Here is a 56398-nt window from a genome sequence, read left to right as displayed (position 1 = left end):
TGCCAGCCGGGCGGCGATCAGGTCCTTCACGACCTCCTGCTGGCCGTAGACGGTGATCCCTCGGCCGCTGGTCAGCGCGGCCAGGTCGATCCGTCGGCTGACGCCTTCGAAGCGCAGCTCAAGGCCGGTGTGCACGAGTCCTTCGCGGCGCATCCGGGCGCCGACGCCGGTGTCGGCGAGCAGTTGCGCCGTGTCGTGTTCGAGCACCCCGGCCCGGACCCTGCTCTCCACGTACGCCCGCCCGCGGGTCTCCAGCACGACCGAGTCGATACCCTCGAGATGCAGCAGGTGGGCGAGCATCAAGCCAGCTGGTCCCGCTCCGATGATGCCAACCTGGGTTCGCACGACGCTCCCTCCACCTGCCGGATTGGCAGGAATCTTCCGATATGTGACATTGACGCGAGCCCTCGCTGGGCCGTACGTTCATCATAAGAACCACCGTTCGGTCAGCGAACGCCCCTGACTGACCCAACTCGATCCCATCCCCTGGAGGTCCCATGCGACGGCCCCTCGTCGCCTTCACCCTGGCTACCGCGCTGCTGGTCACCGCCGCCTGTGGTTCCGACTCGTCCACCGACGAGGGCGGCGGCACCGACGACGTCACCGACGTCACCGTCGGCATCATTCCGATCGTTGACGTCGCGCCGATCTACCTCGGTGAGGAGAAAGGCTTCTTCGCCAAGCGCGGCATCAACCTGACCATGGAGAGCGGTCAAGGTGGTGCCGCGATCGTCCCCGGCGTGGTCAGCGAGCAGTTCCAGTTCGGCTTCAGCAACGTGACCTCCCTGCTCACCGCGCAGACCCGTGACGTGCCGGTGCAGATCGTCGCCAACGGCGTGGCCTCGACCGGAAACCCCGAGGCCGACTTCGGCGGCGTGGTGGTCCGCGAGGACAGCCCGATCCAGACCGCCGCCGAACTGGCCGGCAAGAAGGTCGCGGTGAACACGCTGAAGAACATCGGCGACACCAGCGTCCGCGAGTCGGTGCGCAAGGCCGGCGGCAACCCGGACGACATCGAGTTCGTCGAGATGGCCTTCCCGCAGATGCCGGCCGCCGTCGCCAACGGCGACGTCGACGCCGCCTGGATGGTCGAGCCGTCGCTCGCCATCGCCAAGGACGCCGGTGGCCGGGTCGTCGCCTGGAACTTCGTCGACACCGCCCCGAACCTGACCGTCGCGGTCTACTTCACCAGCACCAAGCTCGCCCAGGAGAACCCCGAGCTGGTCGAGAACTTCCAGGAGGCGATGGCCGAGTCGCTGTCCTACGCCAACGCCCACCCAGACGAGGTGCGCACCGTGCTGCGTAGCTACACCGACATCGACCAGGCGATCCTGGACGCGATGACGCTGCCGATGTGGCCGGCCGAGATCAACCGGGCGTCGATCGAGCGGGTGGCCGAACTCGGACTCGCCGACAGTGTCTTCGATGCCGAGCCCGACCTGGACGCGCTGCTGCCGTGACAGCGGTCGACAACGCCCCGGTCGGGGCCGGCGGAGCCGGCCCCGACCGGGGCGCGTCAGCAGCAGCCCGCCGGGCCGCACCGAGCCGGCGCCGTCGGCCGCCGACGGCGCTGTTCGGCGTCGCCGGCCTGGCCGGTCTGCTGGTCCTGGTGCAGGTCCTCCCGTCGACCCCGCTCGTCTCGGCGCGCTACCTGCCGCCGGCCACCGAGATCCTCGCCGCCCTGGTCGAGCTGCTCGGCGACGGTGCCTTCTGGTCGGCGCTCGGTGACACGCTGACCGGCTGGGCGATCGGCCTGGCCATCGCGGTCAGCGCCGGCATCGTCCTCGGCGTGCTGATCGGTTCGGTGCCGGCGCTGCGCGCGGTCACCGCCTCGACGATCGAGTTCCTGCGGCCGATCCCGTCGGTCGCGCTGATCCCGCTCGCCGTGCTGCTCTACGGTACCGGCCTCGAATCGACCCTGCTCCTGGTCGTCTACGCGGCGTTCTGGCAGGTGCTGGTCCAGGTCCTGTACGGCGTACAGGACGTCGATCCGGTCGCCGACGAGACCGCCCGCAGCTACGGCCTCGGCCGCTGGGCCCGGATTCGCCACGTCATCTGGCCGACCTCGTTGCCGTACGTGATGACGGGCGTGCGGCTCGCCGCCGCGGTCGCCCTGGTGCTGGCGATCACCGCAGAGCTGGTCATCGGCGCACCCGGGCTGGGCAACCGGATCGCCGTCGCGCAGACCTCCGGCGCCGTCGACCTGATGTACGCCCTGGTGGTGGTCACCGGACTGCTCGGCGTCGGGATCAATCTGATCGCCCGGGCGGTCGAGCGGCGGGCACTGTCCTGGCACCAGTCGATGCGCGGCGAGGTGATCGTGTGAGTGTGACCGGGGTGTTGAAGCGGGCCGGGCTGGTCGTCGCGCTGCCGGCCGTACTGTTCGCCGTCTGGTGGTTCAGCAGCGCGGGTAGCACCAGCTTCTACGCGCCGCCGCTGAGTAAGATCCTCGGCACCTTCGCCGAGACCTGGACCGTCGAGCGCCTACGTGCCGACGTGCTGCCCAGCCTGCTGCGGCTGGCCGCCGGTTACGCGGTGGCGGTGCTCGTCGGCGTCGCGCTGGGCGTACTGGTCGGCAGCATCCGCACCGTGCGGGCCACGCTGGAACCGGTACTTGAGTTCTTCCGGGCCATCCCGCCGCCGGTGCTGGTGCCGATCATCATGCTTTTCGCCGGCATCGAGAACACCATGAAGATCGTGGTGATCGCGGCCGGCTGCGTATGGCCGATCCTGCTCAACACCGTCGAGGGCGTGCGCGCCACCGACGAGGTGCTCTCCGACACGGCCCGCTCCTACGGCCTGACCGGTCCGGCCCGGCTGCGGCACCTGGTGCTGCCGGCGGCCAGCCCGCAGATCGCCGCCGGCATGCGCCAGGCTCTGTCGATCGGCATCATCCTGATGGTGATCAGCGAGATGTTCGCGGCCAGCAACGGTCTCGGGTTCACCATCGTGCAGTTCCAGCGCACCTTCGCGATCCCGCAGATGTGGACCGGCATCCTGCTGCTCGGTCTGCTCGGCTTCGCCCTGTCGGTGCTCTTCCGCTTCGTCGAGATGCGGGCGTTGGCCTGGTACCACGGCCTGCGCCAGGCGCAGCGCAGCTCTTGACCCGCTGCCCGGCTCGGCTGCCCGCGTGGCGGCGCCGGAAAGGATAGAGAGGTAACGAGCCCATGCTCGATGTCCAGGGCCTGCGCAAGGTCTACGACGGGCGGCAACGCCAGGTCGAGGCGGTGCGCGACCTCACCTTCACCATCGACGACGGTGACCTGGTCTGCCTGGTCGGCCCCTCCGGCTGCGGCAAGACCACCCTGCTCAAGTGCATGGCCGGGCTGCTGCCGGCAACCTCCGGCGAGGTCCGGCTGCGCGGCCGGCCGATCACCGGGCCGCCGCCCGGCATGGCGGTCGTCTTCCAGGAGTACGGGCGCAGCCTGTTCCCGTGGATGAGCGTGCGGGACAACGTCGAGCTGCCGCTGCGGCAGAAGCGCATCGCCCGGGGCAAGCGCCGGGAACTGGTCGACGAGGCGCTGGCCGCCGTCGGTCTGGCCGACACCCACAACGCCTACCCGTGGCAGCTGTCCGGTGGCATGCAGCAGCGGGTGGCGATCGCCCGCGCGGTCGCGTACCAGCCGGATGTGCTGTTGATGGACGAGCCGTTCGCGGCGGTCGACGCCCAGACCCGCGCGGACCTGGAGGACCTGATCCGCCAGCTGTGGCAGCGGCTCGGGGTGACCATCCTGTTCGTCACTCACGACATCGACGAGGCGGTCTACCTGGGGCAGCGGGTGCTGATCCTGTCCTCGTCGCCGACCGTGGTGCAGGAGAGCCTGCGGATCGACCTGCCGGACACCCGCGACCAACTGCACACCCGCGCCGAGCCGCGCTTCACCCAGCTGCGCGGGCACGTCTACGAGCAGATCCAGGCGGCCAAGCGGGGGCAGCGACCACCCGCCCAGGCCGGCCGGCCCTGACCCTTCCCGCCCTTCCGAGGAGGACCGAGATGCCCGTGGCCTATCTCGTCGCCGGAGTGCGCACGCCGTTCGGCCGCTACGCCGGGGCGCTCGCCCCGGTGCGTCCGGACGACCTGGCCGCCCACGTGATCCGCGAACTCGTCGCCCGGCACCCCTCGGTCGACTGGGACGCCGTCGACGACGTGGTGCTCGGCTGCGCCAACCAGGCCGGCGAGGACAACCGCAACGTGGCCCGGATGGCGGCGCTGCTGGCCGGCCTGCCGACCCGGACCAGCGGCACCACGGTGAACCGGCTCTGCGGTTCCGGGCTGGACGCGGTGGCGATCGCCGCCCGTTCGGTGGTCGCCGGCGAGGCGGACCTGGTCGTCGCCGGCGGGGTGGAGAGCATGAGCCGGGCGCCGTTCGTGCTGCCGAAGGCGGCCACGGCGTACGCGCGCACCGCGGAGATCCACGACACCACCATCGGCTGGCGGCTGGTCAACCCGCTGATGCGGGCCGGCTGGGGCACCGACTCGATGCCGGAGACAGCGGAGAACGTGGCCGCCGAGTACGGCGTGGACCGGGCCGCGCAGGACGCCTTCGCGCTGCGGTCCCAGCAGCGGGCCGCCCAGGCCCAGGCGAGCGGCCGGTTGGCGACCGAGATCGTGCCGATCGAGGTGCCGCAGGGCCGTAAGAGCACGCTGACCGTTTCGGTCGACGAACACCCCCGGCAGACGTCGCTGGAGAAGCTGGCCGCCCTGCCGACGCCGTTCCGCTCCGGCGGCACGGTGACCGCCGGCAACTCCTCCGGGGTCAACGATGGCGCGGTCGCGCTGCTGGTGGCCAGTGACTCGGCCGTCCGGCGGTGCGGTCTCACCCCGCTGGCCCGGGTGGCCGGCGCGGCCACCGCTGGCGTCGAGCCCCGGGTGATGGGCATCGGGCCGGTACCGGCCACCCGCCGGTTGCTCGGTCGACTGGGCGTCGATCTGTCCGAAGTGGACGTCGTGGAGCTCAACGAGGCGTTCGCCGCGCAGGCGGTGGCGGTGCTGCGGGAGCTGGGCCTGCCAACCGAGGCGGAGCACGTCAACCCGAACGGCGGGGCGATCGCCCTCGGGCACCCGCTCGGGGCCAGCGGGGCGCGGCTGGCGCTGACCGCCGCGCTGGAACTCGGGGTCCGCGACGCCGACCGGGCGCTGTGCACGATGTGCATCGGGGTCGGGCAGGGCATTTCGCTACTGCTCGAGTCGGCCAGCTGAGATAGTGCCGGTCTGCCGATCCGGTGGTCGGGTGTCGGGCCGGATTCGGGCAATGTCGTGAACCTGCCAACGGTGCACATTCCACCGTCGTGGCGTTAGCATGGGCCGGCGCCCGGTGCGGCCGGCTGGTGCCCGTGCCGACCCGCCCGTCACGCCAGGGCCGACGCGGACATCGCGAACGAGCTGGAGGCAGGATGGCGGAGCAGGCCAGTGGAGTCCCGGCCGGAGTAGACCTGAGCCGCCCCAGCGCCGCGCGGGTCTACGACTACTTCCTCGGCGGGGCCCACAACTTCGACGTGGACCGTCAACTCGCCGAGCAGATCGCCGCGATGACGCCGCACCTGGCGGAGACCATGCGGGCCGGCCGGGCGTTCCTGCGTCGGGCGGTCCGGACGCTGCTCGCCGACGGCGTCGACCAGTTCCTGGACATCGGCTCAGGAATTCCGACGGTGGGCAACGTTCACGAGGTGGCCCACGCGGTCAACCCGGCGGCCACCGTGGTCTACGTGGACATCGATCCGGTGGCCGTGGCACACAGTCGGAGCATCCTGGCTGAAGTCGGGCGGGCCGTGGTCCTGCAGGCCGATCTGCGTGCACCGGAGGCAATCTGTGCGCAGGCCGCCGCGACCGGCCTGATCGACTTCGCCCGACCGGTCGGCATCCTGCTCGCCGGGGTGGCGCACTTCGTGCCCGACGCCGACGACCCCCAGGGCATCCTTCGGCGGCTGCGGGCGACCGCGGCGGTCGGCAGCTACCTGGTCATCTCCCACGCAACCTACGAGGACCAGCCGCCGGAGGTACTGGCCGCGCAGCGGTTGTCGGCCAGGACCGACACCGAGATCACGTTGCGCTCGCGGGCGGAGGTGACCGCGATGTTCGGTGACTTCACCATCGTCGACCCGGGAGTCGTCCATCTGCCACTGTGGCGGCCGGACCCGGACGCCGAATTGGACGCACACCCGGAGCGGTTCGGTGCCTTCGGCGGCGTTGCCCGCCTGGACGCCGCCGCGGTCTGACCATGGCGACGTCCGAGACGGGCGATGGCGGTGCCGATCCCGAGGGTGTGCGCCGCTTCGCCCGGAACTGGGCGGCGGCCGCCGCCGGGCTCGGCTATCTGCCGCTGAGCTTTGCCGAGAGCGCCGACATCCTGCACGGGCACACGCTGCGGCTGGCCGCGGCGGTGCTGGCCGGGACGTTCGACGGCCAGGCCGGCCGGGATGTCGGGCGCTGGCTGGTGGAGGGCCACCTGACCGAACCCGCCGTGCTGGGCTGGACCATCCAGGCCCTCGGCGAGGACTTTCTGCCGCTGGTGCTGCCGCAGCTGGCGACGTCGGCACCGGCCCGGGAACGGACCACCCACCTGCAGGGCGCGCTCGCCGAGGGGTACGCTCGGGCGCTGCGCAACCGGACCTTCGCGCAGCAGTCCATCATCCGGCAGGCGGCCTGGTCCGCCCGGGACGCTGCCGAGCAGGCGCTGCGGGACAGCGAGGTCCGGTTCCGGGCGGTATTCACCGGCGCGGCGATCGGCATCGGGCTGGCCGACCTCGACGGGCGGATCATCGATGTCAACCAGGCGTTCGCCGACATGCTCGGCTACACCATCGCGGAACTGCGGGAAATCAACGTCGGGCAGCTGTTCCACCCAGACGACGCGCCCGGCATGTACCAGTTCTACCTTGACCTCATCGAGGGCAAGCACGACCGCGCCCGGGTGGAGAAGCGCTACTACCGCAAGGACGGCGCACCGATCTGGACGGACCTCGCGGTGTCGCTGATCCGGCACGACGACGGCCGACCCCGGTTCACCGTCGCGATGGTCGAGGACATCACCGACCGGTACGAGCTGCAGGAGCGGCTGCGTTTCCAGGCCGAGCACGACCCGCTGACCAGGCTGCCGAACCGGGTGCTCTTCTTCGACCGGCTCGCTGAGGCGATGGCCGACCCGGGCGGGCAGGTCGGCGTGTGCTTCCTGGATCTCGACGGGTTCAAGTCGATCAACGACGGGCTCGGTCACGACGTCGGCGACCAGTTGCTCGCCGTGGTGGCGCGGCGGCTCGCCGACAGCGCTGCCGACTGCGGGCACCTGGTCGCCCGGATGGGCGGCGACGAGTTCGTGATCCTGGTGACCCGCTGCACCGGCACGTCGCAACTGGTCGACGTCGCCCAGGCCGCGCTGGCCGCGCTGGCCGCTCCGATCCAGGTCGACGGGCACCAGTTGACCGTGTCGGCGAGCATCGGGGTCGTCGCCTCGCCCACGGCCGGCACGACCCCCACCGAGGTGATGAAGGCCGCGGACACCACCCTGTACTGGGCCAAGGCCGACGGGCGAGGCCGGTGGGCGGTCTTCGACCCGGTACGGGGTGCGCGCGACGTGACCCGTTCGGCGCTCGCCGCCGCGTTGCCGGCCGCGCTGGACAGCGGCGAGTTCGTCGTCGAATACCAGCCGATCACCCGGCTGTCCGACCGGACGGTCTCCGCCGTCGAGGCGCTGATCCGCTGGCAGCATCCGATTCTAGGTCGGCTCGGGCCGGACCGGTTCGTCGCTCTCGCCGAGGAGACCGGGCTGATCGTCCGGCTCGGCCGGTGGGTGCTGGAACAGGCGTGCCGGCAGGCCAGCCGGTGGCGGGCCGAGCACCCACAGGCGCCGATCGTGGTCAGCGTCAACATCTCTGCCCGCCAGGTCAGCGACCCGCAGCTCGTCGGGGAGGTGGCCGGGGTGCTCACCCGGACCGGTCTGCCACCGGAGCTGCTGCAGCTGGAGCTGACCGAGAGTGCGGTGATGGCCACCGGTGGTGAGCCACTGCCGGCGCTGCGCCGGCTGGCCACGCTCGGTGTCCGGTTGGCCATCGACGACTTCGGCACCGGCTACTCCAACCTCGCCTACCTGCGGCGGATGCCGATCCACGTGCTCAAACTCGCCGGTCCCTTCGTGGAAGGGATGCGGGTCGCCGGTCCGGAGGGCGACCGCGACGAGCGGATCGTCGACGCGCTGGTCCGGCTGGCCCACGCGCTCAACCTGACAGTCACCGCCGAGGCGGTGGAGACCGGTGAACAGGCGGACCGGCTGGTGGCACTCGGCTGCGACCAGGCCCAGGGCTGGCATTTCGGCCGTCCGGTGCCAGCCGGGGAGATCACTGAGCGGCTGTCGCGTGGCCCGGATCGGCCCGTAGCCGGACAGTGAGGTCGACAGCCGCGTCGTGGGCGAGCCGGTCGGCCGTGTCCCGGCCGAACCGCACCAGATCCGGCACGGGTACGCCGTACAGCCGCTGCCCGGCGTACGGCGCGATCCGGTCTGCGGCCCTGGCCAGCAGCCGCGCCGCGCCGGCCAGGTTGCCCCGCCGCGCGTGGGTGAGCCCGACCGCCAACTGCGCCAGCCCGCGCCAGAACTCACGCTCCACCGGCGGTGCCGCCTTCCAGGCCGACTCCAGCACCTCGTGGGCGTGGAACGGCCGGCCAGCGTCGAGCAGCCGCTGCGCCTCGTCGAGCGCGTCGTGCGGCGTGAGTGCCAGGTCGTCGGGCATGGTCGGTACGCCCGACGCGCCCGGCGGCAACGGCCGACCCAGCTCGTCGCGCGGCCGGGAGTTGCGTGGCCGACCCGCTGGGTCACGGTCCCGCTCTGGACGGTGGTCACCTGGCGACAGACGAGCCATCGGTCAACAGTAGTGCGGGCGACCGGGCCGGCAGGTCAGCGGGTGCCGGTCAGCGGGTGTCGGCGACGGGCAGGTCGCCGAATCTGGCGCCGCCTTCGCGTACCAGGTCCGCTGGCAGCCGGCCACCCCAGCGCGGATCGAGGACGACGGCGAGGGACTCCTGGTTGGTCAACGCCGTCGGTAGCGGAGTGCTCCGGGCCGGGCCACTGCGGCATCGGGCCAGATCCAGCCGGATCAGGGTGCCGTCGGTTCGGTGGTACCGCACCGAGCGGCCACCGAGGCAAGTGTCGGAGACATCATCGAAGATCACCGTGCCGCCGTCGGCCAGTGGGTAGCAGATCCGGCCGGCGGCGCAGCTCGCCGCCAGCGCGTCGTCCGGCAACTGGTCGGCCGACACCGAGAACCGGATCAGCAGGGGGCCGTCTCCCCGGTCCAACTGGAGCTGCACGGCCACGCCAGCCGACCCGGCCGGGTTGCCCTTGGCGTACCCGCTGATTCGGCCGGCCGGCAGCAGCCGGGTGAGCAGTTCCAGCGCACCCTCTGCGGTGACCGGTGTGGTGTCGCCGATGGCGGCCGGCGGGATGTCGAGGCCCCACACGGCGACCGGACAGTTGGCCACCTCGGTGGGCGCGGCCGGCAGCGCGGTGACCGTGGCCGTGCCGCCGTTGACGTCACATCCGGACCGGACCGTCGGCTCGCCGGTGGCCGGCGGCACAGGTGCGATGCTCGTCGCCTCGGCCAATTTCGCGTCGGGGGTGACCGATCCGGCCGGTGCCGCCGGCTGACCGACGCCCGGCGCACCGACGTCGGGCGGTCCACCGCCCGGCACCGGCAGCCCGACCCCCACCACCGTCGGGGCCAGCAGTACGGCACCCGTCGCCAGGGCGGCGGCGGTACCGACGCTGGCCGCCCGTCGGTTGCGGCGGCGTCGCCGCCCCAGGCGCACCGACTCGGCGACGAGATCCCCGATCGGTGGGGCCGGCCGCGCGGCCAGCTCCTGTTCCAGCAGTCGCCTCATCTCACCTGCCACGGTGACCGCCCTCTCCGGTTCCGCTGGCTATGTCCGCCGGGCGTCGGTTCGGCGCCCGTACCCGGCATGACGTCCCGGCCAGGCGGTCCGGTGACAGACCGCGCCGGACCGCCTCCAGACATCGGCGGTGCGCACCACGGTGATGTTCTGCGCCTTCGACGGTCCGCCCCTGGTCGTCCGGTTGCACGGCGTCGGCACGGTGGTGCCCGTCGGACCGGCGCTTCGCCGCGCTGGCCGGTGCCTCGGTGACGCGCTTGGTCAACACGGGGTGCGAGCGGTAATCGTCGTCGACGTGCAGCGGGGTCAGTGACTCCTGCGGTACGGCGGACCGCCGAGGACCTCGCCGAGTACCGGGCGACCCGCAACGCGGCCAGCATCGACGATTTGTCCGCCCTCTCCCCACCGCCCAGTCGACCACACGTTACGTTCGTGCGGCGCCGGGGTAGGAGGCGACCCACGCCGCACGACCGGGCCCGCCCCGGCCGGCGGACGTTGCGGGACTCCGCAAATGGACGCGGTGGCGGCGGCCGGGTGACGGGTTCGATGAGCGAGGGTGGCCAGCGATGACAGAGGGTGAGCGGCCGGTCGGCTCCCCGACGGTGCCGGCTCCGCGACCGGCCGTCCCCGCCTTGCTCGCCGCCGCCCTCGACCGGGCCGGCGAGACCAACCGGCTGATCCGGGAGCGTGACTGGAGCCGCAGTCCACTCGGCGCGCTGGACAGTTGGCCGGCCAGTCTGTGCCAGGCGGTTGGCATGATGCTCTCGTCGCAGGCCCAGATCGTGCTCTACTGGGGGCCGCAGCTGCGTGCCTTCTACAACGACGCCTACCTGCCCACCATCGGCGCGAAGCATCCGGCCGCCCTGGGTGAACCCGCCGCCGAGCACTGGTCGGAGCTGTGGGATGTGCTGGAGCCGCTGTTCGCCGGGGTGATCGAGAGCGGGGCTGCCTACCGTGGCACCGACCATCCGTTCCTGCTCGAACGGCACGGCTTCCTCGAGCAGACCTACTTCGACGTCTCCTACGACCCGCTGTGGATCGAGGACGGCAGCGTAGGGGGTGTCTTCTGCATCGTCAGCGAGACCACCGGACGGGTGCTCGGCGAGCGTCGGATTCGTACCTTGGCCGGGCTGGGCAGCCGGTTGTCCGACCTGCAGAGCCAGACCGACCTGCGCCGTGGCGTGCTGGAGGTGCTCGACACCTGCCGCGGCGACATCCCGTTCGCCCTGCTCTACCTCGGATCGGACGCGGACTCCGCACGGCTCGCCGGCTGCACCGGCGTCGCGGCGCAGACCGTCACCGCGCCGACGCAGCCGAGCCCGGTCGACGCCCCGGCCGCGCTGCTGGACGCCTTGCACAGCGGTACCGCGCAGACCGCCCGGGCGGCGGACTTCGTCGCCGTACCACCGGACACGGCGGCGCCGGAGGTGCTCGTCCTGCCGATCAGCGCGGCGACCGAACCGGTCGGTGCCCTCGTCCTCGGCCGCAGCCGGCACCTGCCGTTCACCAGTGACTACCGCGACTTCATGGATCTGCTCACCACCCAGATCTCCAGTGCGGTGACCAGCCAGCGGGCCTATCTGCACGAGCGGGCCCGGGCCGCCGAACTCGCCGTGATCGACCAGGCCAAGACCGACTTCTTCGCCAACGTCAGTCACGAGTTCCGGACCCCGCTGACGTTGCTGCTCGGCCCGATCGAGGACCAACTCGCCGACGTGGACCTGCCGGTGCCACATCGCGAGCGGGCCGAGATGATGCACCGCAATGCCCTGCGCCTGCTCAAGCTGGTCAACACCGTGCTGGACTTCTCCCGGCTGGAATCCGGTCGGGCGCGGGCGGCGCTGCAGCCGGTCGACCTGGCCGACTTGACGAACCGGTTGGCCAGCACGTTCCGGTCGGCTGCCCAGCGGGCCGGGCTGGACCTGGTCGTGCATTGCCCACCGCTGCCCGGGACCGTGCAGGTGGACCCGGATCTGTGGGAGAAAATCGTCCTGAACCTGCTGTCCAACGCGGTGAAGTTCACCTTCGACGGCACCATCACCGTGCGGTTGCGGGCGCTCGACACGTCGGTCGAACTCACCGTCGCCGACACCGGGGTCGGTGTTCCCGCCGCTGACCTGCCGCACCTGTTCGAACGGTTTCACCGGGTGGCCGGCACCCGGGCCCGCAGCCACGAAGGCACCGGGATTGGGTTGGCGCTGGTCCGTGAACTCGTCCAACTGCACGGCGGGACCGTCGCGGTCCGCAGCGAACCCGGTCAGGGCAGTGTCTTCACCGTCGAGATCCCGGTCGGCACCGGGCCGAACCCGCCGGCCGGCCAGGACCCTGAATACCCAACCGGCCAGGACCCTGAACACCCAACCGGCCAGGACCCTGAACACCCGGCCGGGCGCGACGAGGCCGGCGACACCAGACAGTTGTACCTGGCCGAGACGCAGCGGTGGAGCGTCGGGCCGGCGCGGGAGGTGATCGAGCAGCCACGGGTCGACCAGCCCGTCGGGCGGATCCTGGTGGCCGACGACAACGCCGACCTGCGGGACCACGTGATCCGGTTGCTGGCGCCGCACTGGCAGGTGGTCGCCGCGGCCGACGGTGCCGCAGCGCTGGCCCTCGCCACCCGTACCCCCTTCGATTTGATCCTGACCGACGTGATGATGCCGGAACTGGACGGTTTCGGCTTGGTCACGGCGTTGCGTGCGGACCGGCGGACCCGGCATGTGCCGATCGTCGTGCTCTCCGCCCGGGCCGGTCCCGAGGCCGCCGTGCAGGGCCTGTCCGCCGGTGCCGACGACTACCTGGTCAAGCCGTTCGCGGCGCAGGAACTCGTCGCCAGGGTGCGGGCCAACGTCGAACTGGGGCAGCTGCGCGGCCGGATCATTCACCAGCTGCGGGCGCTCGCCGACGCAGCCGTCGCGGTCAACACCGCGCAGACCACCAGCGAGGTGCTGCGGGTCGCGGTCGAGCACATCCAGCAGCTGGTCCGGGCTTCGAAGGTGGTCGCCACCGCCCCGGGTGCCCGCTACGAGGCGGACGGTGGCGGCCAGCCCTCCGCCGACCCGGCGACGGTCACCCCGTTCATCGGTGCCGGCGGGGAACGGCTGGGCGAGCTGTCGGTCTGGCCCTTCGCCGGCGCCGACCCGGACCCCGACGAGGCGGCGCTCGCGGAATTCGCCCGGATGGTCGGGCTGCGGCTGGGCAACGCCCGGCTGTACGAGGCGGAACACCGCATCGCCAGCACCCTGCAGCACAGCCTGCTGCCCCAGACGCTGCCCCGGGTGCCCGGCGCGCTGATCGCCAGCCGCTACCTGCCCGGCAACGCCGAGGCAGAGGTCAGCGGCGACTGGTACGACGTGGTGGAGGTCGGCGGTGGCCGGCTGGTTCTGGTGATCGGCGACGTGGTCGGCAAGGGTGTGAACGCGGCGGCCACCATGGGCCAGCTACGCAACGCGCTGCGGGCGTACCTTCTGGAGGGGTTCTCGCCAGGTGACGCCCTCACCCGGCTGAACCGGCTGGTCACGACGATGGGCCGGCGTTCCCTCGCTACCGTGGTCTGCCTGTGGTTCGAACCGTCGAGCGGTGTGCTGCGCTACGCCAGCGCCGGCCATCCGCCACCGGTGGTGGCCGCCGGGGCAACGGTAGGGCTGCTGCACGACCGGGCGCTCGGCCCACCGATCGGGGCGATCCGGGGCAGCCGCTACGACACGTCGACCGACCGGCTCGACGTCGGCAGCCGACTGATCTGCTACACGGACGGGCTGATCGAGGACCGCACCGTGGGCATCGACGGCGGTCTGGACCAGGTCCGGGCCGACGCCAGAGCCGGCGGTGACCACGTCGAGGAGCTCGCCGACCGGCTGCTGCGCCGGGTGGCCCGCCGGCCCCGCCGTGACGACGTCGCGGTGCTGGTGCTGGAGGCGACCGACCTGGACCGCCTCAGGATGCGGCTGCCGGCGCAGGCGCGGGCACTGGCGCTGCTGCGTCGACGGCTGGCGGACTTCTTTGCCGCGCACCGGATCGACGACACCGACCAGTTCGATCTGACCGTGGCGATCTCCGAGGCGGCAGCCAACGCGATCGAGCACCCGGTCACCCCCGCGCAGCCGGACATTTGGCTAGAGGTCGGTATCGACGGGGACGACCTGGTCGCAAGCGTGCGGGACAGCGGCGGTTGGCGGGAGACCTCCGACACCGGGTTCCGCGGTCGGGGACTGGCGTTGATCGCCGCCCTGGCCGAACTGCGGATCGACCGGGACGGGCAGGGCAGCGAGGTCACGTTGCGCCGTCGACTGGCTCCCCGACCGGATCCGGACTGACCACCCGGGCCTGGCTGCCGTCCCGGATCGCCTCGGCGGCCAGCCACGGCTGCCCGCCGAGGCCGGAGATGTCCAGGACCCGGCGGACCTGCCGGGACGGCAGCACCGTCAGCGCCTGCGGGTAACGGTCGGTGAGCTGGAGCAGCGCGTGGATGGCCGCCGAATCGAAGAACGAGACCGTACGCAGATCGAGGGTCACCTTGCCGGCGTCCTGGTGGATCGCGGCGTGGTACATGTGCTCGGCGGTGGCCATGTCCACCTCGCCGCTGACCGTGACGGTCAGGTGGTCACCGTCCAGGTCACTGGTGGCGGAGAAAAGCTGCTCCGGACCCTGCTGATCCACGAAAGTAAAGATGGCACAACTGTGCGGCTCCAGCAAGATTCGGTGGTAAACGGTCGGTCGCTCAGCGTGTCCGCGGCGGCTCGGTCGCCGGCCGGTCGGGTCGACACCGACGGCGCTAGGCTGGACGCATGACCTCCGTCCGCGCTCCGCTGACCCCTGGAAAGATCTCCCCGTGGCGGCCGGTGCCGGCGCACATCACCCGGCCGGAGTACGTCGGTCGCAAGCAGCCCGCGCCCTGGCGCGGCTCGCACGTCCAGTCCCCGGACACCATCGAGCGGATGCGGGTGGCGGGTCGGCTCGCCGCCCGGGCCGTGCAGCTCGCCGGTGAGCACTGCAAACCGGGGGTCACCACCGACGAGATCGACGCGGTGGTGCACGACTTCCTCTGTGACAACGGTGCCTACCCGTCGACCCTGGGCTACAAGGGGTTCCCCAAATCCTGCTGCACCAGCCTCAACGAGGTCGTCTGCCACGGCATCCCCGACTCCACGGTGCTGGCCGACGGCGACATCGTCAACGTCGACGTGACCGCCTACATCGGCGGAGTGCACGGCGACACCGATGCGACCTTCTGCGTCGGGGAGGTCTCACAGGAGGCCCAGCTGCTGGTCGAGCGGACCCACGAGGCGATGATGCGGGGCATCCGGGCGGTGGCCCCGGGGCGGCAGATCAACGTGATCGGCCGGGTGATCGAGTCCTACGCCCGGCGGTTCGGCTACGGCGTGGTACGCGACTTCACCGGCCACGGCATCGGCGAGGCGTTCCACAGCGGGCTGTACGTTCCGCACTACGACAGTCCACGACCCACGGACGTGATGGAACCGGGGATGACGTTCACCGTCGAGCCGATGATCACGCTCGGCACGCACGAGTACGACATGTGGCGGGACGGCTGGACGGTGGTCACCAAGGACCGCCGGTGGACCGCCCAGTTCGAGCACACGATCGTGGTCACCGAGGACGGCTTCGAGATCCTTACCCTGCCCTGACCGGACCGGGGCCCAGCAGACTGGTCTCACAGTGGTCGAGCCAGCGGATCTCCGCCTCCGCCCGGAACAGCATCGCGTCGAGCACCAGCCGGCCGACGCGGTCGACGTCGGCCGACCTCGCTCTGGAACGGTTCAGCTCCCGTACCGCGTCCAGGGTTGCCGCCCGTTGCGCCGCGACCACCCCGCGGACGTCCGCCCCTGGCGTGCTCAGCGCAAGGGCAATCTTCACCGTCAGTTCGTCGCGGCCTTGGCCGACGCGGCCGACCGGGCTGCTGAACCAGGTGGTCAGCGCGTCCCGGCCGGCGGCGGTGATGGCGAACGGTCGCTGCCCGGCCGCGTTGCCCGCCAGCGCACGCACCAGCCCGTCGCGTCGCAGCCTGGCGAGCGTGGTGTACACCTGTCCGATGTTGAGCGACCACGCCCCACCGGTGGCCTCCTCGAAGGCCGCCCGGAGCTGGTACACGTGCATCGGGCCCCGGTCGAGCAGCGCGAGCAGTCCGTGGCGGATCGACATGCCAGCTGAGTATGCATACCGGGTAGATGGGCGGCAACCGGGATCATGAATCGCGGTTCCGGTCACGCTTGCGCCGGGATGGACTGGCCAGGTCGCGCTCAGCCGGGCCGGCCCGGCCAGGTCGGCACAGCCGGTGTGGCGCCGGCCGCCTGTCGCCAGCGGGTCGCGCGGACCGCGTACTCGATCAGGGCGGTGAGCGCCGCCTCGCGGTCCGCGCCCGAGGTGACCGGCAGTACCGCCCGCCAGACAGCTGCGGCCCGCTCCTCCACCTCGGCGGCCAGCCGCAGGGCGCTGGTCGCGTCGGTGACCGGGAACGGCAGTTGATAGGCCGGTTCGACCGGCGGCGCGGCGGCACCGACCCGCAGGATCAGCTGGTCGCGCCGGTCCCGGTGGGCGGCCTCGGCGTCGTGTGCCCGGGCAGCGGCGTCGCCGGCGAGATGGACCCCGAGCACGCCGTAGGCGAAGATCGCCGCGTACTCGGCGGTGAGTGCCTGCTCCCATCCGTCAGCCACGGTCGGCGCTCCTTCTGATCCGGTGGTCCACGTTTATCGGAGCACCTCGAGGTGGCAAGCGCGGGCCGCGGCGATCGAGCCCAGTAGCGCGGCCCGGTCGGCGGCGGCGGTGTGGCACGCCGCGACGGCCTCGGCTGCGGCGGCCTCCTCTGCGGACCGCAACGCGGTGAGCGCGGCGGCCCGGTCGACTGGCGAGGCCGAGGTGCCAGCTCCCGGTGTGGCCGTGCCCGGCGGTACGGCGGAGCCCGGGGCGCTGGGCTGGCCGCCCGGGCCGGCGGCGGGCGTCGTCGGGGTCGGTAGGGCGATCCCGGTCAGCCGGCTGAGCTCCTCGGCGTGCGTCCGGTGGGTGGCGACGACCGGGGCCAGCAGCGGGCCGAGCTCGGCTGGCGCGGTCATCGCGGCGTCGTACCGCGCCACCAGGTCCAGCGTGGCGGCGAGCAGTCCGGCCAGTGGATCCGGTTCCGGCTCGGGCTCCGGCTCACCGCCGAGCAGGCCGCACCCGGCCAGCCCGGCCGGGACGGCGACGGCGACCGCGGCACCGACGGCACCCCGGATCACTCCGCGTCGGCTGCAGGGGCCGGCCGCAGCGGTGGCCGGGTGCGCGGTCCTGCCGATCGCCCGCCGGCCTGGTTGGTTCGCGAACACCGGACCAGTCAACACCATCGGCGCCGCAGCCGGTCCGCGCCTCCCGGGGATCGGCCCGCGCGAGCCTATCCGGAAAGTTCTGCAGTAGCGACTCAGTGTGGTCGTCGCTGTCCTGGTGGCTACCCGTGCCGGCTTGCGGTCGGGTGTCCGGTTTCCCTCGGTGCGCCGGGGGGCCGATCGCCTCGGCCGCGCGTTACGCTCTGCCCAGTCGCGTCGGAGTAACATCCGACGGCGCTCCTGGTGTCGCCTCGAGCGGCCAACGAAGAAGATAACGGTGGAAGGGTGCGGAGATGACACAGCGTGACCGTGCCGGTGGCAGGTCACCCGGTTCCCGCGCCCGCCGGGCCGCCACCCCCCGGCCCCGTCCGGACGGCGCCCAACGGCCCCAGGTCGCAGCTGCGGCCCGGCGCGACCGGTTGCGGGCGATCGTCGAGCCGGTGGTCCGGGCGGCCGGCTTCGACCTGGAGGACGTCTCGGTCTCCCGGGTGGGTCGTCGACACCAGGTCCGGGTGATCGTCGACGCCGACGGCGGTGTCGGGCTCGACTCGATGGCCGAGGTGTCCCGTGCGGTCTCGGCGGCCCTGGACGAGGCCGAGTCGGTGGCCGGTGCGGAGCTGATCGCCGGCGAGTACCAGCTCGAGGTCAGCTCGCCCGGCGTGGACCGGCCGCTGCGGTTGCCCCGGCACTGGCGCCGCAACACCGGCCGGCTGGTGCGGGTGACCGCGGCCCAGCGCCAGGTGACCGGCCGGATCGTTACCGCCGACGACGAATCGGTGCAGTTGGACGTCGACGGTGGCGTCCAACGGTGGCCCTACGACGACCTCGGCCCCGGGCGGGTCCAGGTGGAGTTCAACCGCCTCGACGAGGTCGTCGACGATGACCCGGCGGATGTCGACGACCCGTCCGACGACGACGAAGTGGAGGACGAGGAGAGGTGAACATCGACCTCGCGGCGCTGCGCGCACTGGAGCGCGAGCGGGAGATCCCGTTCGACACGATTCTCGCGGCGATCGAGGCCGCGTTGCTGACCGCGTACCGGCACACCGAGGGTGCGCAGACCCATGCCCGGGTCGAGATCGACCGGCGCAGCGGGATGGCGCTGGTCTACGCCCAGGATCTCGACGCCGAGGGCGCGGTGCTGCGCGAGTGGGACGACACACCGCATGGTTTCGGGCGGATTGCCGCGATGACCGCCAAACAGGTGATTCTGCAGCGGTTGCGGGAAGCGACCGACGAAGTTCACTTCGGGGAGTACGCCGGGCGCGACGGTGACCTCGTCACCGGAGTGATCCAGGCCCATGAGGCCCGTACCGAGAAGGGAATCGTCACCGTCGACCTGGGCAAGCTGGAAGCGGTGCTGCCGGCCGCAGAGCAGGTGCCGGGCGAGACCTACCCGCACGGCCAGCGGATCCGGTGCGTGGTGGTGCACGTTGCCAAGGGGTTCCGAGGGCCGCAGATCACCCTTTCCCGGTCCCACCCCAATCTGGTCAAGCGGCTGTTCGCGCTGGAGGTCCCAGAGATTGCCGACGGCACCGTGGAGATCGCGGCGATCGCCCGTGAAGCGGGCCACCGGACCAAGATCGCGGTACGGTCGACCGCTTCCGGGGTCAACGCCAAGGGCGCCTGCATCGGTCCGATGGGCCAGCGGGTGCGGGCGGTGATGAGCGAACTGCACGGCGAGAAGATCGACATCATCGACTGGTCCGACGACCCGGCCGCTTTCGTGGGCAACGCGCTGTCGCCGGCGAAGGCGTTGCGGGTCGAGGTGGTCGACGCGGCCACCCGTACCGCCCGGGTGACGGTGCCGGACTTCCAGCTCTCGCTGGCCATCGGCAGGGAAGGGCAGAATGCCCGGCTTGCTGCCCGACTGACCGGCTGGCGGATCGACATCCGGCCGGACACCGAGGCCGGTTCCGCCGGTCGGGATCCGGCCCCGGAACCGGGCGGCGCGGTCTCTGGCGCGTCGGGGTAGACTTTTCTCGTGGTACGACGTGCGTTGCCGGTGCGCACCTGTGTGGGCTGCCGACGACGTGCACCGGTTCACGAGCTGCTACGGGTTGTCGTAGTTGGAGGCGAGGACGTGTCGCGCCTGCGACCTGATCCGATCCGTGGTCTGCCGGGGCGGGGTGCGCACCTGCATCCCGATCCGGCATGTCTGGAGCTGGCGCAGCGGCGTCGCGCCTTCGGGCGGGCGCTGCGAGTGTCCGGTGTCGTCGACACCGGCGAGCTGGCCGAGTACATCAGCACGTCAACCGCTACGTCCGGTCATCCGGCCGGACGAGGGTCGCACAGCAAGGTAGGACGACCGACATGAGCACACGATGAAGTCCCAGCAATGAGCAGGCTTCTAGTGCACGAGTGAGGTCGCTGCGGGTGCTGCCCGCACGACCTCGGAGTGAGGAGTGCAGTGGCAGGCAAGGCCCGCGTACACGAGCTCGCCAAAGAGCTCGGGGTCGAAAGCAAGACCGTTCTCGCCAAGCTCAAGGAGATGGGCGAGTTCGTGAAATCCGCGTCGAGCACGGTGGAAGCACCCGTCGCCCGGCGCCTCCGTGGTGCGTTCGCGGCGGCGTCCCAGTCGTCGTCACCGACGGCACCGGCCCGACCGGCCGCGTCGCCGACGAACAGCACCGAGCCGAGAGTCTCCGCCAAGCCGGCGCCACCGCGCCGGCCGGCGGCGCCGTCGTCGATGCGCCCCAAGGGCCCGGTGCCCGGTCCGCCGCCGTCGGCGGCCCCGGTGGCCAAGCCAGCGAGTGCGCACGACATCGAGGTGGCCGCCGCCGAAGCGCGGGCGGCAGCGCTCAAGGCCGAGCAGGAGGCCAACGTCAAGGCCGCCCAGCAGGCGGCGAAGCAGCGGGACACCGGCCGGCGGGAGCCCCCGGCGGACGGCGGTCCCCGACCCAAGCCTGGGCCGGGGTCGGTGCCGCCGCGTCCGGGTAGCCCGGCAGCCGGTCGCTCGGCCGGTGGACGGCCGGCGACGCCCGGTGCGCCGTCGCCTGGGGCACCCGGTCGGCCGGGTGCCCGCCCGCCGGCGCGGGGCGGCAACAATCCGTTCGGCATCAGCCAGGGTGGCGGGCAACGACCCGCCGCCGGTGGCGGGCAGCGGCCCAACCCGGCGTCGATGCCACCGCGGCCGAGTCCGGCGTCGATGCCACCGCGGCCGAGCCCGGCCTCGATGCCGTCGCAACGCCCGGGTCGCCCGGGTGGTCCCGGCGGCGCCGGTCGCCCCGGTGGTCCCGGTGGCGGCGGTCGCGGCGGCGGTGGCGGCGGTTACCGTGGCGGCCCTGGTGGCGGCGGTGGCGGCGGTTACCGTGGCGGCGGCGGTGGCGGCGGTTACCGCGGCGGTCCCGGTGGCGGCGGCTTCCGTGGTGGTGCCCCTGCCGGTGGCGGCGGTCGGCCCGGTGGTGGCGGCCGTGGTCGTGGCGGCGGCACCGCGGGTGCCTTCGGCCGGCCGGGTGGGCGCCCGACCAGGGGCCGCAAGTCCAAGAAGCAGCGCAGACAGGAATTCGACAACCTCTCCGCGCCGACGATGAGCTCCGGCGCGCCGCGTGGCCAGGGCCAGGCGGTACGGCTGTCGCGTGGGGCGTCGCTGTCGGACTTCGCTGACAAGATCAACGCCAATCCGGGGTCGCTGGTCCAGGAGATGTTCAACCTGGGTGAGATGGTCACCGCCACCCAGTCCTGCTCGGACGAGACGTTGCAGTTGCTGGGTGAGCACCTCGGGTTCAACGTACAGATCGTCAGCCCGGAGGATGAGGACCGCGAACTGCTCGCGCAGTTCAACATCGACCTCGACGCCGAGGTGGACTCCGACCGGCTGGTCACTCGCCCGCCGGTGGTGACCGTGATGGGCCACGTCGACCACGGTAAGACCAAGCTGCTCGACGCGATCCGGCAGACCAACCTGGTCGAGGGCGAGGCCGGCGGCATCACCCAGCACATCGGTGCCTACCAGGTGCACGTGCCGCACGACGGGGTGGACCGCGCGTTGACCTTCATCGACACCCCGGGTCACGAGGCGTTCACCGCCATGCGTGCCCGTGGTGCGCAGGTCACCGACATCGTGGTGCTGGTGGTCGCGGCCGACGACGGAGTGATGCCGCAAACCATCGAGGCGCTGAATCACGCCAAGGCGGCCGACGTGCCGATCGTGGTCGCGGTCAACAAGATCGACAAGCCGGAGGCCAACCCGGACAAGGTTCGCCAGCAGTTGACCGAGTACGGTCTGGTCGCCGAGGAGTACGGCGGCGAGACCATGTTCGTCAACGTGGCGGCCAAGCCCGGCACCGGCATCGATCAGCTGCTGGAGGCGGTGCTGCTGACCGCCGACGCGGCGCTCGAGCTCTCCGCTCCGGTCGACGGCCCGGCGCAGGGCATCGCGATCGAGGCGCACCTGGACAAGGGCCGGGGCGCGGTGGCGACCGTACTGGTGCAGAAGGGCACTCTGCGTACCGGCGACTCGATCGTGGCGGGCGGCGCGCACGGCCGGGTCCGGGCCATGCTCGACGAGAACGGCAAGCAGCTCGCCGAGGCGGGCCCGGCCCGACCGGTGCTGGTGCTCGGCCTCACCGCAGTGCCCAGCGCCGGCGACACCTTCCTCGCCGCGCAGGACGATCGGACGGTGCGGCAGATCGCCGAGCAGCGGCAGGCCCGACGGCGGGCGGCGAGCTTTGCCAACTCGCGCGGCCGGGCCACTCTGGAGACGCTCATGGAGCAGATCAAGGAGGGTGAGAAGACCTCGCTCAACCTGATCCTCAAGGGCGATGTCTCCGGCTCGGTCGAGGCGTTGGAGGACGCGCTGTTCAAGCTCGACATCCCGGACGAGGTCCAGCTGCGGATCCTGGACCGGGGTGTGGGTGCGATCACCGAGAGCAACGTGATGCTCGCGAGCGCGTCCGCCGAAGCGGCAACGATCATCGGCTTCAACGTCCGGGCCTCCAACAAGGTCCGGGAAATCGCCGACCGCGAAGGCGTGGAGATCCGGTACTACACCGTCATCTACCAGGCCATCGAGGAGATCGATGCGGCGCTCAAGGGCCTGCTCAAGCCGGAGTTCGAGGAGGTCGAGCTGGGCAGCGCGGAGATCCGCGACGTGTTCCGTTCGTCCAAGATCGGCAACATCGCCGGCTGTATGGTCCGGTCGGGCATCATCCGACGCAACGCCAAGGCCCGGTTGCTGCGCGACGGCGCGGTGGTGGCGGACAACGTCACCATCAGCTCGCTCAAGCGCTTCAAGGACGACGCGACTGAGGTCCGGGAGGGCTTCGAATGCGGTCTGACCCTGGGGAACTACAACAACATCCAGGTGGGCGACATCATCGAGACCTTCGAGATGCGGGAGAAGGCCCGTACCTGATCCGCGTAGCGTAAGGCTCGCAGCACGCCGACAGGCGGCCCACGACCGGTGTACCTCACCGGCTCGGGGCCGCCTGTCGGCGTCCAGTGCCGGCCTGGGCCGCCCGGCACGGCGTATCCTTCGGAACGATGTTCACCGGAACCGCGACCTTCGACATGCTCCTGCCGGGCGACTCCCAGTCGCTGAAGGCGAAACGCTCCTACGTGCGCCCGCTCGTCGCCGCGCTGCGCCGCTTCGAGGTCTCCGCCGCCGAGGTCGGCGCGCTCGACCGGCATGGTCGGGCGGAGATCGCGGTGGCCGTGGTAGCGGCCGACGCGGCACACGTACGTGAAGTGCTGGACAACTGCGAACGGACGGTGGCCGGTCGGCCTGAGATCGAGCTGCTCTCCGTCCGGCGTCGGCTCTACGGTGCCGACGACTGATCTACGACACCGACCGGTCCGGCATGCGGGCGCACCGACCGGTCCGGCGTACGGCGCACAGGTAGGGTCGACACGTTGACCGGACACCGCGGAGGTAGAGATGACGGACCCGGCGCGGGTGCGCAGGCACGCGGAGCGCGTGCGCGAGCTGGTGGCTTCGGTGGTGCGTACCCAGATCAAGGACCCCAGACTCGGCATGATCACCATCACCGACGCGCGGATCACCGCTGATCTGCGCGACGCAACGGTCTTCTACACGGTCCTCGGTGACGCCGCCGCCCAGGCCGGCACCAAGGCAGCGTTGGACAGCGCGAACGGGCTGCTGCGCAGCACGGTCGGCAAGGCGCTCGGGCTGCGCCACTCACCGACGCTCACCTTCGTCCTCGACGACGTGCAGGAGCACGCCAAGCGCATCGACGATCTACTCGCCGCTGCCCGCAGCGCCGACGCCGAGGTGCAGCGGCTGGCAGCGAACGCGGAGTACGCCGGTGACGCCCAGCCGTACCGGGCCGAGTCGGACGACGACGAGGACGCAGCGGACGACGAGAACCCGGTGGAGGGGGCCCCGAAGGGCGCGGCGACCGCCGAGGCAGCCGGGTCCGGCCAGCCCCATTCGGACGGGCGACCTCGATGATCAGCGTTCCGTCCCCGGTCGGCCCGGCCGCCGGCCAGGCGGCCGGGCCGACCGGGGACGAGTGGGCGGCCGCGGTCGCCGCAGTCCGTGCGGTCCCGCCCGGCGGGAGGGTCCTGCTGCTGTGCCACGTCAATCCCGACGGTGACGCGCTCGGCAGCATGCTCGGCTTCGGGCTGGGCCTGACCCGGCTCGGCGGCTGCGCGGTGCAGGCCACGTTTCCCGGCGATCAGGAGCTGCCGCCGTCCCTGCGCGGAATGCCTGGCTCCCACCTGCTGGTCCAGCCGGACAAGGCGTGGGCCGATCCGGACCTGGCGCTCTGCTTCGACGTCGCGAGCGCGTCCCGGCTGGACACCCTCGCCGATCGGATGACGGCCCGGACGGCGATCGTGGTCGACCATCATGCCTCCAACACCCGGTTCGGCGGTATCCATCTCGTGGACCCGACCGCGGCGGCCACCTCGGTGGTGGTCGACCAGTTGCTCGGCCAGCTCGGCGTACCGCTGGACCGGGAAATCGCCGAGTGTCTCTACATCGCGCTGATCACCGACACCGGTTCGTTCCGGTTCGACATGACCACCCCGGCGGTGCACCAGTTCGCCGCCCGGTTGCTGGCCACCGGCGTCAGCCCGGCCGAGGTCTCCCGGCGGGTCTTCGACAGCCGACCCTTCGGGGCGGTCCAGCTCTTCGGTGCGGTGCTGCAACGTAGCGTCCTGGAGCTGGCGGCAGCCGGCGGCCAGGGTCTTGTCTGGACCCATGCGACCCTGGCCGATCTGCAACGTTACGACCAGCCGCCGTACGTGCTTGAGGCGTTGATCGATTCGGTCCGGTGCACGGTCGAGGCGGACGTGAGCTGCGTGCTCAAGCAGGTGAGCGAGACCGGCTGGGCGGTCTCGATGCGCAGCAAGGGCGGAGTCGACGTGAGTGCGGTGGCGGTGGCGCTCGGCGGTGGTGGGCATCGGCTCGCCGCCGGCTTCACCGGCGTCGGCAGCGCCGACGAGGTCATCGCCGCCATCCGCGCCCAGCTTGGCTGAGTGACCTCGACGCTGACCCGGGCGCGGGCCGATGTCCACGGGTGCCGGATCTCGCCAACCGAGCCTCGACCGCCCGCATAGACACTTCACTCGTCGTCACCGACCAGGGACAATCGAGTGATGGAGCAGTCGTCTGAGCTCACTGCGGAGGTGCCGCGGGCCTGGGACCGACCGGTCGTCTCGATCCCGGTCATTGCCGTGCTGTCGCTGGTGGGCGGGCAGTTGCCGTCGTTCTCGACGGCGGCGAACCTGTACGCCATCGGCACCGGCGGGGCGCTGATCTGGTTCGGTCTGTCGCACCGGGCGCCACGGCGGCCGACCCCGCGTCGACTCGGTGACGGTGCGGTGTGGTGGATCGTGCCGGTCGCGATTTTCACCGTCGTTGAGGGTGCCACGTTCGCGATGGGCTCGACCGACGACTTCCCGACCTTTTCCAAGCTGGCCGATCCGGTGCTGGACGGTCAGGTGGCCCGGTCGGCGGCGTACTTCGGCTGGCTGGCCGCGTTCTGGGTGCTGGTGCGGCGATGAGCGCCGTTCGGGCGTCGGTGATCGGCGGTTTCGTCGTCGCGCTGGCGCTGTTCGGGGTGCTGGAGCTGCTCGCCCGGCGGCCGGGCTCGCGGATTCCGACGTTCGGTGACGTCTGCGCGTACGTGATGCAGTACGAGGTGGGCAGGGTGCCGGTTGGTCGGATCGGGGTCTTTGGTTTCTGGTGGTGGGTCGGGTGGCACTTCTTCGCGCGGTGATCGACGTGGCCAAATATGATCCTCTCGCATTCTGGGAACAGTGCGCAGGATGTGGACCTGAACGATAACTTGGGTGTGGTGCGGGCCACACCTGCCCGCCGCTCGTCTGCCTGGTCACGGCCCCGGTGATCCCGGAAGTGTCGTCGTCGGCATCCGGTGTCAACCTGTGGGAAGGTCGTGGCGTCATGCCCAGCAAGCCCAAGCCCGAATCCGCCGACGAAGCGCGCGAGCAGGCCCGGCGGGCATTGCAGATGTCAATGGATACCCGCCAGTAACGTCTGTGGGGTCGCCGCCGGCCGCGCCGCCGCACGAAACCGCGCGGCCTGGGCCGGTGCCGTCGCCTCGGCGTGCGGTGATTCGCCTAGGTAAGTGACCCAGGCAATAGCACTCCTTACCAATCGGCTGTCAGGCTGTACCTCGATGGCCACCTCCCGCACGGCGCCCCCATCTCCACCGTCAGGCCTGGGGTCCGAACCAGGCCCGGGGTCCGAACCACAGTCGGCGTCCACCCGACGGATCGTGCGCCTGGCACTGCCCGCCTTTGTCGTGCTGGCGGCCGAGCCGATCTACGTCCTCGTCGACACCGCCGTCGTCGGCCGTCTCGGGCCGGTGGCCCTCGCCGCCGTCGCGGTGGGCGGCACCGTGATGTCGGTCGCCGCCTGGCTCGGCACCGTCGCGGCGTACGGCACCACCGGCCGCGCCGCCCGCCGTTACGGCGCCGGCGACCGGACCGCCGCCCTGGCCGAGGGAGTCCAGGCGTCCTGGCTCGGGGCTTTCGCCGGACTGCTGCTCGCCGTGGCGCTGCAGATCCTGGCCGGTCCGATCACCGCTGGGCTCGCCGGGCAGCACAGCCCGGTCGCCGACGCCGCCGAGCAGTGGCTGCGGATCGCTGCCTGGGGCGCGCCGGGTCTGCTGCTGGCCGCCGCTGGCAACGGCTGGATGCGCGGGGTGCAGGAAACCCGCCGTCCGGTGCGGTACGTGCTGACGGCCAATATCGTCTCCGCTGCGCTCTGCCCGGTGCTGGTATACCCGCTGGGTCTGGGGCTGACCGGATCGGCGGTGGCCAACGTCTTCGCGCAGACCCTGGGGGGTCTGCTCTTCGTCCGGGCGCTGGTGACGGCCGGGGCACCGCTGCGTCCCCGGCCGCGCCTCTTGCTGACCCACCTCACTGTCGGACGTGACCTGCTGATCCGAGGCGCCGCGTTCCAGGTGAGCTTCCTGTCCGCCACCGCGGTCGCGGCCCGGTACGGCACCATCCAGGTCGGTGCCCACCAGATCGCCATCCAGTTGTGGTTCTTCACCGCACTGGCGATGGACGCGCTGGCGATCGCCGGGCAGTCGCTGGTCGGCGCGGCGCTGGGCGCCGGAGACGCGGCGGGCGCCCGGCTGCTCGCCCGCCGGCTGGTGCTGTTCGGTGCCGTTGCCGGCGTCGGGTTCGCGGTGCTGTTCGCCATCGGTGCCCCGGTGATTCCCGGCTGGTTCAGCCCCGACCCCGGGGTGCACGACCAGGCGATGGTCATCTGGCCGTGGTTCGTGGCGCTGCAGCCGGTAGCCGGGGTGGTCTTCGCTCTCGACGGGGTCTTCATCGGGGCGGGTGATCTGCGTTACCTGCGTGACCTCACGATCGGTGGCGCGCTCGGCGGATTCCTGCCGGTCATCTGGGCCGGCTACCTGCTCGACCTCGGTCTGGCCGGTATCTGGGCCGGGCTGGCGGTGTTCATGCTGGTCCGGCTGGTCGGGCTGGTCCACCGGCTGAAGTCGCCGCGGTGGACGGTGCTCGGCGTGCCGGCCGGCCGGACCTGATCGCCGCGTCCGTCAGCGGGCCGGACCTGATCGCCGCGTCCGTCAGCGGGCCGGACCTGATCGCCACGGCGCATCGGGATCTGGCAGGCTTGGCAGTCGTGAGTACGCACGGACTGATCGTGGTCGACAAGCCGGCCGGGATGACCTCGCACGACGTCGTCGCCCGGATCCGGCGGCTGGCCGGCACCCGGCGGGTGGGCCACGGCGGCACCCTGGATCCGATGGCGACCGGCGTGCTGGTGGTTGCGGTGAACCGGGCCACCCGGCTGCTCACCTACGTGATCGGCGTCGGCAAGACCTACACGGCCACCATCCGGCTCGGCGTGTCGACGGTGACCGACGACGCCGAGGGGGAGGTCACCGACCGGTCGCCGGTGGACGGTGTCACCGAGGAGCGGATCCGGGCCGGCCTGGCCGCGCTGACCGGGGAGATCGACCAGGTGCCCAGCGCCGTGAGCGCAATCAAAATCAACGGGCAGCGGGCGTACCGGCGGGTCCGCTCCGGTGAGCAGGTCGAGCTGGCCGCCCGCCGGGTGACCATCTCCCGCCTCGACGCGGTCGCCGTCCACCCGCCGACCGACGGCAGCGTCGACGTCGACGTCGAGGTGGCCTGCTCGTCCGGCACGTACATCCGGGCCATCGCCCGGGACCTGGGAGCCGCGCTGGGCGTCGGTGGGCACCTCACCGCGCTGCGCCGGACCGCGGTCGGCGGGTTCACGGCGGCCGAAGCCGCCACCCTGGCCGAGCTTGAGCAGCGGGCACCGGAGGTGGTGCAGTTGCCCCTGGCGGCCGCCGCCGGTCGGCTCCTCACCAGCCGAGAGGTCGGCGCGGAGGAGGCCCGGGTGCTCGGCCACGGTGGCCCGATAACGCCGGTCGGCCGGCCCGGGCCGTACGCGGTCTACGCCCCGGACGGCGAACTGCTCGCGGTGGTGTCGGAACGCGACGGCCGGGCCCGCGCGGAGATCGTGCTCGCGCCGGCGTGACAGCATCGAACCCGGCCGGTCACCCGGTTGGGCAAACCTTGGCGGCACAGGCGGGAGGCATCATGCAGCGGTGGCGGGGAGTGGAGGCGGCCGGTGGCGGCTGGGGCCGCGCGGTGGTCACCATCGGGGTGTTCGACGGCATCCACCGCGGACATCAGGCAACCATCGGGTACGCCGTCAAGCGGGCCCGTGACCTCGGTATCCAGTCCGTGGTGGTGACCTTCGACCCGCATCCGGCGGAGGTGGTGCGGCCCGGTAGCCATCCGGCGGTACTCACCGGGCCGGCCCGCAAGGCCGAGCTGATCGAATCGCTCGGCGTGGACGTGCTCTGCGTGCTGCCGTTCACCGTCGAGTTCTCCCGGCTGACCGCCGAGCAGTTCGTTCACGACCTGCTGGTCGAGCACCTGCACGCCGCCGTGGTGGTGGTGGGGGAGAACTTCCGGTTCGGGCACCGGGCCACCGGCGACGTCGCGCTGCTGGCGCGGCTCGGCCGCCGGTTCGGGTTCGCCGTGGAGGACGCCAGCCTGATCACCGACAGTGGCACTGTCTTCTCGTCGACGTACATCCGAGCCTGTATCGACGCCGGGGACGTGACCGCCGCCGCCGCCGCACTCGGCCGGCCGCACCGCCTCGAAGGGGTGGTGGTCCGCGGCGACCGTCGCGGCCGGGAGATCGGCTTCCCCACCGCGAACCTGCTCACCCCGCGATACGCGGCGGTGCCGGCGGACGGCATCTACGCGGCCCGGCTGGTGCGCTCGGACGGCCCGGTCCGTCCGGACGGGCTCAGCGGAGGAGGCCCCGGACTGCCGGCTGCCGCCTCCATCGGCACCAACCCCACCTTCGCCGGCCGCGACCGCCGGGTGGAGGCGTACGTCCTCGACTTCGACCGGGACATCTACGGCGAGCAGGTGGCAATCGATTTCGTCGCCCGGCTGCGGGAGACCCGCCGGTTCGACGGGGTCGGTCCGTTGGTCGCCCAGATGAACGAGGACGTCGCCCAGGTCCGTACGGTGCTCGGCGCCTGACCCGAGCCGACGAGCGGGGCTGTGTCCCGGCCGACGAGCGGGGCGTGACTCGGCGTCGGCGACCCCGGTGGGCAGTGGCGATACGACGCACCGTGGCCTTGCCGGCCCCCGTGCCGACTGGCTGGTAGCCTGAAGGCAGCGTCGGACCACCGACGATTCGTCTCGTCTGCCTGCACGACGCCGCGGGTGCCGAGACGAGGGACGACCCCACACAGATTCAGGGAGACCATGGCGCTCGATCAGGAAGCCAAGCGCAAGATCCGCGAAGAGTACGCCACCGCCGACGCGGACACCGGTTCGCCCGAGGTCCAGGTCGCGGTGCTCACCAAGCGGATCGCCGACCTCACCGGGCACCTCAAGGTGCACAAGCAGGACCACCACAGCCGTCGTGGTCTGCTGCTGCTGGTCGGCCGGCGCCGCCGGCTGCTCAACTACCTGCAGAAGAAGGACATCAACCGCTACCGGTCGCTCATCGAGCGGCTCGGCCTGCGGCGGTGACGTAGCGGCGCGGCGGCGGTCGTCCGCGACCCCGCCGCGCCGCACCACCACCATTCGACACACCGGGCACCACGACCCCACCCGTCGAAGGGAGCCGGTCAACGTACCGGTCCTCGGTAGTGGCCCCCGGGCCAGCCGGCCACCACGCCGGCTCCCCCGGGCGCTTCGATCGATGACCGGCCGGTTGAGCAGCTCCCCGAGGTCGTGACCCCACGACGCGTAAAGGAGCGCGACATCACCATGACCGAGCAGCACAATCTCGGCACCCAACGCAGCACCGCCGTGATCGACAACGGAGCCTTCGGCACCCGCGAGGTCACCTTCTCCGCCGGGCGGTTGGCCCGCCAGGCCGCCGGCTCGGTGATCGCCCAGCTGGGCGACACCGTGGTGCTCTCCGCGACCACCGCCAGCAAGCAGCCGCGTGAGCACCTCGACTTCTTCCCGCTCACCGTCGACGTCGAGGAGCGGATGTACGCCGCCGGGCGGATCCCCGGATCGTTCTTCCGCCGCGAGGGCCGGCCCAGCGAGGAGGCGATCCTCACCTGCCGGCTGACCGACCGGCCGCTGCGCCCGACCTTCGCAAAGGGCCTGCGCAACGAGGTCCAGGTGGTGGCCACCGTGCTGGCGCTGGACCCGGCCCACCCGTACGACGTGATCGCGATCAACGCGGCGTCGATGTCCACCAAGCTGTCCGGCCTGCCGTTCTCCGGCCCGATCGGGGCGACCCGCGTCGCCCACGTCGATGGCGCGTGGGTGGCCTTCCCGACCCTGGACGAGCTGTCCCGGGCCACCTTCGACATGGTGGTCGCCGGTCGGGCCCTGCCGGACGGCGACGTGGCGATCATGATGGTCGAGGCCGAGGCCACTCCACACGCGGTCGGGCTGATCGCCGGTGGCGCCACCGCCCCCACCGAGGACGTGGTGGCCAGTGGGCTGGAGGCGGCCAAGCCGACCATTCGTGAGCTGTGCCGGGCGCAGAGCGAGCTGGCCGAGGTGGCGGCGAAGCCGATCGCCGACTTCCCGGTCTTCCTCGACTACGGTGACGACGTCTACGACGCGGTCGTGGCCGCCGGCCGCGACGAGGTCGCCGAGGCGTTGAAGATCGCCTCCAAGGCGGAGCGTGAGGACGCGCTGGACCGGGTCAAGGAAAAGGTTGCCGGCGAGCTCGGCGAGCAGTTCGAGGGCCGGGAGAAGGAAGTCGGTGCGGCCTTCCGGTCGTTGACCAAGTCCGAGGTCCGGTCCCGGGTGCTGCGCGAGCAGGTACGCATCGACGGCCGTGGCCCGCGGGACATTCGCCCGCTCACCGCCGAGGTCGGGGTGCTGCCCCGGGTGCACGGCTCGGCGCTGTTCGAGCGCGGCGAGACGCAGATCCTCGGGGTCAGCACACTCAACATGCTCCGGCTGGAGCAGACGCTGGACACCCTCTCCCCGGAGAAGTCCAAGCGCTACATGCACAACTACAACTTCCCGCCGTACTCCACCGGCGAGACCGGCCGGGTCGGTTCGCCGAAGCGGCGGGAGATCGGCCACGGCGCGCTCGCCGAGCGGGCCCTGGTGCCGGTGCTGCCGACCCGCGAGGAGTTCCCGTATGCGATCCGCCAGGTGTCCGAGGCGCTCGGCTCCAACGGTTCGACGAGCATGGGCTCGGTCTGCGCCTCCACGCTGTCGCTGCTGTCGGCCGGGGTGCCGCTGAAGGCTCCGGTGGCCGGGATCGCGATGGGCCTGATCTCCGACGAGGTCGACGGGCAGACCCGGTACGTCACGCTGACCGACATCCTCGGCGCCGAGGATGCGTTCGGTGACATGGACTTCAAGGTGGCCGGCACCCCCGAGTTCGTCACCGCGCTGCAGTTGGACACCAAGCTCGACGGCATCCCGTCGGACGTACTCGCCGGCGCCCTGCAGCAGGCCCGCGAGGCCCGGATGACCATCCTTGAGGTCATGCGCCAGGCGATCGAGGGCCCGGCTGCGATGAGCGAGCACGCCCCCCGGGTGACCACGGTGAAGATTCCGGTCGACAAGATCGGTATGGTGATCGGTCCGAAGGGCCAGACCATCAACGCGATCCAGGACGAGACCGGCGCGGACATCTCGATCGAGGACGACGGCACCATCTACGTCGGCGCCACCAACGGGCCGGCTGCCGAAGCCGCAGTCGAGCGGATCAACGCGATCGCCAACCCGACGCTGCCGAAGGTCGGCGACAAGTTCCTCGGCACGGTCGTCAAGACCGCTGCGTTCGGCGCGTTCATCTCGCTGCTGCCCGGCCGCGACGGCCTGCTGCACATCTCCAAGGTGGGCGACGGCAAGCGGGTCGAGCGGGTCGAGGACCACCTCAACGTCGGCGACAAGGTCGAGGTGCAGATCGCCGACATCGACGCCCGCGGCAAGATCTACCTGGACAAGGTTCGTCCGGAGGGCGCCGAGGCCCCGGTTGCGTCCGACGGCGGCGAGCGTCCCGGTGGCCGTGACCGTGGCGACCGTGGGCCGCGCGACCGTGGTGACCGGGACCGCGGCGATCGGGGCCCCAGCCGGGGTGACGGTGGCGAGGGCGGCGAGCGCCGCCGACGTAACCGGCACAGCTGACGCCGGCCGAGATGGCCAGGACCGAACCGGTCACCGGCCGGGGTCCGTCCCGGCCGGTGACCCGGACACTCACCGCCGACCCGTTGGGCGGCACGGTACGCCGTACCGTGCTGCCCAACGGGCTGCGGGTGATCACCGAGGCGATTCCGGCGATGCGCAGCGTCTCCTTCGGCGTGTGGGTCGGGGTCGGCTCGCGCGACGAGACCCCGGCCCGCTCTGGTGCCTCGCACTTCCTGGAACACCTGCTGTTCAAGGGGACGAAGCGGCGTACCGCGTGGGATATCTCCGCGCAGATCGAGGCCGTCGGTGGCGAGACCAACGCCTTTACCACCAAGGAGTACACCTGCTACTACGCGCGGGTGCTCGACGACGATCTGCCGCTGGCCGTCGATGTCGTCTGTGACCTGGTGGCCAACTCGGTGATCGATCCGGCCGATGTGGAGACCGAGCGTGGCGTGATCCTCGAGGAGATCGCCATGCACGACGACGAGCCCGACGACGAGGTCCACGACCTGCTCGCCGAGGCCGTCTTCGGTTCGCATCCGCTCGGCCGGCTGATCTCCGGCACCGAGGCGACGATCTCGAAGCTGACCCGCCGGCAGATTCACGACTTCTACCGGCGGCGCTACACGCCCGGAGCGATGGTGATCGCCGCCGCCGGCAACCTCGACCACCGGGCGGTGGTCCGCCAGGTACGGGCCGCGCTGCGGGGCAGCCCGTTGGACGCCCAACGGCCCGGTGCGCCGGCGCCGCTGCGCCCGGCCACCCCTGCGGTCCGCGCCCGTCGGCCCCAGGTGACACTGCGCCGCAAGGAGACCGAGCAGGCACATCTGGTGCTCGGTGGCCCGGGTATCAGTCGCGGCGACGACCGCCGGTTCGCGCTCGGGGTGTTGAACAACGTCCTCGGCGGTGGCATGTCCAGCCGGCTGTTTCAGGAGGTGCGGGAACGCCGAGGACTCGCCTACTCGGTCTACTCGTACGCCAGCCAGTACGCCGACGGCGGGACGTTCGCCGTCTACGCCGGTTGTGCGCCGAGCCGGGTCGACGAGGTGCTGGAGCTGGTCCGGGCGGAGCTGGCGGCGGTCGTCGAGCACGGGCTGAGCTCCGACGAGCTGGCCCGGGGCAAGGGCATGAGCCGGGGCGGGTACGTGCTGGGCCTGGAGGATACCGGGTCGCGGATGGGTCGGCTGGCCAAGGGGGAGCTGCTCTACGGCGAGCAGTTGACCGTGGACCAGCTGCTGGGTCAGGTGGCGGCGGTGACCGCCGAACAGGTCGGCGCGGTCGCCGCCGAGCTGCTCACCCGGCCGATGTCCCTGGCGGTGATCGGCCCGGTGGAGTCCACGATGTTGGCCGGCGCGCAGTCTCCGCCGGTGGGGTAGGCGCTGGCCGGACCGCTCTCCCCGCCGGTGGGATAGGTTGTGCCGGTGAGCGAATACGGTACGAATGTGACAGCCTCCCCGGGCGGCTCCGAGGTGGCCGCCCGGCCGTCCGCCGAGCCCGTCCGGGTCGGTGTGCTCGGAGCCCGTGGCCGGATGGGCGTGCAGGTCTGCAGAGCGGTCGAGGGGGCCGACGGTCTCGCACTCGTCGCCACGATCGACGAGGGTGACCGGTTGTCCGACGCCTCGGACGCCGACGCCGAGGTGGTCGTCGACTTCACCAACCCCGACGCGGTGCTGGACAACCTGCGCTGGTGCATCGACCAGGGGATCAACGTGGTCGTCGGGACCAGCGGGTTCACCGATCAGCGCCTCGACCTGGTCCGCTCCTGGCTGTCCGACAAGCCCGAGGTCGGCGTGGTGATCGCCCCCAACTTCGGCATCGGCGCGGTGCTGATGATGCAGTTCGCGGCGAAGGCGGCACGGCACTTCGAGTCAGTCGAGATCATCGAGCAGCACCACCCGGCCAAGGTGGACGCGCCCAGCGGCACCGCCGGGCACACCGCGCGGGTGATCGCGGCGGCCCGGGCCGCCGCCGGGTCGGCCGCGATGCCGGACGCCACCACCGCCGAGGTGCCGGGCGCGCGGGGCGCGGACATCGACGGGATCCGGGTGCACTCGGTACGGGCAGCCGGCCTGGTCGCGCACCAGGAGGTGCTGTTCGGAACGGCGGGGGAGACCCTGACGATCCGGCACGACTCCTACGACCGGGCGTCGTTCATGCCCGGCGTCCTGCTGGCGGTACGGGCGGTGACGCGCCGCCCCGGCCTGACCGTCGGACTGGACAGCCTGCTCGACTGATTCCCTATTGGGTCCTGCTGCCGGTCCTGCCGGTTCCTGCGGCTGGCCGGGTTACTGCTCCTCGGCGGCCGGTGGGACCGCCACATGCAGCCGCAGCTGCGGCACCAGCATGTCGGCCACGTCCAACGCCCGCGTCGCTCCGTCCGGCTCCCAGCCGGCGGAGCCGAGGAACTTGCGGGTCGCCGGGTCCCGTTCGTACGCCCAGGCGAGCGCGGTGTCGAAACCGTCGGTGCGCCACAGGTCCACGGCGGCGGCGAGCAGTCGGCTGCCGTGTCCCCGCCGGCCCCAGCGCGGCTCGACCAGCAGGTCGGTGACGGCGGTGACCCGGTCACCGAGCGCCTCGGCCGGTTCCTCTGGAGCCAGGGCCTGCTCGTCGGCCGGGCCGGACGCGGTGAAGCCCACCAGATAGGATTGCTCGGCCTGCTCGACGGCGACCAGGACCCGGTGCCGCTGCGACGGCGGATCGTTGATCGCCGCGTCCCACCGCTGCGCCAGCCAGTCCTCGTCCACCTCGTCGAGCACCTGCCGGGGCAGCAGTCGCCGGTAGGCGACCCGCCAGGTGGTCAACTGGATGCGGGCAATCTCACCAGCGTCGCCCGGTCGGGCAGGACGGACATATCCGAGCGCCATGAGTGGTCAGCGTACGGACAGGGGGGCGGCCATGCCGCAGCGGGCCGCCGAAGGCACCGGTCGGCGGGTGGCGATCGTCGCGGTCCTCGCGGTCGTCGTCGCCGCCTTCCTCGCCGTCGCCGCCGAACGGCACGGCTTCTTCGACCTCAAGGTCTACTACGGCGCGATGCACCACTGGCTGCGCGACGGTGGCGAACTCTACGACTACATGAAGCCGTTCAGCCAGTACGGGTTCACCTATCCGCCGTTCGCCGCGCTGGTGATGTCGCCGATGGCGGTCCTGCCGTGGCATCTGGCGATCGTGGTGGGCGTGACGCTCGCCGTGGTGACCAGCGCGCTGGTGCTGTGGTGGCTGGTCGACCCGATCTCCCGCCGCGAGGGCTGGACCCGCTGGTTCGCCTTCGCGGTCGCTGCCTGCCTGGTGGCCGCGTACGAGCCGATGCGTGAGACGGTGAACTTCGGCCAGGTCAACACGCTGTTGCTGGTCCTGGTCGCGGCCGACCTGCTGTGGCTGGTCGCGGCCGGGTCGCCGGTGCCGCCGCGCTGGCGCCGGTTCGCCGGCGTCGGAGTCGGCCTGGCTACGGCGATCAAGCTGACCCCGGGCATCTTCATCGTCTATCTGCTGGTCACCCGGCGGTGGCGGGCGGCGGTCACCGCCGCCGGTACGGCGACCGTGGCGACCCTGGTCGCGGCGGCGGTCGCGCCGGACGCGTCCCGGGAGTTCTGGACGCAGGCGCTGTGGAACACCGACCGGGTCGGTGCGCTGGACTTCGTCTCGAACCAGTCGCTGCGCGGCGTCGTCGCCCGGATCGATCCACTGCATCCGAGTACCGTCGCCTGGCTGGTGCTGGTGCTGGTCACGTTGATCTGGTGGGCGTGGCGGTGCCGCCGCGCGGTCGCCGCCGGTGACGAGGCGACCGGGCTGGCGTTGACCGGCGTGGTCGGCTGCCTGGTCAGCCCGGTCACCTGGGTGCATCATCTGGTGTGGTTGCTGCCGGCGCTGATTCTGCTGGTGGACAACGGGCTGGCCGCGTCGCGGGGCAGTCGGCGGCGCCGGGCGTTGCTCGGCTTCGCCGTGGTCGGCTATCTGCTGCTGATCAGCCGGCTGGTGTGGATCTGGCGCGAGTCCGACGCCGCCAACCCGGCCGGCTTCGTCGGCAGCAACGCGTACGTGTGGGTCAGCTTGGGGCTGCTGCTGTTCCTGCCGGTGCGCGAACTGGACCCGTCCGCCCGCTGGCCGGCACCGGCCGCCGGTCGACCGATCACATCGAGGTGAGGCTGGCGCACGTCAAGACGCGAATATGACGTGCGCCAGCGTCACCTCGATGTCGCGCGCGGGTCATCGTGCCGCGCCGCCGGTGGTTGGGCTGGTCGGATGCGGCTGCCGCCACATCGGCCACAGTGGCGGGCCGTTGTCGGGTAACGCCAGTGGGTGTCGGGTGGTGGGTCGGTAGCCGTGGCGTAGGTAGAGGTCGCGGGCGGCGGGGCTGGTGGCGACGAGGTAGCTGGCGATGCCGGCGGTATCGCAGATCCGGTGTCTTTGGCGTAGTAGCGCGCCGCCGATGCCATTGCGCTGCCGGTGCGGTGCCACCCCGAGGTACGCCAGGTAGGTGTGTGGTTGGCGCGGGGCGTGGGTGTGCAGCAGGGCGGCGAGTTGGAGGAACCGGTCGGCGTGGCGGCCGGTGATGCGTCGTAGCCGGGCGGTCTGCCGGTCGGTGGTGGTGTGGGCGACCGGGTACGGCAGCCACAGCGCCGCTGCGGCCAGATTGACGGTCGTGTACACGATGCCGGCGGTCATCGCCTGGGCCAGCAGACCGGGGCAGAGCCGCTGGTAGACGTCGCGCCGTCGCGCCCGGTCTCGGATCAGCCACCGGGCGTCGGGGGTGTCGACGAACGCGTCAACCAGCACCCGGGCCAGGTGCGGTATGTCGTCGACCCCGGCCCGCCGTATCCGCACGGTGCCGGCGGGGCCGGCGGTCGCGGTCACCGCCGGCCCTGTCGGCCGTGCCGGCTCCGTCGGCCGTGCTGACTGTGCCGGCTTCGTCCGTCGGCGGCGGCAAGATGCCGCACCAGCTGGTCGACCCCCGGTGGTACGGGGGTGAGCAGCTGCCGCAGCTGCCGGCGGGCGGTCAACGTGTCCGTGCCGAGGACGTGGCCGTCGAGTCCGGTCGCCACACAGAGTCGGGCCAACGTGCTGTCGTGCGTGTTGAGGCGGGTACGGCGGCGTACCCGCATCGACAACCGCGCCCACGGCCAGGCCGCGACATTCGTGTCCACCGCCGGGTAGACGGGGTCCCGACGCCACCACCAGCGGCGGACCGTACGCGGCCGGACCAGCCCGGCGACGGTGAGCCGGTCGGCGACCGTGCGGTACGCGTGCCCGGCGAGCCGGTCGATCCAGGTGGCCGGTGGGTGTGGCGCGTCGGTGTCGATCCAGCGCAGCACCGTCCGCCCCCACGGGTCGACGGCACCCGGCGCGGCCGTGCCGGTGACGACGCTGCCGGTCGCGGCGACCGTGACCGCGCCGACGAGGGCCAGGTCGGCGAGCATCGCGGCGGCCAGCCCACGCCCGACGACCCTGGTCGGCACGCGCGGCTTGCCGGTGACGTCGTCGTGGGCGATGAGGAACAGTTCGTCGGCGAGCCGACCGGCGGGCGGCAGCGGTACGGCCGGCTCCGCCAGCGCCGCCGGTGCCGCTGCGGGTGAGGTGGTGGACCAGTCGCGGGTGCAGGTGCGGTAGACGGTCACCGGCCGGCCCGCCTCGTCCAGGCCAGGAACCGGGTGAACATCTCCCCCGGCGTCGCCTCGGCCGGCAGGTCGGCGATCGCCTCGACCATCCGTTCGGCCGCGTACATGCTGCGGGAGATCGGGTCCAGGTTCGCGGTCAACTCGGCCCGCGCGTACTCACACGGCCAGTCGACGTGCGGCCCGCACCCCGAACAGGACCAGACCGGCCGTACGGGCACGTGCAGTACGTCGTCCAGCCCGGTCACCGCCGCTGTGCCCCGATCTGGTTGCGCCACCGCCGCCCGCGTGGGTCCGACTGCGGCGGCGGTGGTGGCGCGGTGCCCCAGGTCCGGTCGATCGGCGCGGTGCAGTCCGGGCAGGTCAACGTCTGCCCGCACACCGGACACCACCGGTGCCGACACCGACACAACACGAACCCACCCACCACGCCAGCGAGAAAACCGGCCACGGCTGCAAACAAAATCCACAACGTTCCTCCAAGAGCAGACGCGAATTCGGTGTTTGATCGTGCGATCCGTTCACCCCGCGACGGCGTCGATGATGTGAGAGCGGGTCGCAGATTCAGTCGACCAGTATCGAAACGATCTGGGAATGCGCCCGAGCCGTGAATGCCGGGAATGATTGGAGTAGCGGGTGAACTACGTGAACTTCAAACGCGGCGATTTGCTCAACCGGGAGGATGATGAGTGATCGCTATCGGGAGGTGGCCCGCTCGACTGCCGGCTCGGAGACCGGAGACAACCACTTCATAAATGCCCTGTTGATCGCCGGATCGCGGCCAGCAACGTACGCATCAATTGGCTGATAACCGCGCTCGGCGAAAAACGTAAGCGCGTCGGTGTTGCGTACACCGGTTTCGAGGACTGCTCGCCGCGCACCCCACCTGGCCGCCTGATCTTCGAGGCAGGTCAACAGCGCGTGTCCGATCCCGAGGCCGCGTGCCTCGGGAAGGAGGAACGTCTTTTTTATCTCGACCGTGCCGGTGTCCCGCTCGTACCAGCGGCAACCACCACAGCCGACCGGACCGCCCGGCCCGTAGGCGACGAGGAAGATGCCGTTCGGAGCAGCGAACGCCGCCGGTTCAAGAGTCACCGGCTCAGCGAAGCCGTACCGGCCAACCTGCTCCTGGTAGAAGCTGCGCAGCAGGAGCGCCGCGTCCGGGTGCTGCACGCTGCGTTCGAGCAGAGCAAACCCGGCAGGGAGCGCGGTGTGACTGTTCCTCACATCCTCGATAATGCCGCATCGAACTCCGGAAGGAATTCAGCTACCGGTGCGGAGCGGGATCGACGGGCCAGCATCGGGCGGAGCCCTCGGAGGTAGCTTCGCCCGCGTGGCGACTGCACCAGCGGCAGCAGCCCCAGGCCGACCCGCATGACCGCCACGGCTTCCGGCGCGTCGCCGCGGAGGAGGTGCGCCCTGGCGAGGAACGTGAGGTGCAGCAGGCCGGACCGTGCATACGGAGGCGCACCACCGGCCCGGCGTGGAGTGATCATGGTGGTGACGGCACCCGTCAACAGGTTGATCCCCTCGTCGAGGAGCCGGCTGCGATTCGCGGTGGTCCGCTCCGCGAGGACGACCAGTCCCTGCCCGGTTTCGGCAGTGAGCTGCTCCGGACTCAGGTAGTAGAGGAACGACGCTTCCGCAGAATCCTGACCAGGGTCGAGCGCTTCGATAGCCCGATCGGCGGACCGACGAAACCTGGACAGGTCCCCGTCAGCTGCCGCAGCGGTGGCTTCTCGTCCCAACAACCGAGCCCGCAACCGCCGGTATGGGGAACGCCCCTCAGTGGCGGCAGCCTCCGCCAGCCGGACAGCGTGCGCGCCATGGCCGGCGAAAGCCGACACGTAGCTCAACATCCCGATGGCGTTGGCCGCCCGGTCGCTCGCACCGGACGCCCGACACACGCCGACGCTCAGCAGCAGATACCGCTCGGCAGAGCCGTAGCGACTGGAATCGAAGTGTAGCCAGCCCAGGAGCTGTGCCAGATCGGCGACGATGGCCAGCAGTCGCCGGCCGGTCGCCGCGTCATAGTTCGCGTGATTGACGAGATCAACCACGTTGCGCAGCTCTGCCGTGACGTATCGAAGACTCAACGTGCCGCCGCCTTGGCGGTCGTCGAGTTGGCGCAACGCCGCGACATGAGCTGCGATCAGGTCCACCTGCTCCGCGAGCACGTGCTCATGACCGGTCCGATTCCGCGCCGCGAGGACAGCTCCCCGGAGCTGGTCGAGGATCACAGCCGTCAGGTCAGCGCCAGACGCATCAGCGATCGGGCTGCTCGGCGCGGGTGTGGTGACGGCGAGTCGGCCGAGTTCACGCAGCAGATCGTCAAGATGCGCCATCGAGCCGAGGTCATCGACTGCCGACTGTTGCCGGGTCGCCGTGCCGCCTCGCCCTGGCCACAGTTGAGCTACGGAAACCGGGTAACCGAGCCGTTCGGAGAGCACAGCCGCAGCCAGGTCCGGAATGGGCTGCCGAGGGCAGAACCCACGTCGGACCCAGGCGTACCCAGCCGTCGGATCGAGCCGGAGTCGATCCCGCCCCTGACTGGAGAGCCTGGCATTGATCGCCGCCACAAACTGTCTTGGCCCCCACTCCGCATGCTGCAACAGCTCGACCAGCGTTGCCGACGCCCCGTCCACCAGAACCTCCGCGTGTCGGTGTCCCCACCGCAAGCTACCGAGTGAGTGGTACCGGCGGCTGTCCGCAAGCGACCCACTCGTCAAAGTTCACGAGATTCACGGATGGGACTGCGGTGGACCGGCCCGGCCGACCCCTGGCGGGCTCTCATGGCCCTCGTAGCACGGATGACGAACTCTTCCGATCGCCGGTCAACCGGCCAGGGTGAGGATCCGGTCGCCGGCGATCCGGGCCAGGTAGCGCACCTCGTCGAGCCCGACCGGGGTCTGCCCCGGTAAGCGGGGCACCTGGTAGACGCTGCGTTCCCCGTCCGGGCGCAACCCGGCCGCCTGGTAGAACCGCCGGGCCCGCTGGTTGCCGTCGAGCACCCACAGCCGCATCGTGCGCCAGCCCTGCCCGGTCATCCCGGCGATCGATGCGGTGAGCAGGAGCCGACCGACCCCGGTGCCCCAGTGGACGGGGTCGACGTACATGCTGACGATCTCGCCGTATGTCGGATCGAGTTGGTCCCGGTCCTGGTCGATCCGGTACGGGCCGAAGGTGCTGAACCCGATGATCTGTTCGCCCTCGGTGGCGACCAGGGTGCGGAACGGCTGCTCCGGGTCGGCGGTGCCGACGTCGCGGCGGCGCTGCGCCCAGGCGGCGACGTTGAGCCGGTCGAGCACGTCGGCGGGGATCAGGCCCGCGTAGCCGGCCTGCCACGCGCGCACGTGGACCCCGGCGATCGCGTCGGCGTCCTCCGGAGTCTCCTGCCTGACTTCTGGCATATGGGGAGTTCTATCCTGTTTCACAACCGACGTCCAGCAGCGCCGGCCGGGTGTCGGCTGGGCCCGGCCGACACCGCCACGCGTCCACCCGGTTGGGATACTGTCCAGATGAGGATCTTCGCCTCCGTCGACGACCTGGCCGGGGCCGTGGGCGAGTCGCTCGGGCCAGGGGACTGGTTCCCGGTCGACCAGGCCCGGGTCGACCAGTTCGCCGAGGCCACCGACGACCATCAGTGGATCCACACCGACCCGCACCGGGCGGTCGACGGACCGTACGGCGGCACGGTCGCCCACGGATTCCTGACTGTCTCCCTGATCCCGGCCCTGATGCGCCGGCTGTACCGGGTGGACGGGGTGCGGACGAGGATCAACTACGGGCTCGACAGGGTCCGGTTCCCGGCTCCGTTGCGTACCGGTTCCGCCGTACGGGCCGAGGCCGCCATCGCCTCGGTCGAGCCGGTCGTCGGCGGTGTACAGACGGTCATGTCGGTGACCGTGACCGCCGACACCGGTGACCGGCCGGTCTGCGTCGCCGAGACGGTCAGCCGGCTGCTGGTGGCAGCGCAGCGCTGACCCCGGTCACGGCAGCAGGGCTCGGATCAGCACGATGGCGACGAAGACGACGATGAAGGAGAGGTCGATGGCGGTGCCGCCGACGCGTAACGGCGGCAGCACCCGCCGGACCGGGGCGAGCACCGGCTCGGTGACCGTGTGCAGAGCGGAGGTGGCGCGGGAGCGGAGCGAGTCGCGCGGGCTCGGCCCGGCCAGCACCGTGCTCCAATCGAGAACCGCGCGGGCGATGAGCAGCAGCTGGAAAACCAGCAGCAGCAGGCTCAGGAGTGCGAGCAGGGGACCCATCGAAGCAGACCTCCAGGACGACCGGTGAGCGTTCCACTATGCCTGGCGATCGTGTGTGGTCGCTGTGAATCGCCGGGCGGAGGACGGCCCGATCGGCCGAAGATCGGCCGCGCCCGGTAACCGGGTGAGCCGGCACCTCCCGTCGATGTCGTACCGGGGCGGTAGCTTGCCTGGCGATGCCCGTACCAGACAGTCTCTCGCTCGCCCAGGCCCGCCGGATCGCGCTGGCCGCCCAGGGCTTCACCGACCCCGCACCGGCCGGGGTGCCAACCCGTCGGCACCTGCGCCGGGTGCTGGACCGGGTCGGCCTGATCCAGATCGACTCGGTCAACGTCCTGCAGCGCGCCCACTACCTGCCGCTGTACAGCCGGCTCGGCCCGTACCCGACCGACCTGCTGGACCGGGCCGCCGGGCACGCCCCCCGGGAGCTGTTCGAGTACTGGGGCCACGAGGCGTCGCTGATCCCGGTCGACCTGCAGCCGGCGCTGCGCTGGCGGATGGCCCGCGCCCGCGACGACGCCTGGGGCGGCATCCGGCGGATCGCCGTCGAGCAGCCGGAGCTGGTCGACCGGGCGCTGGCCGAGGTCCGCGCGCGCGGCCCGGTCACCGCCGCGCAGATCGAGCAGGACACGACGCGGCCGAGCGGCAACTGGGGGTGGAACTGGTCGGCGGTGAAGACCGCCCTGGAGTACCTGTTCTGGGCCGGCGAGATCAGCTCCGCCGGGCGGACCAGCACCTTCGCCCGCCGCTACGACGTGCCGGAGCGGGTGCTGCCGCCCCGGGTCATCGCCGCGCCGACGCCGACCGAGGCGCAGGCGCACCGGCAGCTGGTCGAGGTCGCCGCCCGTTGCCTCGGCGTGGCCGCCGAGCCGGAGCTGCGTGACTACTTCCGGCTGTCGGCGGCGGCGGTCCGGCCGGTCGTCGCCGACCTGGTCGCCGACGGCGTTCTGCGCCCGGTCCGGGTGCAGGGCTGGTCACAGCCCGCCTACCTGCACCACCAGGCCCGGCTGCCGCGCTGGATCCGGGCCGCCACGCTGCTCAGCCCGTTCGATCCGGTGGTCTGGGAGCGGGTCCGCACCGAGCGGCTGTTCGGGCTGCGGTACCGGATCGAGATCTACGTGCCGGCCGCGCAGCGGGTGCACGGCTACTACGTACTGCCGTTCCTCGACGGCGACCGGCTGACCGCGCTGGTCGACCTCAAGGCGGATCGGGCCGCCGGGGTGCTGCGGGTGCCGGCCGCCTGGCCGGTGCCCGGTGCCAGCACCGACCCGGAGCAGACCACGACCGCCCTGGCCGACGAGCTGATCCGGTTGGCCGGCTGGCTCGGCCTGTCGCAGGTCGCGGCACCGACCGCCGGAGACCTGGCCGGGCCGCTCACCCGGGCACTGCACGGCGCCGTGGCAGCCGGTTGACCGGGAGTCCGCGCGGGCGTGGTCGTCGGCTGAGCCGGCGGGACCGGCCAGTGTACGGTGGGACGATCGGCATCAAGGGAGGCGTGACGGATGGCGGGTCCAGACGGCGTGGCGGTGCAGCGGCCCGTCGGCGACGGGCCGGCACCGACCGGCGACGCCGGTCCCTACCCGGACGCCCACTCCCACTATCACCAGCAGTACGCGTACCAGCCGCAGGCCCAACCGGACCGGTTCACCCGCCTGGTCAACCGGCTCTGGGCGCGGTCGCCGCGCTGGCTGGCCCCACTGGCGGTGCTCGGCTGCATCGGCGCGGCGGCCGGCTACACGGTGATCACCGACCCGACGACCAGCAGCGCGGAGGCGGCGCCCAGCTGCCTGCTGAAGCTGACCACCGGCCTGGATTGCCCGGGCTGCGGCGGGACCCGGGCGGTCTGGTACCTGCTCAACGGTGATCTCGGCGCTGCCGCCCGGCACCACCTGCTGGTGGTGTTCGCCGTCCCGTTCCTGCTCTACGTCTACCTGGCCTGGGTCGGCCAGCAGCTGTTCCGCTGGCGGCTGCCGCAGCTGTCGTTCAGCCCGACGACGGTCGGCTGGTCGCTGGGCGTCTGGCTGGCGTTCGCGGTGCTGCGCAACCTGCCGTGGGAGCCGTTCAGCTGGTTCTACGTCTGACCCAGGGCGGCCTGCCCTGCGGGCCGGCCCGGCCCGGTGGACGCCGTGTTTGCCCGTCGTGCCGGCCGGCAACTAGAGTCCGAGAAATGCCGGAAATCGTGTCGCCGCAGGTCACGCTGATCGCCTGGACCCAGTTCCAACCGCCCGCCGACGTCGACTGGTCGACCGACGCCGACGGCGGTCAGGCCTTGGCCGAGTTCGCCGGCCGCGCCTGCTACCAGTCGTGGCGCAAGCCCAACCCGGCGACCGCCACCAACGCCGGCTACCTGCGGCACATTCTGGACAGCGGTCACCTGTCGGTGCTGGAGCACGGCAGTGTCACGTTCTACCTGACCGGGATCTCCCGGTCGCTGACCCACGAGCTGATCCGGCACCGGCACTTCTCCTACTCTCAGCTGTCCCAGCGGTACGTGCCGGAGCGCGACGCCGCCATGGTCGAGCCGGCGGTGATCGCCGAGGATCCCGAGCTGCACCAGCAGTTCGTCGCCGCGGCCGAGGCGAGCGTGCGGGCCTACACCGAGCTGCTGGAGGGTCTCGAGAAGCGGTTTGTCGACGAACCCAACCCGACGCTGCGCCGTAAGCAGGCCCGGCAGGCGGCCCGGGCGGTGCTGCCGAACGCCACCGAGACCCGGATCGTGGTCACCGGCAACTACCGCGCGTGGCGGCACTTCATTGGGATGCGGGCCACCGAGCACGCCGACGTGGAGATCCGCGACCTGGCGGTGGAGTGCCTGCGGCAGTTGCAGCGGGTGGCGCCGAGCGTCTTCGCCGACTTCGAGATCAGCCAGCTTGCCGACGGCAGCGAGGTTGCCGCGAGCCCGTACACCCGGCAGGGGGAGTAGGCCGCCGGCCCGCACCACCAGCGCTGAGAACGCGGTGCGGCCGTCCGATAGGTTGTCCGTATGACGCAGCACCACCTAGCCGGTCCCGGGGCGGGGACACCGACCCCGTTCGGGCGACTCCTGACCGCCATGGTCACCCCGATGAACGACGACGGCTCGCTCGACCTCGACGGCGCCGCCCGGCTGGCCAGCTACCTGGTCGACGAGCAGGCCAACGACGCCCTGGTGATCAGTGGCACCACCGGCGAGTCGCCGACCACCACCGACGCTGAGAAGGAGCAACTGCTCCGGGTCGTCATCGACGCGGTCGGGGACCGGGCCCGGGTGGTCGCCGGTGTCGGCACCAACGACACCCGGCACACGGTCGAGCTGGCGGTCGCCGCCGAGAAGGTCGGCGCGCACGGGCTGCTGGTGGTCGCGCCCTACTACAACAAGCCGCCGCAGGCCGGGGTGGTCCGGCACTTCACCGAGGTCGCCGACGCGACCGGGCTGCCGATGATGGCGTACGACATCCCGCACCGCACCGGTATCGCGATGAGCAGTGAGACCCTGGCGCGGCTCGGCGAGCACGAGCGGATCGTCGCGGTCAAGGACGCCAAGGGTGACCTGGCCGCCACCTCCTGGGTGACCGGCCGCACCGACCTGGCGTTCTACTGCGGCGACGACGCGCTCACCCTGCCGACGCTGGCGATCGGCGGCGTCGGGCTGGTCGGCACCTCGACCCACCTGACCGGTGCGTTGACCAAGCAGATGATCGAGGCGTACGTCGCTGGCGAGCACGCCGCCGCGCTGGACCTGCACCGCCGGTTGCTGCCGCTGTTCACCGGCATCTTCCGCAGTCCCGGCACGATCCTGGTCAAGGCGGCGCTCGGGGTGCTCGACCTGCCCGCCGGTCCGGTGCGCTCACCACTTGTCGAGGCCACCGACGCCGAGCTGGACCAGCTGCGGGCCGACTGCGCCGACGCCGGACTGGAGCTGCCGTGAGCCAGGCACACGTGGAGTTGGACCTGCCGCCGCAGCTGCCACCGGGCGGGCTGCGGGTGATCCCGCTGGGCGGGCTCGGCGCGATCGGTCGCAACATGACGGTCTTCGAGTTCGACGGCAAGCTGCTGGTGGTGGACTGCGGGGTGCTCTTTCCGGATGTGGAGCAGCCCGGGGTCGACCTGATCCTGCCGGACTTCGCCCCGATCCTGGACCGGCTCGCCGACGTCCAGGCGATCGTGCTGACCCACGGCCACGAGGACCATATCGGCGCGGTGCCGTACCTGCTCGCCCACAAACCGGACATTCCGTTGGTGGGCTCCCAGTTCACCCTGGCGCTGGTCGAGGCGAAGCTGGCCGAGCGGCGGATCGAGCCCTACACGTTGACCGTACGCGAGGGTCAGCGGGAACGGATCGGGCCGTTCGAGTGCGAGTTCCTCGCGGTGAACCACTCGATCCCGGACGCACTCGCGGTGGCGATCCGCACCCCGGCCGGGCTGGTGCTGCACACCGGTGACTTCAAGATGGACCAGCTGCCGCTGGACGGGCGGATCACCGACCTGGCCGGCTTCGCCCGGCTCGGTGCCGAAGGCGTAGACCTGCTGCTGTCCGACTCGACCAACGCCGAGACCCCCGGCTTCGTCACCCCGGAACGCGACATCGGGCCGGTGCTCGACTCGATCTTCGGCAAGGCCACCGGCCGGATTATCGTGGCGAGCTTCGCCTCCCATGTGCACCGGGTGCAGCAGGTGATCGACTCGGCGTACGAGTACGACCGCAAGGTCGCGCTGATCGGCCGGTCGATGGTGCGCAACATGGGCATCGCCCGGGACCTCGGTCTGCTGCGGATCCCGGCCGGCCTGGTGGTCGGGCTGGACGAGGCGACGGCGCTGCCGCCGGACCGGATCGTGCTGATGTCCACCGGGTCGCAGGGCGAGCCGATGAGCGCGTTGGGCCGGATGGCAACCGGTGACCACCGGCACATCACCGTCGCGCCCGGCGACACCGTGGTGCTGGCCAGTTCGCTGGTGCCGGGCAACGAGACCTCGGTCTACCGGGTGATCAACCAGCTGGCCCGGGCCGGGGCGACCGTGATCCACAAGGAGACCGCCAAGGTGCACGTCTCCGGTCACGCGCCGGCGGGGGAGTTGCTCTACCTGCTCAACGTGGTGCGGCCGAGCAACCTGCTGCCGGTGCACGGTGAGTGGCGGCACCTGCGGGCGCACGCCCGGCTCGGCATCGAGTCCGGTCTCGACCCGCAGCGGGTGGTGCTCTGCGAGGACGGCGACGTCGTCGATCTGGTGGACGGGCACGCCACCCTGGTCGGGCACGTCAAGAGCCGGTACGTCTACGTTGACGGTCTCGCGGTCGGCGACGTCGGCGAGTCGCTGCTGACCGAGCGGCGGATCCTCGGCGACGGCGGGTTCATCGCGGCGACCGTGGTGGTCGACTCGGTGACCGGCAAGGTGGTCGGTGGGCCGACCGTGTCGGCGAAGGGCTTTTCCGAGGACCCGGAGGCGTTCAACGCGGTCGTCCCGTTGATCACCGAGGCGTTGGGTCGGGCCGCCGCCGACGGCATCACCGATCCACACCAGCTGCAGCAGGTGGTCCGCCGGGTCGTCGGCCGCTGGGTCAACGACGCGTACCGCCGCCGGCCGATGATCGTACCGACCGTGGTGGAGGTTTGAAGACGTCCTGAGGCCCGCCGGGGCTGACCGGGCGGCCGGCTGGCGGGCATACTGGTCGGACAGTTACCCACTGGTCGTGACGAGAAGGCTGGCGTGCCAGGCGATCCCGGCTCCGGCGAGTCCCCTGCGGCGGCGCGGCGCAGGCTCCGACTCGCACTGCGCCGCGCCCGGGAGTCGGCCGGGCTGACCCAGGGCAAGGTGGCGGAAGCCCTCGACTGGTCGGTCTCCAAGGTCAACCGAATCGAGAAGGGCAGCGTCTCGGTCTCGACCACCGATCTGCGGGCGTTGTTGGAGCTGTACGGCGTGGTGGACGCCGACCGGGCCGAGCGGCTGCTGCGCGACGCCCGTACCTCCCGGTTGCGGGGCTGGTGGGACGAGCCGCGCTACCGGGAGCACCTGACTCCGGCGATGCTGCAGCTGCTGCAGTTGGAGGGCGAGGCCAGCGCCATCCGGGTGTTCCAGCCGACGTTGATCCCGGGGCTGCTGCAGACCCGCGAGTACGGCGAGTTCGTGTTGAACTTCTGGCGTAGCGAGCTGCCGGAGGCCGACCGGGCACTGCGGCTCGAGGCCCGGCTGCGGCGCCGTGACCAGGTGCTGGACCGACCCGATCCGCCGGAGTTCCACCTGGTGCTGGACGAGTCGGTGCTGTGGCGCACGATCGGCGGGCCGCGGGTGATGGCTGGGCAGTTCGCCGCCCTGCTGCGGGTGGCGCGGCGACCGAACGTGCGGGTGCGGATCGTGCCGTTCGCCGACGCGGCGATCATGGCGATGCTGGCGCCGTTCACGCTGCTCGATTTCGGCGACGAGGAGAACGCGCTGCTCTACCGCGAGGGCATCCTGCTGGACGAGATCGTCCACGCTGCGCAGCGGATCGGCCGGCACCGCGACTACTTCGCGCACATCTGGGACTCGGCCCACGACGAGGCGACCTCAGCCCGGTTGATCACCGAGCGGACGGCGGCGTTGACCGCCGATCTGCCGGTCGCGGAGGCCCCGTCCGTCGGTGGGTGAGTTCCGGTCGCGTATCGGCCGGGTTAGCTGCAGCGTTACAACAGGCAAATGCCCAATAATCGGCATGAAGCCTGAATCGGAGAAAAAGCTATGATGCAGACATATCGCGGCTGGTGGCGGAGTAGCCGGTGCGACACCAACGCGTGCCTGGAAGCCACCGTGACCGCCTCCGGCGACGTGGCGCTGCGCGACTCGGCCGAGCCGGACGGGCCCTGGCTGGACGTCGACCGGCAGCAGTGGCGACGGTTCCTGCGCGGGGTCACCCGAGGTGACTTCGCCGGCCGGTAGGAGGCGGGTGGAGGCCGCCTCCCACCGACTCGGCCAAGGGTTCGTACGTGGCGCGGCCCCGGGCGGTTCACCAACCCGGCTGTGACATTCGGCATCCGTACGGGTCGATCCGGCGACCGACGTCCTCCGTACCACCTGCCGGCGGCTGTTCGACGCCAGCCGCAGAGGAGGTACGGATGCGACGCCGACGGATTGTCACCGCCGGACTCACCGCCGCCGCGGTCGGGGTGCTCGCCGCGGTGACCCTGCCGGCCGTTGCCGGCGACGACCCGACCGATGGCGCTAGCCGTGACGCCACCAGCCAGCCGGCCGCCGCGCACGACGACCTCGTCGACGCGCTGCGTCGCGACCTCGGCGGCAGCGCGGCGGACGCCCGGACCCGGCTGGCCACCGAACGCTGGGCCACCCGTACCGTCGACGTCCTGCGCGACGACCTCGACGCTGCTTACGCGGGCGCGTGGATCAGCCAGGACGGCGCCGACCTCGTCGTCGCGGTGACCGACCCCGCACAGCTGGACCGGGTCCGCGCCGCCGGTGCCGAGGCTCGCCTGGTGGCCCGCAGCCAGCAGCAGTTGACCGGCGTGAAGGAGAGCCTGGACCGGGTGGGCGATGCCGCCAGCCCCGACCTGGCCGGCTGGTACGTCGACCTGGCGGACAACACCGTGGTGCTGCTCGCCCGGCCCGGCGCGCAGTCTGCCGCCCGGGACTTCGCCGCCACCGCCGGGGTGCCGGCCGACGCGGTCCGGGTGGACGCCTCCGATGAGGCGCCGGTGCCGCTGTTTGACGTACGCGGCGGCGACCCGTACTTCATCGGTGCCGGTGGACGGTGCTCGGTCGGCTTCTCCGTGGTCGGCGGCTTCGTCACCGCCGGGCACTGCGGCCGGCCCGGCGACACCACCGCCGGGTTCAACCAGCAGGCGCAGGGCGTGTTCCAGACGTCGTCGTTCCCCGGCGACGACTGGGCGTTCGTCGCGGTCGGCGACGACTGGACGCCGCAGCCGGTGGTCAACGACTTCAACGGCAACAACCTGCCGGTCGCCGGTAGCGTGGAAGCGCCGGTAGGTGCCAGCATCTGCCGCTCCGGGTCCACCACTGGAACCCGGTGCGGTGTGATCCGGGCCAAGGACGTCACAGTCAACTATCCGGAGGGTGCGGTCAGCGGGCTGACCCGTACCGACGTCTGCGCCGAACCCGGCGACTCCGGCGGTGCCTGGCTCTCCGGTGACCAGGCGCAGGGCGTCACCTCGGGCGGCTCCGGCAACTGCCGCACCGGGGGCGTCACCTTCTTCCAGCCGCTGGCCGAGATCCTGCAGGTCAACAACCTGACCCTGGTCACCACCGAGGACGGTGCGGCCCCGCCGACCGGCGCGCCGACCGGCGTACCGACGGTCGCGCCGACCCAGCCGGCGGACCCGCCGCAGAGCCCGTGCGCCGACCACACGGTGCTGCGTGACGGCGAACTGACCCGGGCCGGTGGCCGGCAGATTCAGCCGGACGGACGGTTCTTCCGGGCCGGTGCCGGACGGCACAGCGCCTGCCTGCAGACGCCGGCCGGTGCGGCCTTCCGGCTTACGCTGCAACGCTTCACCGCCGACGGCTGGCGCACGGTCGCCCAAGGCGACCGCGCCGGCACCGCGGTGACCCGGTTGAACTTTTCCGGCCCCGCCGGTGCCTACCGATACCGGGTTGAGGCCGGTCAGGGCGTGGGTGGCTACTTCCTCGGGTTCTCGGTGAACTGACCCGCCACCTGCCGCGCCGTCCCCGGGGACCGCCCTCCCCGGGGACGGCGCACTCCCCGTCGCACCCGCTGAGTACGCCTACCCTGTCGACCGCTACCCGGCGCTCGTAGCCTGACCTACGGGGAGGTCACCATGGGCTACGAGCTGCTGACCGCCGTCATCCTGACGGCACACTTCGGGTTCCTCGCCTACCTGGCGGTCGGCGGGTTCCTGGCCTGGCGGTGGCCGCGGACGGTCTGGCTGCACGTGACCGCGGCGGGCTGGGGAGTGCTGGTGGTGGCGGCCAACCTGAGCTGCCCGCTCACCGTGGCCGAACACTGGTCCCGCCGCCGGGCCGGCCAGGTCGGCTTCGACGAGGGGTTCGTCGAGCGCTACCTGACCGGGGTGATCTACCCCGACCAGTACGCCTGGGCGGCCCGGCTGGTGCTGGCCACGGTCGTCGTGGCCAGCTGGGCCGGGGTGCTCAGGGCAGTTCGGCGACGGCGTCGGCGAACTGCGCCCCGGTGATCACCGCCGCGTTCACCAGCGCGGCGAGCTGCGCCCCGCTGACCCCGTAGGCCAGGTCGGTGCTGACGTCGCCGGCCAGAATCAGCTCGCCGGACCCGGTGTCGTGCACGTAGACCTTCGGCAGCAGCCGGTCGTGGTTCCACGAGTTGCAGAACCGGTACGCCTCGGCCAGTCGGTCTGCCGGCAGCCGCCGGTCGGCCAACACCCGGCTGTGCAGCACCCGCTGCTGCTCGCCGAGCCGCTCAAAGTGGATCACCGCGTGGCCCCACTTGCCGCCGACCACCCCGTTGTCGTCGACGAAGTACCGGTCGCCGCGTTCGTTGAGCGCCGCCGTGATGCCTTCCAGGGTCAACGGCGAAACCACGTCCTGGGTGCCGCCCGCCGGCGGTACCCCGATCTCGCCGCCGGTGGTCGGCTGATCGGCCGGCAGCTCGACGGCGTCGGTCAGCGGCTCGGCGGCCAGCCAGCCGGCGATCCGGCGCGACTGGTGGTCGGTGCCGTTGCGGGTGTCGAACCGGCCCGCCAGCTCGGTGGCGGCGGCGGCCAGCTGCGAACCGAGCGTGGCCACCGGCAGGTCGGCGGCCGGCCGGTCGCCGTACTCCGGCCGGTGGATCGTCTCGTCGCCGTGGCCGGCGGCGGCCGCGAGCCGGCAGACCAGGGCACCGGCGGCGGCGAACTCCATCGCCGAGGCGTCGTCGTACGGCCGGTCGAACCATTCCAGATGCTCGGTGAGGATCGCCAGGCCACGCTGGTGCTGACCGACCGACGCGCAGAACCGCAGGTGTTCGGCCAGGTACGGGAAGGCGTCGCGTTCGTGCCGGTGCCGCCGGTACGCCCGCACGTGCGCCTGCGCCGCGTCGGCGTACCGGCCCAGCCGCAGGTACGGCATGATCACCGTGACCAGTGCCTTCTCCGGCTGCTCGGTGCAGCCGACCGCACCGCTGAGCACCGGTTCGACGATCGCCAGCGCCGCCTCCCACTCACCCCAGCCGGCGAGCAGCTCGGCCTGGCGGGACGGGTCGCAGCCGGCGCAGTCGCTGTTCTCGTCTCGTGGGGCCGTGCGCCACCGGTCCAGCCACTGCCGGGCCTGAGCCTCGTCGCCGACGTGGTCGGCGATCTTGCAGCGCAGGTTGTACACCGCCTGCAGGCTCTGCCCGCTGGCGGTGAACCGGCGTTCCATGTCGTCCAGCGCGGCCCGGGTCTGCGCCAGACCCACCCGGGGCGTGCCGCGCAGCGTGGCGACCGCCCACTTGTGGTACCAGCGCAGCAGTTCGGCGTCCCACGGCTCGAACAGTTCCGGATAACGGTCGAAAGTGCTCAGGCACCAGCCGAACGCCGGCAGCATCCGCCAGCGTTCGGTGTGGTGGTTGTACGTCTCGATCAGCGCCATCCGCGCGTCGAAGCCGATCCGTGCCTGCCCGGCCGCGTCGGCGTGCGCGGCGATCCGTTCCAGCTCGGCGATCTTGCCGTCGCCGTCGGGCAGGTCGGTGGCCTCGTCCAGCGCCTGGACCAGCTCCTTGGCGGTCACGGTGTCTCCTCGGTGGGGGTGCCCGGCCCGGCGGCCGGGTCGGTGAAGGCTTGGTCCAGCAGGGCCAGGAAGGACCGGTTGAGCGCGGCGCTGTCCACCGCCCGCAACGGATGGTGACCGGCGAGCAGCGCCTGACCGTACAGCGCCTCGACGGCGTTGCGTAGCGCCGCTCCCGCCGGTTGCCCGGCGAGCCGGCGGATCAGCGGGTGCCGCCAGTTGAAGACCAGCTCCGGGCGGTGGTCGACGTCGACTTCGGCGAACGCGGACAGCACCTCCGACCACAGTTCGTCGGAGCCGGCCACCGCACGGCGCACACTGTCCTGCTCGCGGGCGGCCTGGCCAAGGACGTACAGGGCCGGCACCGTGACCGGGTCGAACTGCCGCAACTGCGGTACGCAGTCCAGTTCGGCCAGCACCGTGCGGGCGGTGGCCAGGAAGGTCTCCGCCACCGCCAACTGCCCCGGCGAGAGGGTCTCCAACCGGGCGGCCAGCTCACCGGGGTCCAGCCGGCGGGTGCGGATCGCCGGGTCCAGCCGGGGCAGGCGCTGCAGGATCTCCGCGTCGTAGGCGTAGCCGGCGTTGACGATCGGCGTACCGGCGGCGGACGCGATCGCGGCCAGTGACCGGAACTCGTCGACCGTCTCCACGTACCGGACCATCGCCAGATGCTGGCGGAACAGCCGCAGCGGCATCATCCCCCGGCTGGTCTCGAACGGCAGCCACGAGTCGACCAGCCGCAGCATCTCGTCGTCGCGGACGGCGAGCGCCTTGACCCCGAGGTGGTGCACCCGCAGGAACGCGGCGAGCCGTTCCGGCTGGCTGACCGACAGCTCCAGCAGCCAGCTGCGGATCTGCTCGCCGAGCCCGTCGCGGACTGCGCCGAGCAGGTCGTCCTCGTAGAGCGCCTCGCGGCTGGCGGTGGGGCGCAGCACGGAGGTGTCGACCACGCACCGGACGAAGAACGCCCACTCGGGCAGCAGCTTGCTGGCGTCGTCGCTGAGCAGCATCCGTTTCAGGTAGACCCGGTGCCCGCCCTGGCCGACCGTTGACGCCGACGGCAGCACGAAGCCGACACCGACCAGCCCGGCTTCCGGTACCCGCAGGTCGATCACGTCCATCGGTCGGGCACCGAGCAGCGTCGCACCGTAGTCCAGCAGCGCCTCCCGGCGGGCCGCCGGGTCGGTGTGGACCACTTCCCACGGGGCCTGCGGCTCGGTCAGCCGGACCGGCTCGCCTCCGGGCGGGCAGAACAGCACCGGGACGTCCAGCAGCCGGGCGTAGTCGCGGACCAGGTCACGGACCTGGTCGGCGGCCAGCCAGTGCCCGGCGTCGGCGCGGGGACGCAGCGTGACGGTGGTGCCGGCCGGTTCGCATGCGGCGTCGTCGACCTCGGTGGTGTAGCGCCCGTCGGCGTACCCAATCCAGCGCACCGCCGGTCCGCCCCGGGCCGACCGGGTCACCACCTCGACGGTGTCGGCGACCATGAAGCACGACAGCAGGCCGATGCCGAACTGGCCGAGGAAGTCCTGCCGGGCGAAGCCCAGGTCGTCTCGTTTGGAGGTACGCCCGACGCTGGCCAGAAAGGTGTGCACCTGCGGTTCGGTCAGGCCGATGCCATCGTCGTGCACCCGCAGGCCACCGTCGGCGGTGGGCTCGATCCGGACGGTACCGCCGGCCCAGCCGGGCTCGGCCTCGCGCCGGGCGGTGATCGCGTCGGTGGCGTTCTGCACCAGCTCCCGGGCGAACACCCGAGGGCTGGCGTACAGGTGGTGGCTGAGCAGGTCGACGATGCCGCGCAGGTCGACCTGGAAACGGTGTTCCATCCGGATCAGTCCGCCAATTCGGTGACGGCGTCGCTGACCTGGCAACCGGTGGCGATCCCGCAGTCGAGCAGGTGATCGAGCTGCGGGGCGCTGACGCCACGTTCCAACGCGGTGATCAGCTCACCGCAGACCCGGGCGGTGCCGTCGTCGTCGACGTGGACGAAGGTCTTGGGCCACAGCCGGTCGTGGTTCCACTCGTTGCAGAAGGCGTACAGCGCGGGCACGTCGTCCACGGTGAACAGGGTCGACGCGATGGTCCGTACCCGCAGCACCTCGCCGTTGGGCCCGAGCGGAGAGAACACGATCAGGTTGTCGTTCCACCGGCCGACCAGGTCGCCGTCGGAGTCGGCCTGAAAGTGGTAACCACGGGCGGTGAGAGTCTCGGCGATCATCGCGGTGGTCAGCGGCCGCAGCACCTGCATCGCACCACCGCCGGAGGGCGCGTCGGGCAGGTGGTCTGGGTCCGGCGGGGGCATGCGGTGGTCCTTTCGGTACGGCACGTCGGACGGCGGGCCTCGCGCTCCGGTCGGGAGCCGGCGCGCGGACGGCCGGCGATGTCCGGACGGGGGTCCGGCGACGGACGGCGTCGTCGTGGCCCGGGGGACAATAGGGGCCGTTCGGAATGGTGGCACAGCCGCGCCGCCCTGCGCGGTTCGGACACGACCCGGAAAAGCGAGGGTTTGTATGCCGGCGGGGTTACCGTGGGACTCTATGGCCGGCCGAACCTCCCAGGCGAATCGGCGGCGTGGCGGGTCGACCAGCCGCGGCGCCGCGACCGGTCGTGCCCGGACCCCGGCCCGCAAGCGCCCGACGGCCCGGCGGCGCCCGGCCCGCAACTCGCCGGCGGTCCTGGTCGGTCGCGCGGTCGGCGCCACCTGGATGGGGCTGGCACACGGCGTCGGCTGGGCGGTGCGTACCGCCGGCCGTCAGGCGGCCACTGCGCGCGAGTTGAGCCCGGAGCACCGGCGTGACGGTGCCGGGCTGTTCGTACTCGGCCTGGCCATCCTCACCTCGATGGCGATCTGGTTCGGCGCGGCCGGTCCGTTCGGGGTCCGCGTCGCGGACATGATGCGGCTGTTCGTCGGCGCGATCGCGGTCGCCGTGCCGTTGCTGCTGCTGATCGGCGCGGTCCGGCTGATGCGTGACCCACCGGAGGAGCCGGAACCCCGGGGCCGCGGGCTGGTCGGCTGGTCGGCGATGCTGGTCGCCACGGCGGGGCTGCTGCACATCGGCCAACGCCCCGACGACGACCTGCAGCGTGACTACGCCGGCGGGCTGATCGGGCTCGGCGTCGGCACAGTACTGGAGCGCACGGTCAGCTACTGGGTCGGCGTACCGCTGCTGATCCTGCTGCTGATCTTCGGTCTGCTGGTCGTCACCGCCACTCCGATCAACCGGATCCCGGAGCGGCTCGGGCTGCTCGCCGGGGTGGTGACCGGGCGGGGGCCGGAGTCTGGTTCGACCTCGGCCGACGCCGGTGACGACGACACCGCTGGCGGCGACACCGCTGGCGACGAGCGGACCCGCCGCCGACCGCCGCGCCGCCGGCAGGCCAGCCGGACGGCCGACGCCCTGCCGGCACCGTCGGCCGGTGACGACGGTGCCCCGGCAGAGCCGTTCGATCTGCAGGAGACGATGGAGCTGCCGCGCCGGCCGGCGGCGAAGGTGCCGACCACCCGCACCCCGCCGGAGCCGCCGGAGCATTCCCTGACCCCGACCCGCGCCGAGCAGCTGGCAATCACCGGGCTGTCCGGGGATT

General features: G+C 71.7%; 55 protein-coding genes and 2 pseudogenes (2 of these 57 only partly in view). 39 read left to right on the top strand and 18 right to left on the bottom strand.

Annotation, left to right across the window (positions count from 1 at the left end):
* Positions 1 to 345 carry the 5' end (the start) of a 4-hydroxybenzoate 3-monooxygenase gene (locus ACFHW1_RS06445; protein WP_416552961.1) on the bottom strand. It extends 879 nt beyond the left edge of the window, so the window shows 345 of its 1224 coding nt (coding positions 1-345); the start codon lies at positions 343 to 345; the stop codon falls past the left edge of the window.
* A gap of 152 nt (positions 346 to 497) precedes the next feature.
* On the opposite strand from ACFHW1_RS06445, the gene ACFHW1_RS06440 reads away from it, so the two are divergent.
* The 7 genes from ACFHW1_RS06440 (at position 498) to ACFHW1_RS06410 (ending at position 8381) form a co-directional block, all read left to right on the top strand.
* Positions 498 to 1460 (top strand): ABC transporter substrate-binding protein, encoded by a 963-nt coding sequence (locus tag ACFHW1_RS06440; RefSeq protein WP_416552959.1) that lies wholly within the window; start codon positions 498 to 500, stop codon positions 1458 to 1460.
* On the top strand, positions 1457 to 2326 hold the full coding sequence (locus ACFHW1_RS06435) for an ABC transporter permease (RefSeq protein ID WP_416615055.1): 870 nt from the start codon (positions 1457 to 1459) through the stop codon (positions 2324 to 2326). The genes ACFHW1_RS06440 and ACFHW1_RS06435 overlap by 4 nt, the downstream gene beginning before the upstream one ends.
* The gene (locus ACFHW1_RS06430) at positions 2323 to 3105 is read left to right on the top strand and encodes an ABC transporter permease (protein ID WP_416552955.1); all 783 of its coding nucleotides are present in this window, start codon (positions 2323 to 2325) and stop codon (positions 3103 to 3105) included. The genes ACFHW1_RS06435 and ACFHW1_RS06430 overlap by 4 nt, the downstream gene beginning before the upstream one ends.
* Before the next feature lie 62 nt (positions 3106 to 3167).
* Positions 3168 to 3965, top strand: a complete 798-nt coding sequence (locus tag ACFHW1_RS06425; protein ID WP_416552953.1) for an ABC transporter ATP-binding protein — start codon at positions 3168 to 3170, stop codon at positions 3963 to 3965.
* A 29-nt stretch (positions 3966 to 3994) separates the two neighbouring features.
* Complete coding sequence (gene pcaF, locus ACFHW1_RS06420; RefSeq protein ID WP_416615054.1) at positions 3995 to 5200, top strand: 3-oxoadipyl-CoA thiolase; 1206 nt, start codon at positions 3995 to 3997, stop codon at positions 5198 to 5200.
* Positions 5201 to 5394: 194 nt separating this feature from the next.
* Positions 5395 to 6216: an SAM-dependent methyltransferase gene (locus ACFHW1_RS06415; protein ID WP_416568137.1), complete on the top strand. Its 822-nt coding sequence runs from the start codon at positions 5395 to 5397 to the stop codon at positions 6214 to 6216.
* A gap of 2 nt (positions 6217 to 6218) precedes the next feature.
* Positions 6219 to 8381, top strand: a complete 2163-nt coding sequence (locus ACFHW1_RS06410; RefSeq protein ID WP_416552947.1) for a putative bifunctional diguanylate cyclase/phosphodiesterase — start codon at positions 6219 to 6221, stop codon at positions 8379 to 8381.
* Here ACFHW1_RS06410 and ACFHW1_RS06405 read toward each other — a convergent pair.
* Together ACFHW1_RS06405 and ACFHW1_RS06400 are read right to left on the bottom strand one after the other, a co-directional pair.
* The gene (locus tag ACFHW1_RS06405) at positions 8332 to 8850 is read right to left on the bottom strand and encodes a DUF309 domain-containing protein (RefSeq protein WP_416615052.1); all 519 of its coding nucleotides are present in this window, start codon (positions 8848 to 8850) and stop codon (positions 8332 to 8334) included. The two genes, ACFHW1_RS06410 and ACFHW1_RS06405, sit on opposite strands and share 50 nt — an antisense overlap.
* A gap of 49 nt (positions 8851 to 8899) precedes the next feature.
* Positions 8900 to 9868, bottom strand: coding sequence for a hypothetical protein (locus ACFHW1_RS06400; RefSeq protein WP_416590231.1), 969 nt, complete (start codon positions 9866 to 9868; stop codon positions 8900 to 8902).
* A 139-nt stretch (positions 9869 to 10007) separates the two neighbouring features.
* Between ACFHW1_RS06400 and ACFHW1_RS06395 the strand changes: the two genes are divergently transcribed.
* Entirely contained in the window at positions 10008 to 10190 is a 183-nt protein-coding gene (locus ACFHW1_RS06395; RefSeq protein WP_416552941.1) for a hypothetical protein, read from the top strand.
* 253 nt (positions 10191 to 10443) lie between these two features.
* Positions 10444 to 14190 carry a SpoIIE family protein phosphatase gene (locus ACFHW1_RS06390; RefSeq protein ID WP_416615051.1) on the top strand — a complete coding sequence of 1249 codons (3747 nt, stop codon included), beginning with the start codon at positions 10444 to 10446 and terminating at the stop codon, positions 14188 to 14190.
* Here the strand turns inward: ACFHW1_RS06390 and ACFHW1_RS06385 are convergent.
* Positions 14147 to 14533: an STAS domain-containing protein gene (locus ACFHW1_RS06385; RefSeq protein WP_416552937.1), complete on the bottom strand. Its 387-nt coding sequence runs from the start codon at positions 14531 to 14533 to the stop codon at positions 14147 to 14149. The two genes, ACFHW1_RS06390 and ACFHW1_RS06385, sit on opposite strands and share 44 nt — an antisense overlap.
* Before the next feature lie 128 nt (positions 14534 to 14661).
* Here ACFHW1_RS06385 and map point away from each other — a divergent pair, with 128 nt between their 5' ends.
* On the top strand, positions 14662 to 15522 hold the full coding sequence (map, locus tag ACFHW1_RS06380) for a type I methionyl aminopeptidase (protein WP_278167949.1): 861 nt from the start codon (positions 14662 to 14664) through the stop codon (positions 15520 to 15522).
* Here map and ACFHW1_RS06375 read toward each other — a convergent pair.
* From ACFHW1_RS06375 to ACFHW1_RS06365, 3 genes are all read right to left on the bottom strand, one after another.
* Positions 15509 to 16036: a PadR family transcriptional regulator gene (locus ACFHW1_RS06375; protein WP_416615049.1), complete on the bottom strand. Its 528-nt coding sequence runs from the start codon at positions 16034 to 16036 to the stop codon at positions 15509 to 15511. The genes map and ACFHW1_RS06375 overlap by 14 nt on opposite strands.
* Positions 16037 to 16134: 98 nt before the next feature.
* Positions 16135 to 16548, bottom strand: a complete 414-nt coding sequence (locus tag ACFHW1_RS06370) for a ferritin-like domain-containing protein (RefSeq protein ID WP_416552933.1) — start codon at positions 16546 to 16548, stop codon at positions 16135 to 16137.
* Positions 16549 to 16581: 33 nt separating this feature from the next.
* Positions 16582 to 17193: a hypothetical protein gene (locus ACFHW1_RS06365; protein WP_416552931.1), complete on the bottom strand. Its 612-nt coding sequence runs from the start codon at positions 17191 to 17193 to the stop codon at positions 16582 to 16584.
* Between the two features lie 290 nt (positions 17194 to 17483).
* Between ACFHW1_RS06365 and rimP the strand changes: the two genes are divergently transcribed.
* From rimP to dapB, 16 genes are all read left to right on the top strand, one after another.
* Positions 17484 to 18131, top strand: coding sequence for a ribosome maturation factor RimP (gene rimP / locus ACFHW1_RS06360; RefSeq protein ID WP_416552929.1), 648 nt, complete (start codon positions 17484 to 17486; stop codon positions 18129 to 18131).
* Complete coding sequence (gene nusA / locus ACFHW1_RS06355; RefSeq protein WP_416552927.1) at positions 18128 to 19165, top strand: transcription termination factor NusA; 1038 nt, start codon at positions 18128 to 18130, stop codon at positions 19163 to 19165. The genes rimP and nusA overlap by 4 nt, the downstream gene beginning before the upstream one ends.
* 9 nt (positions 19166 to 19174) lie before the next feature.
* A complete protein-coding gene (locus tag ACFHW1_RS06350) occupies positions 19175 to 19507 on the top strand; it encodes a YlxR family protein (RefSeq protein ID WP_416552925.1) in 333 nt (110 codons plus the stop codon).
* A gap of 93 nt (positions 19508 to 19600) precedes the next feature.
* A complete protein-coding gene (gene infB / locus ACFHW1_RS06345) occupies positions 19601 to 22546 on the top strand; it encodes a translation initiation factor IF-2 (protein ID WP_416615047.1) in 2946 nt (981 codons plus the stop codon).
* Positions 22547 to 22674: 128 nt separating this feature from the next.
* The gene (locus ACFHW1_RS06340) at positions 22675 to 22968 is read left to right on the top strand and encodes a DUF503 domain-containing protein (RefSeq protein ID WP_416552921.1); all 294 of its coding nucleotides are present in this window, start codon (positions 22675 to 22677) and stop codon (positions 22966 to 22968) included.
* A 100-nt stretch (positions 22969 to 23068) separates the two neighbouring features.
* On the top strand, positions 23069 to 23602 hold the full coding sequence (rbfA, locus tag ACFHW1_RS06335) for a 30S ribosome-binding factor RbfA (RefSeq protein WP_416568140.1): 534 nt from the start codon (positions 23069 to 23071) through the stop codon (positions 23600 to 23602).
* Positions 23599 to 24633 carry a DHH family phosphoesterase gene (locus ACFHW1_RS06330; protein ID WP_416552917.1) on the top strand — a complete coding sequence of 345 codons (1035 nt, stop codon included), beginning with the start codon at positions 23599 to 23601 and terminating at the stop codon, positions 24631 to 24633. Before rbfA ends, ACFHW1_RS06330 begins: the two co-directional genes overlap by 4 nt.
* A gap of 120 nt (positions 24634 to 24753) precedes the next feature.
* A complete protein-coding gene (locus ACFHW1_RS06325) occupies positions 24754 to 25161 on the top strand; it encodes a hypothetical protein (protein ID WP_416552915.1) in 408 nt (135 codons plus the stop codon).
* Positions 25158 to 25376 (top strand): DUF6186 family protein, encoded by a 219-nt coding sequence (locus tag ACFHW1_RS06320; RefSeq protein ID WP_416552913.1) that lies wholly within the window; start codon positions 25158 to 25160, stop codon positions 25374 to 25376. The genes ACFHW1_RS06325 and ACFHW1_RS06320 overlap by 4 nt, the downstream gene beginning before the upstream one ends.
* Positions 25377 to 25796: 420 nt before the next feature.
* On the top strand, positions 25797 to 27179 hold the full coding sequence (locus ACFHW1_RS06315; protein WP_416552911.1) for an MATE family efflux transporter: 1383 nt from the start codon (positions 25797 to 25799) through the stop codon (positions 27177 to 27179).
* 98 nt (positions 27180 to 27277) lie between these two features.
* On the top strand, positions 27278 to 28162 hold the full coding sequence (gene truB, locus ACFHW1_RS06310; protein WP_416568142.1) for a tRNA pseudouridine(55) synthase TruB: 885 nt from the start codon (positions 27278 to 27280) through the stop codon (positions 28160 to 28162).
* 62 nt (positions 28163 to 28224) lie between these two features.
* Positions 28225 to 29187, top strand: a complete 963-nt coding sequence (locus ACFHW1_RS06305) for a bifunctional riboflavin kinase/FAD synthetase (protein WP_416552909.1) — start codon at positions 28225 to 28227, stop codon at positions 29185 to 29187.
* Positions 29188 to 29415: 228 nt separating this feature from the next.
* Complete coding sequence (gene rpsO, locus ACFHW1_RS06300) at positions 29416 to 29685, top strand: 30S ribosomal protein S15 (protein WP_123600601.1); 270 nt, start codon at positions 29416 to 29418, stop codon at positions 29683 to 29685.
* 240 nt (positions 29686 to 29925) lie between these two features.
* On the top strand, positions 29926 to 32271 hold the full coding sequence (locus ACFHW1_RS06295; protein ID WP_416552906.1) for a polyribonucleotide nucleotidyltransferase: 2346 nt from the start codon (positions 29926 to 29928) through the stop codon (positions 32269 to 32271).
* 11 nt (positions 32272 to 32282) lie between these two features.
* Positions 32283 to 33650 (top strand): M16 family metallopeptidase, encoded by a 1368-nt coding sequence (locus tag ACFHW1_RS06290; RefSeq protein ID WP_416552904.1) that lies wholly within the window; start codon positions 32283 to 32285, stop codon positions 33648 to 33650.
* 93 nt (positions 33651 to 33743) lie between these two features.
* Positions 33744 to 34508 carry a 4-hydroxy-tetrahydrodipicolinate reductase gene (gene dapB / locus ACFHW1_RS06285; protein WP_416553152.1) on the top strand — a complete coding sequence of 255 codons (765 nt, stop codon included), beginning with the start codon at positions 33744 to 33746 and terminating at the stop codon, positions 34506 to 34508.
* A 51-nt stretch (positions 34509 to 34559) separates the two neighbouring features.
* Here dapB and ACFHW1_RS06280 read toward each other — a convergent pair whose 3' ends face one another.
* Complete coding sequence (locus ACFHW1_RS06280; RefSeq protein ID WP_416615046.1) at positions 34560 to 35138, bottom strand: GNAT family N-acetyltransferase; 579 nt, start codon at positions 35136 to 35138, stop codon at positions 34560 to 34562.
* 31 nt (positions 35139 to 35169) lie between these two features.
* On the opposite strand from ACFHW1_RS06280, the gene ACFHW1_RS06275 reads away from it, so the two are divergent.
* Positions 35170 to 36414 (top strand): glycosyltransferase 87 family protein, encoded by a 1245-nt coding sequence (locus ACFHW1_RS06275; RefSeq protein WP_416552900.1) that lies wholly within the window; start codon positions 35170 to 35172, stop codon positions 36412 to 36414.
* Between the two features lie 63 nt (positions 36415 to 36477).
* Here ACFHW1_RS06275 and ACFHW1_RS06270 read toward each other — a convergent pair whose 3' ends face one another.
* From ACFHW1_RS06270 to ACFHW1_RS06245, 6 genes are all read right to left on the bottom strand, one after another.
* Complete coding sequence (locus ACFHW1_RS06270; protein ID WP_416615044.1) at positions 36478 to 37125, bottom strand: GNAT family N-acetyltransferase; 648 nt, start codon at positions 37123 to 37125, stop codon at positions 36478 to 36480.
* The gene (locus ACFHW1_RS06265) at positions 37122 to 37886 is read right to left on the bottom strand and encodes a GOLPH3/VPS74 family protein (protein ID WP_416615042.1); all 765 of its coding nucleotides are present in this window, start codon (positions 37884 to 37886) and stop codon (positions 37122 to 37124) included. The genes ACFHW1_RS06270 and ACFHW1_RS06265 overlap by 4 nt, the downstream gene beginning before the upstream one ends.
* Positions 37883 to 38263, bottom strand: a complete 381-nt coding sequence (locus ACFHW1_RS06260; protein ID WP_416615040.1) for a hypothetical protein — start codon at positions 38261 to 38263, stop codon at positions 37883 to 37885. The genes ACFHW1_RS06265 and ACFHW1_RS06260 overlap by 4 nt, the downstream gene beginning before the upstream one ends.
* Before the next feature lie 316 nt (positions 38264 to 38579).
* A complete protein-coding gene (locus ACFHW1_RS06255) occupies positions 38580 to 39056 on the bottom strand; it encodes a GNAT family N-acetyltransferase (protein ID WP_416568146.1) in 477 nt (158 codons plus the stop codon).
* Between the two features lie 50 nt (positions 39057 to 39106).
* Entirely contained in the window at positions 39107 to 40123 is a 1017-nt protein-coding gene (locus ACFHW1_RS06250) for a hypothetical protein (protein WP_416615038.1), read from the bottom strand.
* Positions 40124 to 40717: 594 nt separating this feature from the next.
* Complete coding sequence (locus ACFHW1_RS06245) at positions 40718 to 41293, bottom strand: GNAT family N-acetyltransferase (protein WP_416552890.1); 576 nt, start codon at positions 41291 to 41293, stop codon at positions 40718 to 40720.
* Between the two features lie 108 nt (positions 41294 to 41401).
* On the opposite strand from ACFHW1_RS06245, the gene ACFHW1_RS06240 reads away from it, so the two are divergent.
* On the top strand, positions 41402 to 41866 hold the full coding sequence (locus tag ACFHW1_RS06240; RefSeq protein WP_416552888.1) for a MaoC family dehydratase: 465 nt from the start codon (positions 41402 to 41404) through the stop codon (positions 41864 to 41866).
* Between the two features lie 6 nt (positions 41867 to 41872).
* Here the strand turns inward: ACFHW1_RS06240 and ACFHW1_RS06235 are convergent, their stop codons facing one another.
* A complete protein-coding gene (locus ACFHW1_RS06235) occupies positions 41873 to 42151 on the bottom strand; it encodes a YggT family protein (protein ID WP_416552886.1) in 279 nt (92 codons plus the stop codon).
* Between the two features lie 176 nt (positions 42152 to 42327).
* Here ACFHW1_RS06235 and ACFHW1_RS06230 point away from each other — a divergent pair, with 176 nt between their 5' ends.
* The 9 genes from ACFHW1_RS06230 (at position 42328) to ACFHW1_RS06190 (ending at position 51288) form a co-directional block, all read left to right on the top strand.
* Positions 42328 to 43563, top strand: coding sequence for a winged helix-turn-helix domain-containing protein (locus ACFHW1_RS06230; RefSeq protein WP_416552884.1), 1236 nt, complete (start codon positions 42328 to 42330; stop codon positions 43561 to 43563).
* 90 nt (positions 43564 to 43653) lie between these two features.
* Positions 43654 to 44232, top strand: a complete 579-nt coding sequence (locus tag ACFHW1_RS06225) for a DUF2752 domain-containing protein (protein ID WP_416552882.1) — start codon at positions 43654 to 43656, stop codon at positions 44230 to 44232.
* Between the two features lie 86 nt (positions 44233 to 44318).
* On the top strand, positions 44319 to 45074 hold the full coding sequence (gene thyX / locus ACFHW1_RS06220) for an FAD-dependent thymidylate synthase (protein ID WP_416552880.1): 756 nt from the start codon (positions 44319 to 44321) through the stop codon (positions 45072 to 45074).
* Positions 45075 to 45134: 60 nt separating this feature from the next.
* Entirely contained in the window at positions 45135 to 46058 is a 924-nt protein-coding gene (gene dapA / locus ACFHW1_RS06215) for a 4-hydroxy-tetrahydrodipicolinate synthase (RefSeq protein WP_416552878.1), read from the top strand.
* Entirely contained in the window at positions 46055 to 47743 is a 1689-nt protein-coding gene (locus ACFHW1_RS06210; RefSeq protein ID WP_416552876.1) for a ribonuclease J, read from the top strand. Before dapA ends, ACFHW1_RS06210 begins: the two co-directional genes overlap by 4 nt.
* Before the next feature lie 93 nt (positions 47744 to 47836).
* Entirely contained in the window at positions 47837 to 48754 is a 918-nt protein-coding gene (locus tag ACFHW1_RS06205; RefSeq protein ID WP_416552874.1) for a helix-turn-helix domain-containing protein, read from the top strand.
* A gap of 93 nt (positions 48755 to 48847) precedes the next feature.
* The gene (locus tag ACFHW1_RS06200; RefSeq protein WP_416615036.1) at positions 48848 to 49042 is read left to right on the top strand and encodes a DUF397 domain-containing protein; all 195 of its coding nucleotides are present in this window, start codon (positions 48848 to 48850) and stop codon (positions 49040 to 49042) included.
* 176 nt (positions 49043 to 49218) lie between these two features.
* Positions 49219 to 50781: a S1 family peptidase gene (locus tag ACFHW1_RS06195; protein WP_416552870.1), complete on the top strand. Its 1563-nt coding sequence runs from the start codon at positions 49219 to 49221 to the stop codon at positions 50779 to 50781.
* A 132-nt stretch (positions 50782 to 50913) separates the two neighbouring features.
* Complete coding sequence (locus tag ACFHW1_RS06190) at positions 50914 to 51288, top strand: DUF2784 domain-containing protein (RefSeq protein ID WP_416568149.1); 375 nt, start codon at positions 50914 to 50916, stop codon at positions 51286 to 51288.
* Here the strand turns inward: ACFHW1_RS06190 and ACFHW1_RS06185 are convergent.
* The 3 genes from ACFHW1_RS06185 to ACFHW1_RS06175 are packed head-to-tail and all read right to left on the bottom strand — an operon-like array spanning position 51245 to position 55115.
* The gene (locus ACFHW1_RS06185) at positions 51245 to 52816 is read right to left on the bottom strand and encodes a YbjN domain-containing protein (protein WP_416552866.1); all 1572 of its coding nucleotides are present in this window, start codon (positions 52814 to 52816) and stop codon (positions 51245 to 51247) included. The genes ACFHW1_RS06190 and ACFHW1_RS06185 overlap by 44 nt on opposite strands.
* Positions 52813 to 54639 carry an HSP90 family protein gene (locus ACFHW1_RS06180; RefSeq protein WP_416568150.1) on the bottom strand — a complete coding sequence of 609 codons (1827 nt, stop codon included), beginning with the start codon at positions 54637 to 54639 and terminating at the stop codon, positions 52813 to 52815. The genes ACFHW1_RS06185 and ACFHW1_RS06180 overlap by 4 nt, the downstream gene beginning before the upstream one ends.
* A gap of 5 nt (positions 54640 to 54644) precedes the next feature.
* Positions 54645 to 55115: a YbjN domain-containing protein gene (locus ACFHW1_RS06175; protein ID WP_416552862.1), complete on the bottom strand. Its 471-nt coding sequence runs from the start codon at positions 55113 to 55115 to the stop codon at positions 54645 to 54647.
* 235 nt (positions 55116 to 55350) lie between these two features.
* Between ACFHW1_RS06175 and ACFHW1_RS06170 the strand changes: the two are divergent.
* Positions 55351 to 56079, top strand: a pseudogene (locus tag ACFHW1_RS06170) (DNA translocase FtsK 4TM domain-containing protein); the annotation flags it as partial.
* A 93-nt stretch (positions 56080 to 56172) separates the two neighbouring features.
* Positions 56173 to 56398 (top strand): annotated as a pseudogene (locus ACFHW1_RS06165) (DNA translocase FtsK) (its annotated part continues 1469 nt past the right edge of the window); the annotation flags it as partial.

Source organism: Micromonospora sp. LOL_014 (genome assembly GCF_048060245.1).
Taxonomy (GTDB): domain Bacteria; phylum Actinomycetota; class Actinomycetes; order Mycobacteriales; family Micromonosporaceae; genus Micromonospora_E.
This window is presented reverse-complemented; position numbering and strand designations above follow the sequence as displayed.

Coding starts and splice junctions, on each gene's coding strand:
- ACFHW1_RS06440 (WP_416552959.1), top strand. CDS start 498: ATGCGACGGCCCCTCGTCGCCTTCACCCTGGCTACCGCGCTGCTGGTC.
- ACFHW1_RS06425 (WP_416552953.1), top strand. CDS start 3,168: ATGCTCGATGTCCAGGGCCTGCGCAAGGTCTACGACGGGCGGCAACGC.
- pcaF (WP_416615054.1), top strand. CDS start 3,995: ATGCCCGTGGCCTATCTCGTCGCCGGAGTGCGCACGCCGTTCGGCCGC.
- ACFHW1_RS06415 (WP_416568137.1), top strand. CDS start 5,395: ATGGCGGAGCAGGCCAGTGGAGTCCCGGCCGGAGTAGACCTGAGCCGC.
- ACFHW1_RS06410 (WP_416552947.1), top strand. CDS start 6,219: ATGGCGACGTCCGAGACGGGCGATGGCGGTGCCGATCCCGAGGGTGTG.
- ACFHW1_RS06405 (WP_416615052.1), bottom strand. CDS start 8,850: ATGGCTCGTCTGTCGCCAGGTGACCACCGTCCAGAGCGGGACCGTGAC.
- ACFHW1_RS06400 (WP_416590231.1), bottom strand. CDS start 9,868: ATGAGGCGACTGCTGGAACAGGAGCTGGCCGCGCGGCCGGCCCCACCG.
- ACFHW1_RS06390 (WP_416615051.1), top strand. CDS start 10,444: ATGACAGAGGGTGAGCGGCCGGTCGGCTCCCCGACGGTGCCGGCTCCG.
- map (WP_278167949.1), top strand. CDS start 14,662: ATGACCTCCGTCCGCGCTCCGCTGACCCCTGGAAAGATCTCCCCGTGG.
- ACFHW1_RS06375 (WP_416615049.1), bottom strand. CDS start 16,036: ATGTCGATCCGCCACGGACTGCTCGCGCTGCTCGACCGGGGCCCGATG.
- rimP (WP_416552929.1), top strand. CDS start 17,484: ATGACACAGCGTGACCGTGCCGGTGGCAGGTCACCCGGTTCCCGCGCC.
- ACFHW1_RS06340 (WP_416552921.1), top strand. CDS start 22,675: ATGTTCACCGGAACCGCGACCTTCGACATGCTCCTGCCGGGCGACTCC.
- rbfA (WP_416568140.1), top strand. CDS start 23,069: ATGACGGACCCGGCGCGGGTGCGCAGGCACGCGGAGCGCGTGCGCGAG.
- ACFHW1_RS06330 (WP_416552917.1), top strand. CDS start 23,599: ATGATCAGCGTTCCGTCCCCGGTCGGCCCGGCCGCCGGCCAGGCGGCC.
- ACFHW1_RS06325 (WP_416552915.1), top strand. CDS start 24,754: ATGGAGCAGTCGTCTGAGCTCACTGCGGAGGTGCCGCGGGCCTGGGAC.
- ACFHW1_RS06320 (WP_416552913.1), top strand. CDS start 25,158: ATGAGCGCCGTTCGGGCGTCGGTGATCGGCGGTTTCGTCGTCGCGCTG.
- ACFHW1_RS06315 (WP_416552911.1), top strand. CDS start 25,797: ATGGCCACCTCCCGCACGGCGCCCCCATCTCCACCGTCAGGCCTGGGG.
- ACFHW1_RS06305 (WP_416552909.1), top strand. CDS start 28,225: ATGCAGCGGTGGCGGGGAGTGGAGGCGGCCGGTGGCGGCTGGGGCCGC.
- rpsO (WP_123600601.1), top strand. CDS start 29,416: ATGGCGCTCGATCAGGAAGCCAAGCGCAAGATCCGCGAAGAGTACGCC.
- ACFHW1_RS06295 (WP_416552906.1), top strand. CDS start 29,926: ATGACCGAGCAGCACAATCTCGGCACCCAACGCAGCACCGCCGTGATC.
- ACFHW1_RS06290 (WP_416552904.1), top strand. CDS start 32,283: ATGGCCAGGACCGAACCGGTCACCGGCCGGGGTCCGTCCCGGCCGGTG.
- ACFHW1_RS06280 (WP_416615046.1), bottom strand. CDS start 35,138: ATGGCGCTCGGATATGTCCGTCCTGCCCGACCGGGCGACGCTGGTGAG.
- ACFHW1_RS06275 (WP_416552900.1), top strand. CDS start 35,170: ATGCCGCAGCGGGCCGCCGAAGGCACCGGTCGGCGGGTGGCGATCGTC.
- ACFHW1_RS06245 (WP_416552890.1), bottom strand. CDS start 41,293: ATGCCAGAAGTCAGGCAGGAGACTCCGGAGGACGCCGACGCGATCGCC.
- ACFHW1_RS06240 (WP_416552888.1), top strand. CDS start 41,402: ATGAGGATCTTCGCCTCCGTCGACGACCTGGCCGGGGCCGTGGGCGAG.
- ACFHW1_RS06235 (WP_416552886.1), bottom strand. CDS start 42,151: ATGGGTCCCCTGCTCGCACTCCTGAGCCTGCTGCTGCTGGTTTTCCAG.
- ACFHW1_RS06230 (WP_416552884.1), top strand. CDS start 42,328: ATGCCCGTACCAGACAGTCTCTCGCTCGCCCAGGCCCGCCGGATCGCG.
- ACFHW1_RS06225 (WP_416552882.1), top strand. CDS start 43,654: ATGGCGGGTCCAGACGGCGTGGCGGTGCAGCGGCCCGTCGGCGACGGG.
- thyX (WP_416552880.1), top strand. CDS start 44,319: ATGCCGGAAATCGTGTCGCCGCAGGTCACGCTGATCGCCTGGACCCAG.
- dapA (WP_416552878.1), top strand. CDS start 45,135: ATGACGCAGCACCACCTAGCCGGTCCCGGGGCGGGGACACCGACCCCG.
- ACFHW1_RS06200 (WP_416615036.1), top strand. CDS start 48,848: ATGCAGACATATCGCGGCTGGTGGCGGAGTAGCCGGTGCGACACCAAC.
- ACFHW1_RS06195 (WP_416552870.1), top strand. CDS start 49,219: ATGCGACGCCGACGGATTGTCACCGCCGGACTCACCGCCGCCGCGGTC.
- ACFHW1_RS06190 (WP_416568149.1), top strand. CDS start 50,914: ATGGGCTACGAGCTGCTGACCGCCGTCATCCTGACGGCACACTTCGGG.
- ACFHW1_RS06180 (WP_416568150.1), bottom strand. CDS start 54,639: ATGGAACACCGTTTCCAGGTCGACCTGCGCGGCATCGTCGACCTGCTC.
- ACFHW1_RS06175 (WP_416552862.1), bottom strand. CDS start 55,115: ATGCCCCCGCCGGACCCAGACCACCTGCCCGACGCGCCCTCCGGCGGT.